General features: G+C 57.2%; 48 protein-coding genes and 5 tRNA genes (1 of these 53 running past the window's edge). 25 read left to right on the forward strand and 28 right to left on the reverse strand.

Annotated elements, in window-relative coordinates:
* Positions 1-148: 148 nt before the first annotated feature.
* The 6 genes from NHH03_RS00480 to NHH03_RS00505 all read right to left on the reverse strand — a co-directional run bounded on the left by NHH03_RS00480 (position 149) and on the right by NHH03_RS00505 (position 7,911).
* Positions 149-1,204, reverse strand: a complete 1,056-nt coding sequence (locus NHH03_RS00480; protein WP_253153660.1) for a ThuA domain-containing protein — start codon at positions 1,202-1,204, stop codon at positions 149-151.
* Positions 1,205-1,287: 83 nt separating this feature from the next.
* A complete protein-coding gene (locus tag NHH03_RS00485; protein ID WP_253153661.1) occupies positions 1,288-3,288 on the reverse strand; it encodes a S1C family serine protease in 2,001 nt (666 codons plus the stop codon).
* A gap of 12 nt (positions 3,289-3,300) precedes the next feature.
* On the reverse strand, positions 3,301-4,401 hold the full coding sequence (locus NHH03_RS00490; protein WP_390895474.1) for a S1C family serine protease: 1,101 nt from the start codon (positions 4,399-4,401) through the stop codon (positions 3,301-3,303).
* On the reverse strand, positions 4,398-6,146 hold the full coding sequence (locus NHH03_RS28490) for a S1C family serine protease (RefSeq protein ID WP_449338860.1): 1,749 nt from the start codon (positions 6,144-6,146) through the stop codon (positions 4,398-4,400). Before NHH03_RS28490 ends, NHH03_RS00490 begins: the two co-directional genes overlap by 4 nt.
* 119 nt (positions 6,147-6,265) lie before the next feature.
* Positions 6,266-7,444, reverse strand: a complete 1,179-nt coding sequence (locus tag NHH03_RS00500; protein WP_253153663.1) for an NPCBM/NEW2 domain-containing protein — start codon at positions 7,442-7,444, stop codon at positions 6,266-6,268.
* A gap of 257 nt (positions 7,445-7,701) precedes the next feature.
* Positions 7,702-7,911 (reverse strand): hypothetical protein, encoded by a 210-nt coding sequence (locus NHH03_RS00505; protein ID WP_253153664.1) that lies wholly within the window; start codon positions 7,909-7,911, stop codon positions 7,702-7,704.
* A gap of 456 nt (positions 7,912-8,367) precedes the next feature.
* Here NHH03_RS00505 and NHH03_RS00510 point away from each other — a divergent pair, with 456 nt between their 5' ends.
* From NHH03_RS00510 to NHH03_RS00530, 5 genes are all read left to right on the forward strand, one after another.
* Positions 8,368-8,772 carry a hypothetical protein gene (locus tag NHH03_RS00510; RefSeq protein ID WP_253153665.1) on the forward strand — a complete coding sequence of 135 codons (405 nt, stop codon included), beginning with the start codon at positions 8,368-8,370 and terminating at the stop codon, positions 8,770-8,772.
* 344 nt (positions 8,773-9,116) lie between these two features.
* Positions 9,117-9,362, forward strand: a complete 246-nt coding sequence (locus NHH03_RS00515; RefSeq protein ID WP_253153667.1) for a hypothetical protein — start codon at positions 9,117-9,119, stop codon at positions 9,360-9,362.
* Between the two features lie 5 nt (positions 9,363-9,367).
* A complete protein-coding gene (gene xerC / locus NHH03_RS00520; RefSeq protein WP_253153668.1) occupies positions 9,368-10,270 on the forward strand; it encodes a tyrosine recombinase XerC in 903 nt (300 codons plus the stop codon).
* A 699-nt stretch (positions 10,271-10,969) separates the two neighbouring features.
* Entirely contained in the window at positions 10,970-12,046 is a 1,077-nt protein-coding gene (locus tag NHH03_RS00525; protein WP_253153669.1) for a DUF1559 domain-containing protein, read from the forward strand.
* 1 nt (position 12,047) lies between these two features.
* A complete protein-coding gene (locus NHH03_RS00530) occupies positions 12,048-12,491 on the forward strand; it encodes a carboxypeptidase regulatory-like domain-containing protein (protein WP_253153670.1) in 444 nt (147 codons plus the stop codon).
* 232 nt (positions 12,492-12,723) lie between these two features.
* On the opposite strand, the gene NHH03_RS00535 is transcribed toward NHH03_RS00530, so the two are convergent.
* The 5 genes from NHH03_RS00535 to NHH03_RS00555 all read right to left on the reverse strand — a co-directional run bounded on the left by NHH03_RS00535 (position 12,724) and on the right by NHH03_RS00555 (position 18,780).
* A complete protein-coding gene (locus tag NHH03_RS00535; protein ID WP_253153671.1) occupies positions 12,724-15,114 on the reverse strand; it encodes a hypothetical protein in 2,391 nt (796 codons plus the stop codon).
* A gap of 50 nt (positions 15,115-15,164) precedes the next feature.
* Complete coding sequence (locus tag NHH03_RS00540; protein WP_253153672.1) at positions 15,165-16,076, reverse strand: hypothetical protein; 912 nt, start codon at positions 16,074-16,076, stop codon at positions 15,165-15,167.
* Between the two features lie 62 nt (positions 16,077-16,138).
* A complete protein-coding gene (locus NHH03_RS00545; protein WP_253153674.1) occupies positions 16,139-17,536 on the reverse strand; it encodes a glutamate decarboxylase in 1,398 nt (465 codons plus the stop codon).
* Positions 17,537-17,550: 14 nt separating this feature from the next.
* Complete coding sequence (locus NHH03_RS00550) at positions 17,551-17,781, reverse strand: hypothetical protein (protein ID WP_253153676.1); 231 nt, start codon at positions 17,779-17,781, stop codon at positions 17,551-17,553.
* Between the two features lie 9 nt (positions 17,782-17,790).
* Positions 17,791-18,780, reverse strand: coding sequence for a D-2-hydroxyacid dehydrogenase (locus NHH03_RS00555; RefSeq protein ID WP_253153677.1), 990 nt, complete (start codon positions 18,778-18,780; stop codon positions 17,791-17,793).
* 162 nt (positions 18,781-18,942) lie between these two features.
* Here NHH03_RS00555 and NHH03_RS00560 point away from each other — a divergent pair, with 162 nt between their 5' ends.
* The 15 genes from NHH03_RS00560 (at position 18,943) to rplK (ending at position 31,730) form a co-directional block, all read left to right on the forward strand.
* Positions 18,943-22,068 (forward strand): PSD1 and planctomycete cytochrome C domain-containing protein, encoded by a 3,126-nt coding sequence (locus NHH03_RS00560; RefSeq protein ID WP_253153678.1) that lies wholly within the window; start codon positions 18,943-18,945, stop codon positions 22,066-22,068.
* A gap of 5 nt (positions 22,069-22,073) precedes the next feature.
* Positions 22,074-23,489 (forward strand): DUF1501 domain-containing protein, encoded by a 1,416-nt coding sequence (locus NHH03_RS00565; RefSeq protein ID WP_253153679.1) that lies wholly within the window; start codon positions 22,074-22,076, stop codon positions 23,487-23,489.
* Positions 23,490-23,601: 112 nt separating this feature from the next.
* Positions 23,602-24,582: a dihydrodipicolinate synthase family protein gene (locus tag NHH03_RS00570; RefSeq protein WP_253153680.1), complete on the forward strand. Its 981-nt coding sequence runs from the start codon at positions 23,602-23,604 to the stop codon at positions 24,580-24,582.
* 34 nt (positions 24,583-24,616) lie between these two features.
* Positions 24,617-25,522: a hypothetical protein gene (locus NHH03_RS00575; RefSeq protein WP_253153681.1), complete on the forward strand. Its 906-nt coding sequence runs from the start codon at positions 24,617-24,619 to the stop codon at positions 25,520-25,522.
* 29 nt (positions 25,523-25,551) lie between these two features.
* Positions 25,552-26,373 carry a TrmH family RNA methyltransferase gene (locus tag NHH03_RS00580; protein ID WP_253153682.1) on the forward strand — a complete coding sequence of 274 codons (822 nt, stop codon included), beginning with the start codon at positions 25,552-25,554 and terminating at the stop codon, positions 26,371-26,373.
* 76 nt (positions 26,374-26,449) lie between these two features.
* Positions 26,450-27,250 carry an MBL fold metallo-hydrolase gene (locus NHH03_RS00585; RefSeq protein ID WP_253153683.1) on the forward strand — a complete coding sequence of 267 codons (801 nt, stop codon included), beginning with the start codon at positions 26,450-26,452 and terminating at the stop codon, positions 27,248-27,250.
* A 345-nt stretch (positions 27,251-27,595) separates the two neighbouring features.
* A tRNA-Thr gene (locus NHH03_RS00590) sits at positions 27,596-27,668 on the forward strand.
* A 98-nt stretch (positions 27,669-27,766) separates the two neighbouring features.
* Positions 27,767-27,848: transfer RNA gene (locus NHH03_RS00595), tRNA-Tyr, on the forward strand.
* A gap of 83 nt (positions 27,849-27,931) precedes the next feature.
* Positions 27,932-28,002, forward strand: a tRNA-Gly gene (locus tag NHH03_RS00600).
* Positions 28,003-28,012: 10 nt separating this feature from the next.
* A tRNA-Thr gene (locus tag NHH03_RS00605) sits at positions 28,013-28,084 on the forward strand.
* Between the two features lie 340 nt (positions 28,085-28,424).
* The gene (gene tuf, locus NHH03_RS00610; protein WP_253153685.1) at positions 28,425-29,621 is read left to right on the forward strand and encodes an elongation factor Tu; all 1,197 of its coding nucleotides are present in this window, start codon (positions 28,425-28,427) and stop codon (positions 29,619-29,621) included.
* Between the two features lie 127 nt (positions 29,622-29,748).
* Positions 29,749-29,821: transfer RNA gene (locus NHH03_RS00615), tRNA-Trp, on the forward strand.
* A 36-nt stretch (positions 29,822-29,857) separates the two neighbouring features.
* Complete coding sequence (gene secE, locus NHH03_RS00620) at positions 29,858-30,316, forward strand: preprotein translocase subunit SecE (RefSeq protein ID WP_253153687.1); 459 nt, start codon at positions 29,858-29,860, stop codon at positions 30,314-30,316.
* 106 nt (positions 30,317-30,422) lie between these two features.
* A complete protein-coding gene (gene nusG / locus NHH03_RS00625; protein WP_253153688.1) occupies positions 30,423-31,151 on the forward strand; it encodes a transcription termination/antitermination protein NusG in 729 nt (242 codons plus the stop codon).
* A 153-nt stretch (positions 31,152-31,304) separates the two neighbouring features.
* A complete protein-coding gene (rplK, locus tag NHH03_RS00630) occupies positions 31,305-31,730 on the forward strand; it encodes a 50S ribosomal protein L11 (protein WP_253153689.1) in 426 nt (141 codons plus the stop codon).
* Positions 31,731-32,042: 312 nt separating this feature from the next.
* Here the strand turns inward: rplK and NHH03_RS00635 are convergent, their stop codons facing one another.
* Both NHH03_RS00635 and NHH03_RS00640 read right to left on the reverse strand, forming a co-directional pair.
* Complete coding sequence (locus NHH03_RS00635) at positions 32,043-32,444, reverse strand: hypothetical protein (RefSeq protein ID WP_253153690.1); 402 nt, start codon at positions 32,442-32,444, stop codon at positions 32,043-32,045.
* Positions 32,445-32,460: 16 nt separating this feature from the next.
* Entirely contained in the window at positions 32,461-33,483 is a 1,023-nt protein-coding gene (locus tag NHH03_RS00640; protein WP_253153692.1) for a hypothetical protein, read from the reverse strand.
* A 297-nt stretch (positions 33,484-33,780) separates the two neighbouring features.
* On the opposite strand from NHH03_RS00640, the gene NHH03_RS00645 reads away from it, so the two are divergent.
* From NHH03_RS00645 to NHH03_RS00655, 3 genes are all read left to right on the forward strand, one after another.
* Positions 33,781-35,262 (forward strand): aldehyde dehydrogenase family protein, encoded by a 1,482-nt coding sequence (locus NHH03_RS00645; protein ID WP_253153693.1) that lies wholly within the window; start codon positions 33,781-33,783, stop codon positions 35,260-35,262.
* A gap of 40 nt (positions 35,263-35,302) precedes the next feature.
* The gene (locus tag NHH03_RS00650; RefSeq protein WP_253153695.1) at positions 35,303-37,270 is read left to right on the forward strand and encodes a YjhG/YagF family D-xylonate dehydratase; all 1,968 of its coding nucleotides are present in this window, start codon (positions 35,303-35,305) and stop codon (positions 37,268-37,270) included.
* Between the two features lie 243 nt (positions 37,271-37,513).
* Entirely contained in the window at positions 37,514-39,208 is a 1,695-nt protein-coding gene (locus NHH03_RS00655) for a M28 family peptidase (protein ID WP_253153696.1), read from the forward strand.
* Between the two features lie 63 nt (positions 39,209-39,271).
* On the opposite strand, the gene NHH03_RS00660 is transcribed toward NHH03_RS00655, so the two are convergent.
* Complete coding sequence (locus NHH03_RS00660) at positions 39,272-40,570, reverse strand: DUF1501 domain-containing protein (protein WP_253153698.1); 1,299 nt, start codon at positions 40,568-40,570, stop codon at positions 39,272-39,274.
* 10 nt (positions 40,571-40,580) lie between these two features.
* Positions 40,581-42,365, reverse strand: coding sequence for a DUF1549 and DUF1553 domain-containing protein (locus NHH03_RS00665; protein ID WP_253153699.1), 1,785 nt, complete (start codon positions 42,363-42,365; stop codon positions 40,581-40,583).
* Positions 42,366-42,796: 431 nt separating this feature from the next.
* On the opposite strand from NHH03_RS00665, the gene NHH03_RS00670 reads away from it, so the two are divergent.
* Both NHH03_RS00670 and NHH03_RS00675 read left to right on the forward strand, forming a co-directional pair.
* Positions 42,797-43,345, forward strand: a complete 549-nt coding sequence (locus NHH03_RS00670; protein ID WP_253153700.1) for a hypothetical protein — start codon at positions 42,797-42,799, stop codon at positions 43,343-43,345.
* Positions 43,345-44,331, forward strand: a complete 987-nt coding sequence (locus tag NHH03_RS00675) for a hypothetical protein (protein WP_253153702.1) — start codon at positions 43,345-43,347, stop codon at positions 44,329-44,331. The genes NHH03_RS00670 and NHH03_RS00675 overlap by 1 nt, the downstream gene beginning before the upstream one ends.
* Before the next feature lie 1,734 nt (positions 44,332-46,065).
* Here NHH03_RS00675 and NHH03_RS00680 read toward each other — a convergent pair.
* The 13 genes from NHH03_RS00680 to rpsQ all read right to left on the reverse strand — a co-directional run.
* Positions 46,066-50,625 carry an outer membrane protein assembly factor BamB family protein gene (locus NHH03_RS00680; RefSeq protein ID WP_253153703.1) on the reverse strand — a complete coding sequence of 1,520 codons (4,560 nt, stop codon included), beginning with the start codon at positions 50,623-50,625 and terminating at the stop codon, positions 46,066-46,068.
* Between the two features lie 92 nt (positions 50,626-50,717).
* Positions 50,718-51,284: an adenylate kinase gene (locus NHH03_RS00685; RefSeq protein WP_253153705.1), complete on the reverse strand. Its 567-nt coding sequence runs from the start codon at positions 51,282-51,284 to the stop codon at positions 50,718-50,720.
* 43 nt (positions 51,285-51,327) lie between these two features.
* Positions 51,328-52,725 carry a preprotein translocase subunit SecY gene (gene secY, locus NHH03_RS00690; protein WP_253153707.1) on the reverse strand — a complete coding sequence of 466 codons (1,398 nt, stop codon included), beginning with the start codon at positions 52,723-52,725 and terminating at the stop codon, positions 51,328-51,330.
* Positions 52,726-52,926: 201 nt separating this feature from the next.
* Positions 52,927-53,421, reverse strand: coding sequence for a 50S ribosomal protein L15 (rplO, locus tag NHH03_RS00695; protein ID WP_253153709.1), 495 nt, complete (start codon positions 53,419-53,421; stop codon positions 52,927-52,929).
* An 83-nt stretch (positions 53,422-53,504) separates the two neighbouring features.
* Entirely contained in the window at positions 53,505-53,975 is a 471-nt protein-coding gene (rpsE, locus tag NHH03_RS00700; protein WP_253153791.1) for a 30S ribosomal protein S5, read from the reverse strand.
* Between the two features lie 152 nt (positions 53,976-54,127).
* The gene (rplR, locus tag NHH03_RS00705) at positions 54,128-54,496 is read right to left on the reverse strand and encodes a 50S ribosomal protein L18 (RefSeq protein ID WP_253153711.1); all 369 of its coding nucleotides are present in this window, start codon (positions 54,494-54,496) and stop codon (positions 54,128-54,130) included.
* Between the two features lie 48 nt (positions 54,497-54,544).
* A complete protein-coding gene (gene rplF, locus NHH03_RS00710) occupies positions 54,545-55,084 on the reverse strand; it encodes a 50S ribosomal protein L6 (RefSeq protein ID WP_253153712.1) in 540 nt (179 codons plus the stop codon).
* A 91-nt stretch (positions 55,085-55,175) separates the two neighbouring features.
* Positions 55,176-55,571, reverse strand: coding sequence for a 30S ribosomal protein S8 (rpsH, locus tag NHH03_RS00715; protein WP_253153713.1), 396 nt, complete (start codon positions 55,569-55,571; stop codon positions 55,176-55,178).
* Positions 55,572-55,593: 22 nt separating this feature from the next.
* On the reverse strand, positions 55,594-55,779 hold the full coding sequence (locus NHH03_RS00720; protein WP_253153714.1) for a type Z 30S ribosomal protein S14: 186 nt from the start codon (positions 55,777-55,779) through the stop codon (positions 55,594-55,596).
* Between the two features lie 63 nt (positions 55,780-55,842).
* A complete protein-coding gene (rplE, locus tag NHH03_RS00725) occupies positions 55,843-56,415 on the reverse strand; it encodes a 50S ribosomal protein L5 (protein WP_253153715.1) in 573 nt (190 codons plus the stop codon).
* A gap of 35 nt (positions 56,416-56,450) precedes the next feature.
* Positions 56,451-56,798, reverse strand: coding sequence for a 50S ribosomal protein L24 (gene rplX / locus NHH03_RS00730; RefSeq protein ID WP_253153716.1), 348 nt, complete (start codon positions 56,796-56,798; stop codon positions 56,451-56,453).
* Positions 56,799-56,881: 83 nt separating this feature from the next.
* On the reverse strand, positions 56,882-57,250 hold the full coding sequence (rplN, locus tag NHH03_RS00735; protein ID WP_253153717.1) for a 50S ribosomal protein L14: 369 nt from the start codon (positions 57,248-57,250) through the stop codon (positions 56,882-56,884).
* A 246-nt stretch (positions 57,251-57,496) separates the two neighbouring features.
* Positions 57,497-57,671 carry the 3' portion of a 30S ribosomal protein S17 gene (gene rpsQ, locus NHH03_RS00740; RefSeq protein WP_253153719.1) on the reverse strand. Its footprint extends 152 nt past the window's final position, so 175 of the gene's 327 nt are visible here — the last part of the coding sequence; the start codon falls outside the window, past its right edge; its stop codon occupies positions 57,497-57,499.

The following is a 57,671-nucleotide window of genomic DNA, read 5'->3' on the forward strand; positions in this document are numbered from 1 at the left end:
GCGGGAGAGTACAGAGATCGAAGCGGCAAATCGCTGAGTCGTTTGGGTTGAAGAGGCTGTTTAGCGCAACTTCAAAACTGACGCGTCGGGTTTTGGGACAAACCAATGTCTCACGCAGTCACGCGACGTGAAAACACGTCTGGATGCTTTAGCGAGGCATGTCTCGATAGGGCCAATCGGGGCTGCCGCTCGGATCGTTGCGATGCGGCGACTTGCCCAATCCGAAATCACTGGGCTGAAGATTGAGCGTTTTGTAGTACCCTTTCTCGCGGACAAATCCGAAGAAGGTCGGATAGAACGGATCAACAAACGAGACATCGGCTTTGGCCGGAACCGCTTTTCCTTGCAAGTGATAAACCGCGTTCACAATCATTCGTCGCAAGTCTTCGTTGACAAAATCGACACTCGATCCGGCCGTCGTGCAAAACGACTGGCCGTTGGTTCCTGCGGGCGACTGGTAGGGATGCAACCAAACAAACGGTTGCATCGGATCATTCAATTCTCCGGCAACATTTGGCGATTCGGGATCAAGAGATTCCGTCACCGCGGCGCGCATCAACACGGTGTCCTGGTCGGTCAAGTGTTTGACACCGTAGACGTCGGTGGGAACGAATACATTGGTTACGGAATTTAGAATGGGGTGATCTTGTTGGCCATCGACCACCACGCCGCGTGCCCCCTGCACCTTGTGTTTGCCATGGTGATTGACCCATTCTTCGCCCAAGATTTTCAACCCAAATTTCCCAAAGGGTAGGTCGTCGCCGAACATGCCGTCGCCGGTGAACGAATGGGTGGAGGTGCGTATTCCGATCAGCGGCTTGCCGGCATTGATGAAACCGGTGACATGAACCGCTTGCGTTTCATCGGGTCGGCGAAACCGAGTTCCGATGATCATCAAGTCCGCGTCATCAAGTGCCTGCCAGCCACGAATCCCGGACTGGTTATTGGGGTCGATGTAGCTGCCGTCGTCTGACAAAGCAAACAACACGGTGCAATCAAATCCGTGTCGCACGCTCAAGATTTTCGCCAACATCGGCATGGTTTCTTCGCTGCGATACTCTTCGTCACCGGCGACCAATACCACCTTTCCCTTGGACTCTCCGGTCGCAGGAAAGTGTAGCGATTCGGCATCGGCCGCCGTCGTTTGGCGGGCGACCAAGGCAAACAGGGTTAGAAGCAAAGTGTATGTGATGCGATGGATCATGGTTTCAACTCGATGAAGAATGCGGTGCCGTCGCAACGGCACCAAGACGATTAAAAGATCGAATGGACAGCTACCGACGGATATCAGATCGTTTGCAGCAAACGGACCCAACGCAGCAGATCGGAAGGTTCAATTTTACCCCCCAGACTGATTGGATAGCCCGCCGATTTCAGTGGCGCCAACCAAGTCGGTCCGTCATCCAACGACTCAATCGGCAACAAAATTTCCAAGGACCGATCGGGTTCGTTTTCTCGTAGCCGCACGGCCGGCGGTTTGGTCTTGGCTGAGACGGCGATGCCAGAAAAATTCTTGCGGTCCGAAAGCGCAATCGCAACCACCATCGAATCGGCGGCCGATGCCGAGGCATCATCCAGTGCACCACCGGCGGCGACCGCTGTCACGGCAATGGGAACACGCTGGGACATCAGCGTCGCCATCCGCGAAACCACATCGATTTCGTTTTGTTGCCAACGCGAATCCTCTTCGCTGCACACCGCACAGACAACCACTCCGTGACGGCTGGCAACTTCCTGCCATGTTTTCAACGCCTGTTCCGGGTCGCGTTGGTCCGGCGGCAATAGCAACATCAACATTGCCAATCCCGGTCGGCTGTCGGTTTGATCTGGTTTAGGCGCAACGTAAGCGGCCAGATTGCCAACATCAGGTAAGCGCAGCTTCAACACATCCCATTGGTCTTCGGTGGTCTGATCAGCCCACTGCTTGATGGTCTCGGGCAACGCCGGACCGGCGACCGACGTCGGCGTGAGTTTCACCTGTTCGGTCTGCCCCTGTCGCTTGATCGTGACGGTGAGCTCTGCATCGGGCACCGCGGTGATCATCAATCGACTGAGCGTCGCCAGATCGGTGATCTCGGTTTGATTGATTTTCTGGATCTCGTCCTCGGGCTGCAGTTTGTCGACAGCGGCGGTTCCAGGCACCACGCCGCGGACGACCACAGGAACCGTCGTGGCATCGTCTGCTTCATCATCCGATTGCTCTGCTGCTGGGGCATCCTGAGCAACCCAAACCCCTAACCGTTGTGGTTGCAGCGGGGGAATGGTTTCCGCCAGCGTGACCGAGACGTTGCGTCGTTGGCTGTCACGTTCCAATTCTAATTCGATCGTCTCTCCGGCGTCATAAGGCCCCAGTGCCTGTTTGATTTCTTGAAACATTGTCACCGGTTGGCCGGCCACCGACTTCACCGTGTCGCCCGGTTGAATGCCAGCCTGTTCGGCGGGGGAGCGGGAACGAACCGCCGCCAGTTCGGTGTCCGCGGCGTAAGGGTCCTTCGACTTGGGAACGATCCCGATCAACCCTTTGCGGATATCGGTCCCCTCACGCAGCCGCTGTAGCTTGGTTTGCAGGACGGGTGTGGGGACCGCAAAGGCGATTCCCGAGTCGTACCAACTGGTATCGTCGGGCGCACCGCCGTCGGCAACGGCCGGCACCAGAATTCCGATCGCATTGCCGTACAGATCGATCAAGGGGCCACCATAAAAGGAAGGTGAAACGCGAGCATCGCTCTGCAGCATCGTGCCTTCTAGTCGGCCGGTTGCGCTTAAGATGCCACTGCTGACCATCGGCGATCGGTCACTGCCATAGCGTCCCACCGCGACCACGGTTGCACCAACGGGCGTTTGGACCGATTCGGGCAAGGTCAACGGAATCAATGAATGATCCGTTTCAATGCGCAACATCACCAGCCCACGGTGATGATCGCGGGCGACGACTTTGGCAGCCAATCGAGTTTCATCCGCCAACACCACCAAAATGCTTGCTGCGGGACGTCGCACCACAATGTCCGACGCGATCACGTAGCCATCGGCATCGACAATCACGCCACAGGACGAAGCATCTCGTGCGACTTCGCTGCGTTGTTGGCCACGGGCGGCCGACTGTGAAACCCCGACCACTTCGATCGAAACCACCGATGGCAACACTCGCTGGGCGGCAGTGCGAACGGCTTCCGCCAGGGCGCTGCGATAGGGCACGGTTTCCGACTGGGCCAGCGCCCGACCGGCCGGTGACAGCGTCCCCACGGTCATCAACGTCCACAGGATCGCTCTGAAAAAAAACTTCGCCACGCGACGGTACTCCTAGGGTTCCAAGCGAATCGGCAGGATTTCGCTCTCGCGTTGAATGGTGATCGAAACGGCATCGCGACGATCGATTCGACGCAGCAAATCCGTCAGCATTTTTTGGTCCGCGACGCGTTGCCCCTCAACCAACAAAATCAAATCGTCAGGACGCAGGTCTGCTCTGGCCGCCGGCCGACCTGGTGGCACTGCGTCCACATAGGCCGGCGTTGATTCCAAAACATCTGGCACCAACACCAGCCCCAGCGTCGTAAGGTTGTGTGACTGGTCACGCTTGAGCAACGGATTCTCTTCTTTGGCGGCCGTGGTGGCACGACCGGCGATGATGTCGCCGATCGCGACCCGCAGGGCATCAATCGGCAAAGCATAATTCAGCCACACGCCGGTGCCGCTATCGCGCAGTTCCTTTCCTAGCATGCCAACCAATCGACCTTGGGAATCCGCCACCGCACCGCCGGCGGCGCCAGGATTGTTGGCGATCAAATCCAAAATCAAAACTTTGCCTCGGTAGGGCGTCCTGAACGTGCCCCGCCGAGCGTCCAGGTTGGTCACACCGGCAATCATCCCTTGCATCACACTGGCCGGTTCATTTCCAGTTGCAATTCCAAACAGATTGCTGACCGCCAACACCGGATCGCCCCATTGCGCATCAAGCTGTTTGGCGACCTCGAAATAGGGCAGGTCCGAGGCATCGATTTTCAGCACGGCTAATTCCAACGATGGTTCGATGCCGATGATCTTGGATTCAAATCGCCGGCCATCATCGAGCACCACGATCGGTTCGACATCCAACACGTAACTCCACGCCGTTGCCACATGGCCTTCTGGTGAAACTAGAAATCCACTCTGGTAGGGCTCCAATCCTTGCATGCCACCGGCGCCATAGATTTTCACCACCCGTTGTTGGATGTCATGGGCGCCGGGCGCGGCCGAACGACCTGGTGGCCGCTTTGATGACGACTGATCCGTCGACGACTGGGCCACCACCGACTGAGTTAGCAAACCGGCTGTCACCAGCACACAACCTAACTGAAAAGTGGCGGTTTGCATTGCATTGCCACATTGATGCGAAAGCAATTGGATTCGTCTGAACGGGTTCACTCGGCTGACTCCTTGCGTTCCCAGTTCGTGACATCGAACTGGACCAATGTGTCGATTCCATAACGCAGTTCCATGCCAGCGATTTTGCCATCCTGGTGCCGAATCCAAAGCTCGGCGGGATCCGAATCACGATCGGCAACGACTTCGATACATTCCAGCAGTCCCGTGTCGGGATGCATCAACCAGCGAACTTCCATGCCACCGTACAGCGCGACCATGCAGTCACGCAGCGGGCGTTGGCCTCCCAGTGGCATCGTTCCTTGATAGTAGGATTCGCCAAACTGTTTTGGCCCCCGTTCCAACATCGTTCGCCATGCATCAAGCGCCGGCACAATGCCAAGGATCGAATCCGAATCAACCGCTTCGAACAGTTCGCCGCGGCCGCTTGCCTGTAGTGACGTTTCGCCGATCACCATCGCGTACTGATCGTCGGCGACCCGCACCTCAAGCTCGGTTCCTTCGGCGGTTTTGCCGGTGATGACCCACTGTGCCGTCTCGTCGGCTGCTCCACCGGGAAACTGCCCGCGCAGTGAATCAATGAAGCGGTCCTGCTGGCGCAAGTTGAAGAAGTAATTTGCGTACCCGCGCCGCTCGACAAACATGTCCGCAACGACTTTGGGGATCGCTTGTGCGGCCGGTCCGTGCGGCGAGGGTCCGTGCGGCGAGGGTCCGTGCGGTGATTTGTCGGGATGCGGTGGCGTCTCTGGCTGGTCTGGCTGCAGCGGTTCGCCTGGACCACCTTCCTTGGGCGATTCATCTCCCTCTGAATCCTCCTCCGGCTCATCGGGCACCGGCGGGGGCGGTGGCAATGCCGACGACATCTTCGCCAGCAATTCATCCTGCCCATGCACGCTGTTCAAACGGATCTGCACGCGAGTTGTTTTGCCTCGATCACGAAACATCACGTCAACACGCCAACCGCTGGGAAGCGTCCCCAGTACATTTTGAACATCATTGGCCGTGGTCACCGGCCGGCCGTCGATTTCCAGAATTTCGGCGTTGTAGCGCAGGCCGCGTCGATAGGCGTCACTGGATTCCAAAATATTACTGACCACGGCCCCGCCGTCTGGATCAGTCGCCACGGTGGCCCCCAACGTCGCGTGGTCGACGATTCGGCCACTACGCAGGTAGCCTAAAAAGTTCTTGGCTTGATTGATTGAAATCGCGTATCCGACGCCAACATTCACGCGGCCCCGTTTTTCAAACGAACAGCGTCCGACGATCCCCAGCAGTTCCCCGTCGGCGTTGTAGATCGGCCCGCCGGAGTTACCGGGATTGATGGACGCATCGGTTTGCAAGCAGTCGGCATACTCCAGCAAGGTGCCCGATGGGTATTGGTACCGACCGACCCCGCTGAGGATTCCCCAGGTCACCGTCGGTTGTAGATTGGTCGCCAATAGAAACGGATTGCCAATCACCATGCACCAGTCGCCGGGACGAGCTCGCAAACTATCCGCGAACGTTGCAAATGGAAAATCATCTCGGCCGAGCAAGCGGATCATGGCCAGGTCACCGACCGGATCCAATCCGACCAGGACGGCATCATAGACCCGACCGTCGCTCAGGCCACAACGCATGAAACTGCCGGCCGGGCTGGTCACGTGAAAATTGGTCAGCGCGTATCCGTCGGGAGAAATCAGCACGCCACTGCCGCCGCCACCGCCGCCGGGAACGAACACACTAACCGCACTGGGGCGCGCACGATCGATCGCAGCGACTCGGGCCTGTTCGGCCAATTGCAACATCGGATCCAACTGAATCGGATCAGCGGCAACGACGGATCGACAACAGACCAGCGATAGCCCGCCGACCGAAAGTAGCGATAGCCCGCTAAAAACGATCCGCGACAGACATGATTTCAGGCTCACTTGATCAACCTTGGTTTCGAGAATCGGACCTGGTCACCGACATCACCATCGTCACCGGGCAAGACTTCCAGACGGACGCGGCGGGCATTGGCAACAGGAATACGGAATCCCATCGGCGTCGAATCAGCAAGCGTCTGTTCCCACTGGACCTGGTCATCGACCAGGATCTTGATCAACACGGCTCCACCCACGTCCACTCCTTGGTCGCGTCCCACACTGCCGGCCAGCGTCTCGAACCCGGCGCCGACACGATACTCCACCGACCCACCGGCGGATGTCACCAGGTCTTCGCCGTCGGCATGCGGCCCGAACCAATCGGCGATCAGCTTGGTCGGCACCTTGGTGCTCAAGTAAGGCGTCATCTCCGATTCGGCCGGCGACTCTGACGAGAGCATCACGCGACCACCGGCCCAAGTGATCGATCGGATTTGATCCATTTTGATCTGATGCGTGACCTGGCCGGGCAACCGAATTTCGATCGCTTCGACAGACTCACTGGGTTCCAATCGCGATGACAAAAACACCGAACCATAAATGTCCGTGACCTTGACCGGCGGCGAAGTGTTGGCGGCGGCCGTGGAGCGAAACACGACACCTTCCAAACGCGCCAACGGGGCTTCGATTTTGTCTCCGTCCAATTCAAACAACAGTTTGTCATTGTCCAATCCGACAACCACACCTCCAATCGGATCCAATTGGTCGTTGTCGCGGCGGATCACCATCACATCGTTGCGATGATCTTTTTCGACCAAACCCAACCACTGCGGATCGGTTGCCGCCGTCCCGGGTCGAAATCGAATCGATCGGACTTGATCAACCGGCATCGCGATCACAGACTGCCGCCGCGGTTCGATTTGAATCGTCCCCTCGTCCCAACTCAGTTGCTGTGCGGCGATCGACGACCCGTTCGACAGAGCGACGTGTATCACCGGGCCGCCATTCGATTCGGCGGTGGCGACCGGTCGCAGCGACAACAGGTTGTCGATCGCGACTTGCTGTGGCGTTGAATCGGATTCAATTTCAATCGCCTGGTCGGTCACCCCCACCCAATTCCCTTCGATTTGTTGACCGGAAACGGTTTGGACCTTTACCACCACCGATCCGGCGGGAGCCGCGGCAAAGACACCGGCGAGCACAATCGACCAGAGGGTGGCGAACAACGGATGAACGATCATGCGGAACTGTTAGACCCAGGGTGCAACGGACAGGTAGTTGGAAACACGTCAGTCCAGACGGTTCCATCGCTACAGTTTATCACACCTCCGCCGACAAGCGGATCACCTGGACGATCCGATTGGTCCGCCGGGACAAAGCCCCCGTTGGTGGCGCACAAAAAAAGTGCCGCCAATCGCTTGGCGACACTTTCATTGCACGGTATTTCCATGGCGCTGTCAATTTTTCGCAGCCACAGGCGGCGAATCGGTCACCCCAATTACGGGGTTTCCTCGACAGGGGTTTCGCCAACGGGGGTTTCCGAGACGGCGGTCGTGTTTCCAGTGGTGTTGCTGCTTTCCGTCGCACTGGTTTCGCTTACCGATTCGGTTTCAACCGGCGCCGGCGGCTTGGGGGGTTCACATCCCAGTGAAACGACCATCAAACCGGCTGCGATCGTACCAACTGCAAATTTTGAAACTGATTTCATTTTGATTTCTCCACACGGATTCCGAGTTAAGGCGGGGCCTTGCAAACCAAACCATCCATTGCGATGGCGGCTGCGAGACGGATCGATTCAGTCAAGAGACAGATTCGATTGAGGGACTCCATTCTTTGCTGACAAAGCAAAGAACGCTATCCCTGAAGAGGGCAGAATTCGGTTGCGAGATGGGAATGGCGTCAAATTAACCATCGGCGACGCAATAATCGGTACGAACAGACCGTCTGAATGCGATTTCAGTCGAACTCCCGGGCACTGCACTCATACCACCGTGGAAGATTCGCCGATCTTTTGCATCAGGCGTTCGAGACCGTCGATGCCAAACATTACGTCGTGTCACTCCCGCTGCGAGCTTTCAATTCGGAAGAAATCGAGCATCCGCCCCTCCGCGAGCCCCCTCTAAGCTAGACGGTCTCGTTCGTCCACGAACCTTTTGGAATACCCATGAATTCGAACCTGACCAACTGGCTGCTCGGACTCGCTTTTGCAGCCCTGAGCTCGGCCCTGCTGTGCGGATCAGCCGCGGCACAGTTTCCGTTCGAAGACTTTGAGGAACCCGATCCGTTCGCCGCGAAACCGCAAGCCGAACCAGTGGATCCCTTTGCCGGCCCGCGTTTGAATGACTCACTTTCGAGCTCCTCTGACTACGCTGCCAGCAAACCGACGGTCGCCGAATTACGTATGGCACGGGCTCAGTACCGATCTCAACAACGAACCGAGCGTTTGGAACGAAACCTGTGGGCCGGCTACGAACCGCTACGTCCGAATTGGAATCCGATTCCGATGATGAGCAGCCGCTATCCCTATCGCGCCACCCGCTACGTCCCGGTTTACGTTTACCCACGTTGATCTGGTCGCCGCCGAAAGATCGCCACTGAATCGCCCAGGCAGCTTCTGCCTGGGCTTTTTTTGTAGGCCAGGTGCAACCCGGCGATTCGTGACTTGCGCCAGGTTGCACCGGGCCTATTGATCGGAGTTGAACGGTTGTGCGGCATGGTGTGGTCCGGGAACCACTGGCACTTCTAGCGACAGCGACATCCACACCGTGTACTGCAACCGCATCCGCCTAAACGCCTCTCATCGGCGGCTTTACGGGATGCCGATATCCCCAGTGTCGGGAGGAACCGAAACCGGTTTCGTCTCGATCCTTTTCTAATACGTGAACTCCGTCGAATCCTGGGCCGCTGACGAATATGGACAAAGAGATAAACGTGTTGGCCTTGGTCAAAGGCGAAGAGAAATTCATTTTCCTATTCGATGACGCCAATCGCGACCAAACACTCCGCCAACTCGCTCGCTACGCAGCCAATCCGGAACTCGACTTTTCCTGGTACGACGCCGCCATGCTCAGTCGCAAGATCCGCGACGCTGTACCAGTTGATGACGATGTCTTGATCGATAGCGAATTGGACAACTTATCGCTCGAGGACTTTCATTGAGCAGCATGAACTCTGCGATCGCCCAATTCCTGCGGTACATGGTGACCGAGCGCAATGCATCGGAATTGACAATTAAATCGTATCGCGAAGACCTGTTTAGCTTCGTCGATTGGTTGCAAACAACGCGTGGCAGCGTGCCTCAGCCCGACACGCTGTCGCCCCAGGATCTACGTGCCTTTCAAGCGGCATTGCAGGCTGCCGATTACGCCCGCACCAGCATCGCACGGAAATTGGCGGCGCTGCGTAGTTTCTATAAATTTGCGATGCGCGAAGGCATTGCGACCAGCAATCCGGCCAAACCGCTGCGGAATCCTCGCCGCCAACGCACGCTACCACACGTGCTAAGTGACACCGAGATCGGCAGCCTATTGATTGCCCCCCCGGGCGATAAAGTCGACGGGCTGCGCGACCGTGCAATCTTGGAAACCATGTACTCGGCCGGGCTGCGTGTCAGCGAACTGGTGGGCCTACAGGATGGTGACATCGACGCCGACCAACAGATCGTGCGGGTCCGCGGCAAAGGCCGAAAGGAACGCATCAGCCCGCTCGGTTCGTTTGCCGTCAAAGCGATCGCGGCCTACGCCACCCGGCGGCAGCGAAGTGACAAATCCAATGCAATGGGGCGCCAGGCACCGGTGTTCGTCAACCGCTTTGGCAATCAACTGACCACACGCAGCATCGGCCGAATGCTGGAAAAACACCTGGCAGTCGCAGGGCTCGATGCCCGCACCAGCCCCCACACGCTGCGGCATTCGTTCGCAACGCATCTATTGGACCGCGGTGCGGATATCCGCAGCGTGCAAGAACTGCTCGGTCACAAAAGTCTAGCCACGACACAGATCTACACGCACGTCAGCGCCGCCAGCTTGCGCCAAGTCTACGAACGAGCGCACCCGCGCGCCAATTGAATCGCATTGCGTTCTAGCGCATCAGGCATTGGTTCTTGGTTACCCGACCTGTCAAGCAGTCTCCACAGCGGCACGCGCAGGTGCCACAACCGGGGAAAACCGTGTGGCAAAGCTCTTGATTCTGGTTACCGTCGCTTTCCGCCAACGGCGTAAAGATGGGATTGGGTGCAGGCGATTCTCCCAATGGGTGGCACCCGAAGCTGCACGGCCTTGGGGGGCAGACGAGTGAATTGCAAAAGCACTGGCTTCAAAACTCACGCGTCGGGTTGTGAGGACAATCGCAACCTCACACGTTGCGTCAACCGCAGCGCAGGACAGGAGCCGTCGGCTAGCCGCCAGGAAATCCGGGTCCAAGTGCATGGTTTGTAAGCGATCAAGGCACGAGGAACGGGCAGAACGTGTACCGCTGTGCGCAAATCGTGTGCGCATTTCGTAGCGCCGGACACGAGCAACCGCAAGTTTCCAAAAAAGTTACGGAGTTCTTTTCGTTTCCGATGAAGTTTCCGATTCCCTTTAAGGTCGCTTAGAACGAAATCGCCAACCTTCAGTCCAATTCGACCAGGGGCTTTCGACCGCACCACCTGACGCGGGCCAACATTGGCCCGCTGCATGCAAACGAGGACGTTTCGAAGACGCGAGCTCATGTGAGCCCCCCGCGAACGAACTTCCGAATTCAGCATTACAGGTTTAAGAATCGAAATGAAACGTTACACGCAACGTCGCCCGCAGCCGTTGCCACGGCTTGCTTTTACTTTGGTCGAACTGCTTGTCGTGATTGCGATCATCGGCATCATGGTCGGCTTGTTGTTACCGGCCGTGCAGTCGGCCCGCGAAGCAGCCCGTCGTATGCAGTGCTCCAATAACTTGAAGCAGATCGGTCTTGCGATCCACAACTACCACGACACGTTCCGCCAGATTCCGGCAAACCAAGGCTTTAGTCACACCCACGACGGTAGCGAACCTTGGGTTTCGGGCCCCTCGTGGCTGACCGTGATTTTGCCCCAGCTGGAACAGGGAGCAGCTTTTGACCAGATGGTGTTCGAAGGCACCGATTTTGCCGACAACACGACCGTTCCCAACCGCAACTGGGAAGTGATGTCGAAACTTGTCGTGCCAACGTACAGTTGCCCTTCCAGTGCGCTGGAAGAGCAACGTTATCAAAAAGCCAGCGCCGCGACGGTGGCACTCGGTGCTCCGGAAGAGTATCCGATTCAAATTCCGGACTATGTTGCCGGTGTCGGCTACTACAACCCGCCAGGGCAAAACACGTTCTCCTGGGATCGCTACTATGCCGACCGGGCGACTTGGTCATGGGGATGGTTGCAGGACGACGGATTCCTGTCGATCATCAACAACAAGTTCAAGAAACGCCGCTTTGCCAGCGTCCTGGATGGTCTTAGCAACACCCTAGCGGTCGGCGAACACGGATCGTTCCTCTACCACTTTGATGGCACACAAGAAGACTCACGCCCCGGTCGCGGCCCCGGCGGTGCTTGGGCGGCTCGCCCGAGTTACTACGAGTGGGGTGCGTACTACGGCATGACGGCCAACGTCACCGTCCCTCGCTATCCCAACAACAGCCTGTTCTCAGGCAACTGGACGCAAAACATGGAACACACGTTACACAACGGGTTCCGTTCTCAGCACGTCGGCGGCGTGCAGTTTGTGATGGGTGATGGATCGGTTCGATTCATCACCGACAGTATCGATTTTGACAATGTCTTTACCGCGCTCAATGGCCGAGCAGACCACTACGTATTCGAACAGGAGCTGTAACATGAAGTTTCCAACACTCAACCAGATGCGGCTTCCAGCCTGGCATCACGCGATTTGTGCAACCACCGCTTTGACCCTTTTCAGCCTGACCGGCTGTGGCCCATCTGGCCCTCCACTGGGACAGATCAAAGGCACGTTGACCATGGACGGACAACCGGTGAAAAACGGCAGCATTGAATTCATCCCCGAAGGCGGCGGCCGCCCCTCGTTGGCACTGACCAACGAAGACGGGCAATACGAAGTGTATTACCTGCCAAACGTTCCGGGAGCATTGACCGGCAAACATCGAATCCGCTTCGAAATTGCGAAAGCAAAACCCGGTGACCCAGGATTGGTACGCCCCAAACGCAATGGGAAAAGCGTCGGTGTCACACTCGAACCGAGCATCGTCGATGTGGCCTCGGGCGACAACGAAGTCAACTTCAAAATCGTTGATGCAACCTAGTTGCATTTCGATCGCGATCCCCAGACAACGCACCTCTACAACGCATTGACGTTAGAGGTGCGTTTTTTTTTGACTTGATCCGTGCTGGACACAGCACCGTTCGAACAAGAATCCGGTCGGATAAATCCTCCACACCAACGCCGTGCAATCGCCAGTGACCGCTCGGAGTTCACGCTTTTGGGTGGCCAGCCACAGTCAACTTGTACAGACCCACACTCGAGTTTTCACAGCGCTAGCGCAACAGTGATTCGAGATAGCTTCGTAGCGGCGGCTCGCAAAGTTGGTACAGCGTGCCAGAACGTTTCGAATCATCGGTCGTGACATAGGTGTGAGCGATTCGCAGCAATCCTTTCAAACGCCCGTCTTTGACGCGGATCAGCAATCCCTCCAACTCGTCCCGGTCGATCGCCGAGAGCGATGCAACGGTTTGTTGAATGGATTGATGTCCGGTCGCGGGCAACAACGTTGCACAATCTTGCTGAAATGCCTCGGGCGTCAACTTTTCTAACGCTCGGGCGGCAAAGGCGCGTTTGGCGTCTTGGCCGATCAAGTCCAACAAAAACGCGATCGCCGCATTTCCGATCGGTCCGACATCTGGATCAACCGCCAGTTCGGCGATCACTTGACCGCTGAATTGGCCCCGTTTTAACGCGACTAAACAACCCTCGCGAATGATCTGAATCGGCCATTCCTCTTGGGGAAACACAAGCGATGCCTGTTGCAGAACCAACTTGGCACCATAGTCGACCAACAACGCTTGCCAGGAACCGAGATTCACGCTGTCCAACGGAATCGAGAACGACTGCTCCTGCTGATCGTTGATGATGGAGGCAAGCACCGCGTCGGGCAGCGCTAACAATCCTTGATCCACAAGCTTTTTCAGACTCCGATAATGATCGATGGGGGGCGGCTGGTCACTGCCCAGATGGTCATGAACCTGCTGAATCACGGGTCCAGAAAGAAAGTACGACACCAACGAAGACACCGGGTGATCTAGCGAGTAGGCGTCGGGTTTGTCGGCGGTGGATTGTTGGACGTCTTGCGTGGCTTGCCTGAACAGGTCCGATCCGATCCGCAACGCCATCGCACCCTGACATTCACCGATTGCACCACTGTCACAATCGATACGAATCCGGGTGTCGGGATGACGCTGATCCCAGAATTGCAAACTGTCATCTTCCAATCGATGCCGCAACTGCTGCTTTGTCGAAAACAGCAACCAGTCGTGAGGCGTTGCGATCCATTGATGCACCAACTGGGGCTCATCGGCCTCACGGTCACTGGATAGTTTGCCGTGAAAGTTGAACCGATAGGTTCGTTCCGGATCCTCGGCCGCCCCCAGCAGGGTCGAGATCCGAACTTGACCATCCAAATTTCGCGTCCGCAGCAGCAATTTATCAGTGTGACCCGAGGCAGAAATCAGCAACTGTTTTTGATCGATCAGCAACTGCATTCCCGCGACCCAATCTCCGTCGCGTTTCAGCTGGGTCTGGAGCACGATGCCCTGTAACGACGCCGTCGCCTGAACTTTCCATTTGTCGTCGACCAGAATTTCAAATTGAACATCGTCGCCGCGACGATAACAGTCCGCGAGCCATTGACGGGCGCGTAGAAGCGTGGACCCGACGACATCCAGCGGCTGATCGATTGTCGGCAACGCTTCCGATTCTGTCACATCCACCGTCAGCGTCCCGGATGCCGCATCGTAAGCGACACGAGACTTGGAAAATCGACCGGACTGCCACAACAGCGACGTCAAACGATGCTGGGTTTCCTGGCGGTATATTTCTCCAGAAGCGATCTGTAAATAGTCCAACATCGCTTGTTCACTGTTGTGCGTTAGCGATTCAAACACGATGGATTGGATACGACTCGGTTCGCCCTCATCAATCAAGTCAATGATCAATGCCACTGTCTGTGTGTCGTCATCAATTTCGGTCGATACATTGATCTCTGCGGCCGGGAACCCGATTTCGGTGAGCGCTAGTTTGACCTGCTTGACCAACCCATCATGGGACCGTTCCAGTGAATCAAAGCGAACGCCTTCGCCCTGTTGCCAGACCGGATTGACCAGATCACTCGGCTCGCCAGACTCGGTCACCCACTGCGTCACCGTTTCGCCGGCGACACTGATGAACGATGGAAACGTGCCTGCTTTAGCGAACGGCTTGGTCAGCCGCTCAGTCAGCCGTTGGCGGTCGACGGAAACGGCATGTTTGATCTGTAGATCACCGTATCGGTAGCGATCACCTTCATCGATCAGACACTGCAACCCTTGCCCGTCGTCGCCGCGAGTCACATCCAGGAAAACGTTTCGAAAACCGGCGTTGCGGTAACCACGGCGCAGCAATTCGACGAGGGTTCCGGGCAATGCGTCCGGATCATTTTTGGGATGATTTGCGATCCAGAATTCCGTCCGCCCCCGCAACGCCTTGCGCAGCTCTGTCGTCGAAAAAGTCTGATTGCCTTGGAACTGGATTTCGGACAACCGAATCGGTTGGCCGCCGCCGTCGTCCGCTGCTCGGACACGGCCGCTAGTGCCCTGTGTCAACGCGGCGATCATCACAGCGATCATCATGGCGATCAACACCATTGCCCTCTCACAGACGACGGATCGAAACATCGCTCACCTCCCTTGTGAAAACAAACAGTGAATCATCACGGCCAAGTTTATCAGTGATTCGAAGCATTGGGGGGCCCAGCGTTCTGCGTCGATTCAATCTGCATCAGCAGCGCGCCCCCGAAAAAACCAATCGCGCCGATCAATGTGAACAGCAGCGCCAGACGGGCCAATTCGTTGTGCGAATCGCCAGGCAAGAACAGAGCGCATGCGGCGGAAATCATGAATCCGACACACCCGATCAGGTTGATGAAGGCGACGCACCAGCCGATCTGACGCGGATGCCAACCCCAGTGGGCATGACAGACTTCGATGAACGCCAAGTATCCGGAAACCAGAAACAAAACCGACCCGACCAAATTGGGGACCCAGACCAACAGATCGCTTTGGAACCAGTCCAATGACGGCAGCATGGCGTCAAAGGTGTTGACATTAAACAGCAGCGTGCCGATGAACTGCAACACACAACTGATCCAACCGATGTCACCAGGTCGCCAGCCAAATACATGCCTCCGCCGCGGTTTCGGCAGACTCTGTGATGGCGTGGCCCTGGGCGGATCCGCTGCGTTAGCGGCCTGGAACAGTTGTAAATAAGCCGCGCTGGTGAACGGAATCGAACCGATGAAAAACAGTCGATTGATGGCCCCGGGGTTGATTTGCCATTGGCTGGCAATCGATGGCAGCAACGACAGTGAACTAGCCGCAGCAAAGCACAGCGCGCCAACGGCAAATAGAAAACCGATCCACCAATTCAAGTGTTGCGGCATCCATAACCAACGCCATCCGCTGACCAACTCACGCTGGAATGATCCCGTGCCGAGCGTGCCGGATTCCTCGGGAACGCGAAGCCCCTTGCGGTGATGGCGCGAACTCCAGATCTGTCTCGCACCATCAACCCCGGCCATCACACGTTGGGTGACAAACGGCCAGGGGCCTTTGGATTCGACACAATGGATAGGATTCACAAGACGACTGCGGCTAAAACAAAGCGGCTATCACAACGAACACCAATTCACCGCTCGGGTGCTTAGTGATGGAATCCCGATGCTTCCGAATCCGTCAGCGGGCGACTGACGGGATGCTGTTTGAAATAGTCCAATGCTTGTTGAATATCATTGACCAGCATCGTCCCCAGATCGCGGCTGACACCGTGCCGCACCAATGCGCGTTGAATCACCGTCTGCTGGCAATCGGCTGGCAATGAATACGCCGGCACTTGCCAACCGCGACAGCGCAGTCGATCGGCCAGATCATACAACGTGAATCCTGGATCCACATCGTCCTTGAACTTCCAACACACCGCTGGAATCCCCGTCCCGGTCTCGCCGCCGTAGATGATTTCGAAAGGCCCCAGCGCGCTGATCTGCTGGGCGATGTATTGAGCGGTTTCGTAACAGGCCAAATGCAGTTTGCGATAACCGTCTTTGCCCAGTCGCAGAAAGTTGTAGTACTGGCAGGCGATCTGTCCGCCGGGGCGAGAAAAATTCAAGGCGATGTCGCGCATGTTTCCTCCCAGGTAATTCACCCAAAACACCAAATCCTCAGGCAAATCCTGCGATTCACGCCAGATCACCCAGCCGACGCCTAACGGGCTGAGCCCGAATTTGTGGCCCGAGGTGTTGATCGATTTGACGCGTGGAATGCGAAAGTCCCACAACAAATCGGCAGCGCAAAAGGGTGCCAGAAAACCACCGCTGGCCGCGTCGACGTGCATGCGGATGTCGATTCCGGTGCGGGACTGCAGATCGTCCAACGCCTCGGCCACCGCCTGCACCGGTTCATACTGGCACACAAACGTCACGCCCAATGTTGGGACCACACCGATGGTGTTTTCATCACATCGATTCAGTACTTCTTGTGGCGACATCAACAACCGATCGGATGCCATCGGAATCTCGCGCAGTTCGATATCCCAGTAGCGGGCAAACTTGTGCCAACAGACTTGCACCGGTCCGGTGATCAAATTCGGTTTGTCGATCGGTTTGCCAGCGGCCTTGCGTCGCGCTTCCCAATCACGTTTCATCGCCATCCCGCCCAGCATCGCCGCCTCGCTGGAGCCGCTGGTCGAACAGCCCACCGTATTGGCGGACTCTGGGGCATTCCACAGATCCGCCAGCATGTGCACGCAGCGCGATTCGATTTCAGCGGTCTGTGGATATTCGTCTTTGTCGACCACATTTTTGAACATGCACTCATCCATCAGTTGGTGCAGTTCGGGCTCCGCCCAGGTCTGGCAGAACGTGGCCAGGTTTTGCCTTGAATTCCCATCCAACATCAGTTCGTCGTGCACGACCGAATAGGCATGACGTGGCGGGCGTTCCTGCCGGGGAAACTTGTACTTGGGCATGGCGACCGACAGATCGCTTGATGCGTAAACCTCTTCTTCCATCTGGCGGCCGATGGATTGTTTTTCGTGCAGTGGCATCGTGTTTTCCGGGTTCAGCGGGCGGTGTCTTGGCGAATTGATGGTGGGCCCGTACTGGCCGGGGGCGGTTCTGCGGTGGCGTCGTTGCGGTTGGTTTCGATTGCCATTCCGGATTTGCGGTACAGACGATTGAATTCTTCGATGAACGATCCTTTCTTCAGTCGCGGCAACCGCAGCGGACCGACTGGTTTTTCATCGCGATAAATGACGGCATCGCAGGGCGTCGCGGCTCGATTGCTACTCATCGTGAGATCTCAGCTAACTTGATCGGGGCGATAGACCGCCGACGGATGAGGAAACCCGAGTCGTTTGTCGACTCGGTTGTAAACCGTTTGGCCCGACTGATACCGTTTCAAATTGATGGCCACCAGATCGGTTGTGTCACTCACCCGCCGACTGGACTGGGCACCCACATGTGGCGAGATCATGACTTTGGGGTCGTCCCACAGGCGACTGTCGACCGGCAACGGTTCGATCTCCGTCACGTCCAACCCGGCACCGGCCAACTGTCCACTGGCAAGCGCATCGCACAACGCGGTCTCCTGAACCACTCCGCCACGCGCCACGTTGATCAGATAGGCACCGCGTCGCATTTGTCCGAACGCCTCCGGCCCAAACAACCCCCGCGTGCTGGTGTTTAGCGGCAGCGTCAGGATCACCACATCACTTTGCCCAAGCAGATCGTGCAATTGGTTCGCCGGTAACAACTCGGACACTTCGCTGGGTCGATCAACCGGGTAATAGTCGGTCGCGATGATGCGAACGTCCCAGGGAGCCAACATTCGGGCGATCGCACGACCGTTTCCGCCCAGGCCGACGATCCCGACCGTTTTGCCGCGCAGATCATCGGTCGGCAAACGGACGAATTGCCGTTTGGTTTGGGCTCGAAAGAACAACGGTGCACTGCGAATCACACCAAACAATAGTGAAAATGTTTGCTCGGCGACTTGCGGTGCGAACAATCCCGACGCACTACTGACAACGATTTCGTCCGATTCAATCACCCCGGGGACAAGGCAATGGTCCAGCCCTGCGGCGGACGATTGGATCCAACGCAACCTGCCGGCCTGTAGAACGCGGTCCCAATTCACGGGGACTTTGGCATGGCCGATAAAAATCTCCGCCGTCGGCAACAGTTCGTCGATCTTTTCCTGGCCTGCATTGACGACTTCATAGTCCGGCGCGGCGGCTTGGATTTGCGCGATGTGTTTTTCGTTGACGGGATAGCAAAGAACGATGCGCATATGCGTTACTGAACCTAAAAAACGGGGGACGTCTCCACGCGATGCCGGAGCCCCATTCTGGGCGGGCTTGCCTGTTTGCTCAATCCGGCGACGTGATTCGTCAAGTTGGTGCTACAATAGTGGGCTCCTCCGATTTCCTCCCACCCGCTTGCTCTGGCATCAATGAACATTCGCCTGCTACCCGTTTTGCTGGGCCTGCTAACCGTTTTGCTGGAGCTGTCCCTGTGCCCAACGGCACTGGCCGATCAAGTCGACTTTGCCAATGACGTGCGTCCGATCTTGGCCGACACCTGCTACCAATGTCACGGACCGGACGAGGAATCACGTGCTGCGGGACTGCGGTTGGATCGGCCCGACGAAGCCCTGGCGGTGATTGAACCGGGTGATGCCGCCGCCAGCGAATTGATTACCAGACTGCTCGCGTCCGATGCCGACCTGGTGATGCCACCGCCGGATTCCGGCAAATCGCTTCGCCCCGAACAAATCCAGACCCTGAAACGTTGGATCGACCAGGGAGCTGAATTTCAATCGCACTGGGCGTTCCTCGCGCCGGAGCGTCCAGCGATTCCCGTGGTCGAGACGGACGCGGCGATCAAAAACCCGATCGATGCCTTCGTCCAAGCCAAATTGCAAGCCACTGCAATCACACCGTCAGCCCCCGCATCGGCCGAAACTCTGATTCGTCGATTGTCACTGGATTTGACCGGCCTGCCGCCGGAACCTGCGTTGATCGACCAATGGGCACCACGTCTGCGTGGCGATGGTGATGCCGAAAGCGCAAACGCAGCGTACGCGCAGTTGGTCAATCACCTGCTGTCCTCGGAACACTTCGGCGAACGCTGGGCACGACTGTGGCTGGATGCGGCGCGCTATGCCGATTCCGATGGCTATGAAAAAGACAAACCGCGAGAGGCTTGGTTCTATCGTGATTGGGTCATCCGTTCGTTCAACCAAGACCGTCCCTACGATGATTTCATCATCCGACAAATCGCCGGTGACCTGCTGCCCGATGCCACCCAGGATGACCGCGTCGCCACGGGGTTCTTGCGAAATTCAATGGTCAACGAAGAAGGCGGCGCCGACCCGGAACAGTTTCGCATGGAGGCGATGTTTGACCGCATGGACGCCGTCGGCAAATCGATCCTGGGACTGACGATCCAATGCGCCCAATGTCACACACACAAATACGATCCGATTCAACACGAGGAATATTACGGTCTGTTTGCGTATTTGAATAACACGCACGATGCGATCATTCCCGTCTACACCGACGCCCAACAGGCCCAGGCGGATCAGGTCACCGCCGACGTGTCGAAACTGGAACAACAAATCAAAACGCAGATTCCCGATTGGCACGCACAGTTGATTGCCTGGGCCGACCAGGCGGCCCAGCGGTCGCTGCCGCAGTGGCAAACGCCGCCGCTGGAGTTTCTGGATCGGACGTTGGGCGGTTCCAAATTCTTGGAACAACCGGATGGATCCTATCTGTGCCAAGGCTATGCGCCGACGAACTTCCGACCACAGGCGACGGGAACCTTTGACGGCGATCGACTGACCGGCGTGCGGTTGGAATTGTTGACCCACCCGAATCTGCCTCGCAACGGTCCCGGCCGCAGCATCGATGGCACCTGGGCGCTCAGCGAAATCAGCGGCCAAGTGGTCTTGTCCGGAGCCCCCGACAAAGTGATCCCGATGAAATTCGGGCGTGCGGTCGCCGACCGTTCACCGCAAGTCGCCGAATTGAAACCTCGATACGACAACAAGAAAGACAACAAACGCACGACCGGCGGCATCGACTTTGCCATCGACGGCGACGACGCGACCGCCTGGACCAACGAAATCGATACGCCTCAGGCCAACCAGGACCAAACCGCCTGGTTCGAATTGGCGCAACCGATCGAGATTCCCGACCAACAAACCGCGACCGTCGAAATTCATTTGGCGCAGCGTCACGGCGGCTGGAACAGTGACGACAACCAGACCTTCAACATCGGCCGCTTTCGCGTGTCACTGACGGCGGATCCGATCCCAGAGTTCGCCCCGCTGCCAATCGCTGTGGCAGCCCTGTTGAAAAAGCCATCAGCCGACTGGTCTGCCGACGACACGGCGGTCGTGTTTTCACATTGGCGGACCACGCGGCCCGAACTGGAACCCATCAATCAACAGATCGATTCGGCCTGGGCGTCCTATCCGCGCGGCACCACGCAATTGACATTGGCATCGCGCAATCGACCGCGAACGACGTCACTGCTGCATCGCGGCGAATTCCTAAGCCCGGGTGTAGAAGTCCGACCGCATGTGCCGGATTTCCTGCACGACATGCAACCTAGCGATGCGCCGTCGCGATTGCAGTTCGCCAGATGGTTGGTCGACCGCGACTCGCCCACCACAGCGCGTTCGATCGTCAATCGCATTTGGCAGGCGTATTTCGGAACCGGATTGGTGGAAACCAGTGATGATCTAGGCACCCAGAGCAGCCCGCCGTCGCACCCCGAACTGCTGGATTATCTGGCGGTCGAGTTGATGGAAAATGGCTGGCGGCTCAAACACCTGCATCGTCTGATCGTCGGTTCGGCGACCTATCAACAGAGCTCGGATCTGACACCGGAATTGGCTCAGCGAGACCCCCAAAATCGGTTGCTCGCCCGTGCGGCCCGCTTTCGTGTCCCGGCGGAAACGGTGCGTGACATCACGCTTGCCGCTAGCGGATTGCTCGATCGCGAGGTGGGCGGACGCAGTGTCTATCCGCCGGCGCCGGAATTTCTGTTTCAGCCTCCGGTCAGTTACGGCCCCAAGGTGTGGGACGTCGCCCGCGATTCCCAGCGATATCGCCGGGCGCTGTACACGTTCCGATTCCGCAGCGTCCCCTATCCGATGCTAGAAAACTTCGATGCCGTTCCAGGAAACCTGTCTTGCGTGCGTCGCAGTCTGTCGAACACACCGATGCAGGCGCTGACGTCACTGAACGAACCGATGTTCTTGGAATGCTCGATCGCTTTAGCGGCTAAGACACTGGGCGAAACCCCGGACGCCGACGACGCGCAACGGATTGATTTTGCATTTCGCCGCTGCACCGGACGCCTGCCCACCGACAGCGAGCGCACGGTGCTGGTCGACTACTTGGATCGCCAACGCCAGCGGATTGCCGCCGGGGAACTCGACCCCGAGCAAATCATTTCGCCCGCGGCGCTATTGGATGTGCGCGATTGCCCGCCCGATCAACTGGCGGCCTGGGGGCTGCTGTGCCGCGTGATTGTTAATTTAGACGAAACCATTACGAGAGAATAAGTAGGATGAACTTGACCAACACCATCAGGTCGCGTCGCTGGTTCATGAAAGACTGTGGCGTGGGTCTGGGCGCGATCGCCGCGGCGCAAATGATGGCCGAGGAATCAACCGCTGCCCATCTGGCGACGGATCCCTTGGCCGCGCGTGCGCCGCACTTTCCCGGCAAAATCAAAAACGTGATCTTTCTGTTCATGGCCGGTGCGCCCAGCCATCTGGAACTGTTCGATTACAAACCCCAGCTGGCCAAGTTCGATGGCACGCTGCCGCCGGCCGAACTGTTAAAGGGCTATCGCGCCGCGTTCATCAACCCGAATTCGAAATTACTGGGGCCAAAGTTCCAGTTTTCACGACACGGAAAATGTGGTGCGCAAATCAGTGAAATCCTGCCGCACACCGCGCAGGTCGCAGACGATTTAACGATTGTGAAATCGATGACCACCGACGCCTTTAACCACGCGCCGGCGCAAATCATGATGAACACCGGATCGCAATTGTTCGGCAAACCCAGTCTGGGTGCTTGGACGCTGTACGGCCTGGGCAGCGAGTCCAAAGACCTGCCAGGATTTGTCGTGTTCAGCAGTGGTAAGAAAGGCCCCAGCGGTGGCAACAGCAATTGGGGCAGCGGTTACTTGCCGACCGTCTATTCCGGCGTGCAATTGCGCAACGTCGGCGATCCGGTGCTCTACCTGTCCAACCCCAATGGTGTCGACGGCCGCGCCCAGCGCGATGCTCTGGATGCCATCACGGCGCTCAACCAGCAACACTTGGCGGCAACCGGCGACCCAGAGATTGCCACGCGAATCAGTTCCTATGAAATGGCCTATCGGATGCAAGCGTCCGCGCCCGAATTGATGGACTTGGGCGCCGAATCGCAGCAGACCCTCGATGCCTATGGTGCCGATCCCGACAAACCCTCGTTCGCCAAAAACTGTTTGTTGGCGCGTCGATTGGTCGAACGCGGCGTGCGGTTCGTGCAACTGTTTCACGAGGCTTGGGACCAACACGGTGACCTGGTCAACGGGTTAAAGAACAATTGCAAGGACACCGACCAGGCCTGCGCGGCGCTGATCCAAGATTTGAAACAGCGGGGCATGCTGGACGAAACACTCGTGATTTGGGGCGGTGAATTCGGTCGCACACCGATGGTCCAGGGCGGGGGCGGCGACGGCCGCGATCACCATCCCAACGCATTCACGATGTGGATGGCCGGTGGTGGGATGAAGCCCGGCGTGACACTGGGGGAAAGCGATGATTTCGGTTTCAACGTGACCGCCGACAAAGTGCACGTGCGCGACCTGCACGCGACGATTCTGCACCAGATGGGATTCGACCACACACGGCTCAGCTACAAGTTCCAGGGACTGGACCAACGGCTGACCGGTGTCGAACCGGCGCGAGTGGTGACCGAACTGATCGCCTAGCTGAAATCCAGCGGTGGATGATCGCCGCTGGTCGATCAATTCGCTGCACCATGTTGTCGGCGTGAACTATGCTTGACCATTCGCGCCCGAATTCCTCCGATTGCCACAACGAATGACTCAACCGATCTCCGGAATCCTGACCCCCAACATCACGCCGGTCGATCGTGCCGGTCGTGTCGATGAAGACACCTTGCGCAGCTATGTCGATTGGTTGATCGACAAAGGCGTCGATGGGTTGTATCCCAACGGCAGCACCGGTGAATTCATCCGATTCACAGCCGAGGAACGACGGCGGATTGTGCAAATCGTGGTCGATCAAACCGCCGGCCGAGTACCGATTTTGGCCGGGGCGGCAGAAGCCAACGTGACCGAAACGATCGCGGCCTGCGAGGCTTATGGGGCGATGGGCGTCCGCGCCGTTGCGATCGTCGCACCGATCTACTACCGGTTGTCCGACCAAGGCGTGTATGCCTATTTCCGCGAGATCGCCGACCACGTCTCCGTCGATGTCACGCTTTACAACATTCCATTGTTCGCGTCACCGATCTCCGTGGACACCGTTGTCCGCTTGGCATCGGAATGCCCCCGCGTGATCGGAATCAAAGACAGCTCGGGCGACCTGCCGAACATGATGCGAATGATCGCTCAAATTCGTCCGCTGCGGCCCGATTTCTGCTTCCTGACCGGCTGGGATGCGGCCCTGGTGCCGATGCTGATTGCCGGTGCCAACGGCGGCACCAATGCCACCAGCGGTGTGGTGCCCGAGTTGACGCGCGCGATCCATCGCAGCGTGGTCGCCGGCGATATCGATCAAGCGATGAAACTGCAGTACCAACTGTTGCCGCTGTTCGACGCCATGATTTCGGTCGGCGAATTCCCCGAAGGCTTTCGTGCCGGGGCGCGGTCGCGCGGTTGGGATCTGGGCCCCGGGCGGGTCCCGTTGTCGGATGGACAAAAAGACGCGATCGCACAAGCCCAACGACAGATCGACGACCTGTTGCAAGACTTTGTAGAATCACCGACGCCGAAACAATCTCATCTGGCAGTCGAACAAATTGTGCAACAGGTGCTGTCGCAATTGAAATCGAATTGATGGGAATCCAACCCCCTGCTTTTTAGAGCCATCGATGCAAGCCTCTTCCGCTGTGGTGAAACCGATTCTTGCGGTGCTGGTGGTAGGGTGCTTGCAATCCCCGGCGGCCGCTTGGGAACCCCACAGCCAAGCCGTTGCCAGTGGCGAGAAATCACTCAAGCTGGACGACAAATCTCTGGACGAATGTAGCGGGCTGGCATTTTCCGGCGTCGATCCCAATTGCATCTGGTCCCATAACGATTCCGGCGACAAAGCACGCTTGTATGCGTTTGACGACCATGGCAAGGATTGCGGACGAATCACGCTGTCGGGTGTCAAAGCAAACGACTGGGAAGACATGGCATCGTTCAACGATGGCGTGCCCCGGTTGCTGGTGGCCGACGTCGGTGATAACGACCGAGAGCGAAAATCGGTGTCGCTGTATTTGTTTGACGAACCCGATCCGCACAAGAAACACAAGGTCAAGCAATTTCAACAGATCGTCGTCCGCTACCCAGACGGCCCGCAAAACTGTGAATCCGTCGCCGTCGATCTCAAGCACCGTCGCATCCTGCTGTTCGGCAAATCGCCGTTGCTGGCGACCATGCATCAAGTCCCATTGCCCGACCGACCGACGCCGAGTGAGCGAGCGGATTCGCCAGACGTGATCCAGATTCAGGCCACCGCGCAGCCGCTGGGGCGGGTGGCGATTCCGTTGGCGACCGGGATGGACCTGTGCCCGGTGACCGGTGACTTGTGGATTGCCGGTTACCTGCACGCCTATCGCTATCGGTTGCAACAAGGCGTTTCACTGCCGGCACGCTTGAGCCAGTTGCCGGAAATGATCGAGCTGCCAAAACTAAAACAAATCGAAGCGATTGCCGTCGACCCCGCAGGCCGTGTGTGGGTGACCAGCGAAGGCAAACCGGCTCGACTTCAACGTGTGCTCACCGACCATTGACCAAGCCAACTGAGTGAGCGCCGCGAGCCTTGAATGTTCTCGAAATCGAATCGGTCGATGACCCACGCCTGGCCGACTACCGCAATTTGTCCGCCCGGCCATTGGGGCGGGTGACCGGTGAGCCATACTTTGTCGTCGAAGGCCAATTGATCGTCAGCCGGTTGCTGTCCAGCGACTACCACGTTCGCTCGGTCGTGGTCCAACAGGGCCGTGACTTGGACGTCATCGGCACACCCGATGACGATGTGCCTGTTTTTCATTTGTCGCGTGATCAGATTCGCCAGCTGTCCGGTTTCGACTTCCATCGCGGATTTTTGGCCAGCGCGACGCGCCGTGACTATTGCGACTGGGACCGGTTTGCATGCGACCCGGTTTCACTGGCGCTGTTGCAAACAACCGACATGCAAAACCTGGGCAGCATGTTGCGATCCGCGGCGGCGTTCGGAATCAAACAGGTGTTGATCGACGACCAAACCGTTGATCCCTACGCGCGACGCACGATGCGAGTCAGCATGGGAGCGGCGCTGGGGATGCAGTTTTTCAAGATGTCCGATCCCTTGCAAACGTTGGCGATGCTGGCCGACCGAGGAGTGACCAGTTTGGCCGCCACGCTGGCAGCGGACTCGATCCCACTGGATCAATTCCAGCGTGGATGCGATCCGGTGGTGATCCTGATGGGCAACGAGGCCAACGGATTGCCGCCAAAAATCCAGCGTGCCGCGACGCGGCGGATTACGATTCCGATGCATCACCACGAGGACGCCGACCGGCAAGTCGACAGTCTGAACGTCTCGGTCGCCGCGGCGATTGTGATGCACGAGTTGTGCAAGCGATCCAAGGGTCCGGTTTGAGCTAGACTAGGACCCAAGCGGAACATAAGTGGCATCGGTTTCCAGCCCGTGTCGAAGCCCCAGACCGAAACAAATCATGCAACTTCATTGCCTCGGGACGGCCGGGTACCACCCCAATGAGCACCGGCACACGAGTTGTTATTTCCTGCCTGAATCGGGAATCCTGCTCGATGCCGGTACCGGGCTGTTTCGATTGCCGCCGCTGATCCAAACCGACTCGCTAGACATCCTGATCAGCCATGCGCATTTGGATCACATTGCTGGTTTGACGTTTTTGCTGGACGTGCTGTACCAGCGACCGGTCCAGCAGTTGCGGATTTGGGGTGAACAAGAAAAGCTCGACGCGATTCGCCAACACCTGTTCTGCGACTTGATCTTCCCGGTCCAGCTGGACGCCCAATGGTGTCCGCTGGACGGGCGGCAACCCCTAAAAATCGGCGGGGGACCGGCCGGCCCGGCCACCGTGACCTGGCGTGCCCAACAGCATCCCGGTGGCTCGCTGGGTTTTCGCCTGGACTGGGAACGCGAACCGGCGCGGACGCGATTGCTGTATTTAACAGACACCACCGGCGACGACAGCCAGGCCGCGATCGACTGGTACCGCGGCGCTGATTTGATGCTGCACGAGTGCTACTTCCCGGCCAGCCATCGGGAATTGGCGATCAAAACCGGGCACACCTGGACGCAGCGGTTGGCCGAGATCGCTGCTGCGGCCGAACCGGCGGAACTGATCATGACGCACGTCAATCCGCTGTCGGCGGACCCCGAATCGCTGTTGGCCGAAGTCGCGGAGCGATTGGCAACAACCGGCGTGGTGCCGCGACTTGCCGCCGAACCGAGTTGTGTGCAATTTGGGCACGATTGCGGCGGAGCGTGAAATCCGCTGCGCGAGAATTTTTCTAGCGAGGCTTTTTGAGGGTGTGATTGGCCTCTGGGCAGAGTGAAAAAGAGCCCGGATTGGCCCCTGAAATCGACGATCGGCCTCATGTCGCCGGGAAATTTGGCCGAATGTATTGCTTCACGCAGTGAACCGCACGGCAGCCGAATGAGTCTGGTTGGCAGATCCGCCTTCAGAAACTTCGCAAGGTTTGCGGCCGCCGGAGCTCAAATCCGACTTGCCCCAGACTGATCCGTCGCTAAACTCTGCGTTTTCCTGACTTGTTGTCGTGGCCACCACAAGGTTGCTGCGGGTGATGGATTAGGTGCAACAGGCGGTCGATTCGCCAGCGTAGCTCAGTTGGCAGAGCAGCTGATTTGTAATCAGCCGGTCGTGGGTTCGAATCCCTCCGCTGGCTCTGATGCGGCAAATTGCCGTGACAGACCCTTTCGCACCCTGGCACCCATCGCACCCGAATGACCCTGGGGCAGACGACGAGACGGGAACAATACAAATGGGAGTTTGCCCGAGTGGTTAAAGGGGGCGGACTGTAAATCCGCTGGCTACGCCTACATTGGTTCGAATCCAATAGCTCCCATCAGACGAGGATGAAACGGAAGGCGAATGAATGACATCATTCAGCTTTCATCCCGTCTGCACGACGTTCGCCTTCCAACCCCAGCGGGTGTAGCACAATGGTAGTGCAGCAGCCTTCCAAGCTGAATACGAGGGTTCGATTCCCTTCACCCGCTCTGCTAGAGCGCTGCTGTAGCTCAGTGGTAGAGCACTTCCTTGGTAAGGAAGAGGTCATGGGTTCAAGTCCCATCAGCAGCTTGCTCCTTGCGGGCTAGAAATCTGGAAAGTTGGCGTTGAAGTTGCCGATTTTTCCCGATCAGCAATTGCAAGGGACGCGACTATTCGCAACAACTACGCACCCGCATCGGTGACGGTGTTTTCTGGCACTCTAGCGGGACATGCAAAGCTACAAACCGGTGCGTCCGAGGTGGGCGTGTTCGGAAACGATTTTCTGTCTGTTTAGAAGAACAAGTTTGATTGTCGCGACTGCTAGGTCGGCGAATCACTGTGGGTGTGAACACGGTCGCCACTTCAGCGGGCTCATCAGGGGCGTATCTCCAGAAGAGTAGCGAAACAATCGAACGCAGGTGAATTTGAAATGGCCAAGGCAACATTTGAACGGACCAAGCCGCACGTCAACGTCGGCACCATTGGGCACATTGACCACGGTAAAACAACAACGACCGGAGCCATCCTGGCTGTCCAAGCCGCTAAGGGCTTGGCCAAAGCAAAGGGCTACTCGGATATCGCCAAGGGCGGTACCGTTCGTGACGCAACGAAAACGGTAACGATTGCCGTTGCTCACGTTGAATACGAGACCGCCAATCGTCACTATGCCCACATCGACTGCCCCGGGCACGCTGACTTTGTCAAAAACATGATCACCGGTGCCGCCCAAATGGACGGTGCAATCCTGGTCGTGTCGGCAGCGGACGGCCCGATGCCGCAAACCAAAGAACACGTGCTCCTGGCTCGCCAGGTTGGTGTTCCTTACGTCGTGATCTACTTGAACAAGTGCGACCTGGTCGACGACCCAGAATTGCTGGAGTTGGTCGAACTGGAAGCTCGCGAATTGCTTAGTAAGTACGACTTCCCCGGTGACGATGTCCCCGTCGTCCACGGTTCGTCACTGCCGGCATACAACAATCCTTCGGACCCAGAAGCCAGCAAGTGCATCTCGGAACTGATGGACGCGTTGGACGAGTACATCCCCGAACCTGTCCGTGAAGACGACAAGCCATTCTTGATGGCCATCGAAGACGTCTTCTCGATCGAAGGTCGTGGTACGGTTGCTACCGGCCGTATCGAGCGTGGTGTGGTCAAAGTCGGCGAAGAAGTCGAAATCGTCGGTCTGGGCCCCAACCCGATGAAAACCACTTGCACCGGCGTCGAAATGTTCCGCAAGGAAATGACCGAAGGCCGTGCCGGTGACAACGTCGGTTGCTTGCTGCGTGGTGTCAAACGCGAAGAAATCCAACGTGGTCAAGTTTTGGCCAAACCGGGTTCGATCACACCTCACACCAAATTCGAAGCCGAAGTCTATTGCTTGAGCAAAGACGAAGGTGGACGTCACACCCCGTTCTTCAGCGGTTACCGCCCCCAGTTTTACTTCCGTACCACGGACGTCACTGGAACGGCCAACCTGGAAGGCGCCGACATGTGCATGCCCGGTGACAATGTCAAAGTCACCGTCGAACTGCACAAGCCGATCGCAATGGATGACGGTGTTCGCTTCGCTATCCGCGAAGGTGGACGTACCGTCGGTTCGGGCGTTGTGACTAAGATCATCGAGTAGTCCGTTGGGGCTTCGGCCACCACGAACTTGATGGAAAACATCGCGAGAACCAACGAACCGCCTGTCGGCTCGTTGGTTCTTTGCATTAAACTACCGGTGGCCCGACAGTCGCGTCGGACCATCGCCCAGGAGTGTAGCTCAATTGGCAGAGCACTGGTTTCCAAAACCAGCGGTTGCGGGTTCAAGTCCCTCCACTCCTGCTTTTTCGACAGATCACGCTGTTTAGGATAGATCGAGTGTCCCGAGACATCGCCGGAAGCAAAACGAACACCCCCACCGGTGACAGTTCGCTCGCCAACGAACTGCTACACGCTGCCGTGTACAAACCCAACCAAGGACGCATCGTCCGCCAGTTGACCGCATTGGCCATCTGGCTGATCGTGGCCTTGGGCGTATGGCGTTTGTATGCCACCCTCACCGATTCGACGTCCAACATGGTCGTTGCAGTCGGCATCCCGGCAGCCCTGCTGTTGGCCGGGTTGTGGATCGGCTATCGATTGATCAACTGGCCTCGGTTCGCCGACTTTTTGATTGCCGTGGAAGCGGAAATGAAAAAGGTGACCTGGCCCAGTCGCGACGAAGTCAAACGCGCTTCGGTCGTGGTGATCGTGACGATCGCCATCCTGGCTATTTCGCTGTTCCTGTTTGACGTGTTCTGGCAAGCGTTTTTTGACGCTCTGTGGGCAACGGCCTAACACGACCGCTGTCACATCGCTCGCTGACGCCGAGACTCACCTTTCACCCAGGCCGCTAGGGCTCACACCCACTGCCTGAATCAACGCCGATCTCTACGACCTCCCAATGACTGACGACCCTAAATCCGCTACTCCCGACGAGACCGAATCGATCGACGAGTCGAACGAAGTGATTGCCGGCGAAGGGTCCATCGACGGCGAAACGGTGCAGGACAGCCCAGTGACCGAATCGACCGGCGAAGTCTTTCTCGATAGCGATGACGACGACGATGACAATGGCATCGGCGTGAATGTCGAAATGGATTGGTACATCCTCAAGGTCGCCTTCAACCGCGAAGATTCCATCGCCGACGCTCTGCGCAAAAAGATCGTCATGGAAGGCATGGAAGAATTCTTCGACCAAGTCGTCGTGCCCAGTGAAGACGTTGCCACGTTCACTCGTGACGGCAAAAAACGAATCAGCAAACGGAAACTGTTGCCCGGTTACATCATGGCCCGGATGGCCATCAACGATGACACCTGGTTCTTGGTCCGCGAGACCGGCGGGATCAGCGATTTCACCGGGTCGGCCGGAAAACCGATGCCGATGGACCCGCTAGATGTTGAACGATTCATCAACCGACCGGTCGCCGAAGACGAAGAAGAAGCACCGATCAAAACTGCGATCCCCTTCAAAGTCGGAGATCGTGTTCGCGTCAAGGAAGGAAACTTCGAGAACCAAGAAGGCGACGTCGATGCGGTTGACGAGGCAAACGGCCGAATCACCGTGATCATCAATATCTTTGGTCGCAGCGTTCCCATGGAACTCGACCATTGGCAAGTCGAACCGGTGTAGTCACCGCGTTTCAATCCATCCACTTTCAATCTCCCTTTCCCTTATTGCTGCCGACCCTAACACTCGCCCCGTCACCAAACGATCAACGCTTCACGAAAGCGGATTGAAAACGGGTCAGCGAGACGTCACAGCGAGAAAAGCGTTTTCAAGATCATGGCAAAACAAGTCACTGGACAAGCAAAGTTTCAAGTCCCCGGCGGCCAAGCAACCCCGGCACCCCCGGTCGGTACATCGCTCGGTAAATTCGGCGTTAACTTGGGCCAGTTCGTCCAAGCATTCAACGACCGCACCAAAGAATACAATGGCACCCCGATTCCGGTGATTGTCACGGTCTACAACGACCGAAGTTTCGATTTCATCACCAAAAGCCCACCCGCAGCATCGCTACTGAAGCAAGCCGCCGGAATCGCCAAAGGCAGCGGTGTGCCGCACACCAACAAGGTCGCCACCGTGACCCGTGCCCAGTGCGAAGAAATCGCGACCAAAAAAATGGCTGACCTGAACGCGCGCAGCATGGACCAAGCCGTGCTGATGATCGAAGGCACCGCCCGCAGCATGGGCATCGATGTCGAAGGCTGAATGAGAGACGACAGTCAACGCTGGAGTTCACGCTTCAGCGTGTCGCACGTCTTTTCTGTAGCCGGTCTCTCGCTGAAGGCCGGCGCTTCTAACTCTTGAAGTTGCGCTTGCGCGTAAGGCGTTGGTTTTTAGTAGCCCGACGCGTCAGTTTCGAAGTTGCGCATTCGCGTGGAGCATTGGTTTTTGGTAACCCGAAGCGTCAGCGAGGGATCCCATTCACACTCTAAATCCCTCGCTAACGCGTCGGGTTGTGATAAAAGCGCAGCTTCAAAATGCGTCAGCGAGGGTTCCGATGAAGCCCCTCAACGCGGTTCAATCCTGACTCCACAGCGGACGCCGTTGACTCTCCGGCAACAGTTTTCGATTGACTCGTTCCGGGTCCTGCTGACTCCATGTCTCGCGCATCGCTCCGGCGATCACTTCACGCGTGTTAGACTTGTCTTGCCAACGAATCAAATAGCCATCGCCACCGAACTGACGGCGCGGCAATTGTGAGGGATCTTTGATCAACCGCCACGCTCGGACTTCGAATTGGCGATTGCGCCGCGACCAGTCATAGAAGACGACTTGGCGGAACACTTCGCGGCCATGATCGTCTAGAAAGTGGTTTAACTCGACGAGGTCGACTTTGGCCCGCGTGGTGCTGGGCGAACGATGGCTGGCCGGTAAAGTCGCCGCGGTGAAAATCGCAGCGAGCGAGAGGATCAAAGCCATCGGTCAAACCTATTTGTTAGCGATAGAAACTTCCGTCGGTGCCCGTGCTGGGGAAACCACCGCTGACCGGATAGGAGCTTGCTCCCGAGGTACTTCCGGGTGCATAGCCGCCCCCGGCGCTTTGGCTCGCCGCACTGGTACGTGGCGTCAACGCCGCGCTGGCAGTTGAAAAGGATGGACTAGACGCCCCGGTCGAAACCGTTTTGGCTTCGGTTGTCACCGGCGGCAGCGACGCTTCGGTCGGCGAGGTGACCTTGGGTGTAAAGGGTTGCGGATTGGTGGGCACCGAGGCCGACGGCGAACCGCTGGACAGCATCGATTCCGGCAATGAGAAACCACCGGCTGAACCGGACGGACTGGTTGGCGCAGCGGACGATGCGGTTGACGGCATGGCGTAACCGGAGCTCGCGCTTGAGGCGGCGAGGGATTCGCTTGCCGTGGTGCTGGGCACTGGATAAGACGTCGGCAGCGAGTATCCGCCAGCGCTATTGCTGGATACCGATGCGGGTGGTGGAGCCATGGGTGCTGTCGATTTGGTTCCGAATTGGTATCCCGCCGGCACCGCTGGCACGCTGGCGTTTCCGTCTGCCGCAGCACCGGTTGGTTTGCTGTACCCGGCCAAACTGCCGGTGGTTCCCATCGTTGCCGGCCGACTCGCCGCGATGTTGTACCCATTTGCCTGGGCAGCAGCCGGGTTCATGCCACTGGCAGCAGGCTCCGAGGCGGACGTCCGCGCAATATCAAACCCGGTGACCGGCCCGTTGGAACTGGGCCGGGTTGCTGCGATCGCAGCTGGATCGGGTGTTCCCGCGGTCCCACCGACATTCGATGCGATCGCCATCGGTGTCGCGGACTCACTCGGTGGCGCAGGGTAGGTCGTGGTCGGTCCATTGCCGGCAAGCGTTTCGGCCGACGGGGCGCTGCGACTGCTGAACAGATTCCATTTCGGCATCGCACTGCGACAGCCCGACGAGGCAACCACGAGGGTCACACATCCAGCGGCCAACAACTGTTGCTGTAATTTTGTTCGTTTCTGCATCCTTGCAGCCTTTTGTCGACAATTAGATTTTCGCGCACCGACACGGTTGATCGGCGATCGCCACAGGCCGACTCGATTAAAATTCGGAAAAATCGTTGCAACTAGCACAACAGGTCGCTTTGATCGTCTTCTGGCCTCTGGCATTGGCAACCCTAAAATGCTCGATCGAACGGGGTCAATACCAGTTCCTTTCCCACCCGACGGATGTGATCCGTTACAACAAGATTAGGATCCCTGCTTCCCCCGCTCGCACATCCCAACATTCCCCAACTGTTTGATAATCCGCACGAGGTCGCAATGAGTACCACGCTTTCAACCGCACCCAAATCGGCCAGCGAAGTGAAGGTCCAGCACACCGAATGTTTTATTGATGGCAAATGGGTTCCCGCAGTCAGTGGCAAGACCTTTGCCACTATCAACCCGGCGACTGAGCAGGAGATCGCACAGATTGCCGAAGGCGACGCGGCGGACGTCGATGCTGCTGCCAAAGCGGCGCACAAGGCATTTGAGTCAGGGGATTGGCCGCAGATGGACGCCCGCGATCGCGGCCGCCTGATGTACAAGTTGGCCGATCGGATGGAGCAAGAAATTCATGCATTGGCAGCACTGGAAACGCTCGACAATGGCAAACCACTCGGCGACAGTCTGGCAGCCGACCTGCCGTTGGCCATCGACGCCATCCGTTACTACGCCGGTTATGCGGACAAATTGCACGGCAGCACCATTCCGATCCGCGGCAATTACTTGTGCTACACCCGCCGTGAACCGATCGGGGTTGCCGGGCAAATTATCCCCTGGAATTTCCCGCTGTTGATGTTGGCCTGGAAATGGGGGCCCGCTTTAGCAGCCGGCTGCACGATTGTGATGAAGCCCGCCGAACAAACGCCGCTGACCTGTTTGCGGATGGCCCAGTTGGCGAAAGAAGTCGGATTTCCCGATGGCGTGATCAACATCGTTCCTGGGTTTGGCCCCACCGCCGGAGCCGCTTGTGTGAAACACCCGCTGATCGACAAGATCGCATTCACCGGTGAACATCGCACCGCACAAATCATCACCCGTGATTCCGCCGACACGTTGAAACGATTGACGTTTGAACTCGGTGGAAAAAGTCCCAACGTGGTCTTCAACGATGCTGATTTGGATGCCGCCGTTCAAGGCGCTTATATCGGGCTGTTCTTAAACCAAGGCCAATGCTGCTGTGCCGGCAGTCGTGTGTTTGTACAAAAAGACCGCCACGACGAATTCATCGAAAAACTAACCGCGTTGACATTAAAACGAAAAGTCGGTGATCCGTTCGCCGCCGATACCGAGCAAGGTCCCCAGGTCGACCGGGCACAGTTCGACAAGATCATGTCGTATATCGACAAAGGCAAATCCGAAGGTGCCAATTGTGTTGCCGGTGGAAATCGAGTCGGCGACAAAGGTTTCTTTATCGAACCGACGATCTTTTCCGGCGTCAGCGATGACATGGCGATCGCCACCGATGAAATCTTTGGTCCGGTGATGAGCGTGCTGACGTTTGACGACAAAGAGGATATGATCCGCCGCGCCAACAATACGTTTTATGGATTGGCGGCCGCGGTTTGGACGCGTGACATCTCCAATGCCCATGAATTTGCCGCCCGTGTTCGCGCCGGCACGATCTGGGTCAATTGCTATGACGTGTTTGATGCCGCCGCGCCGTTCGGCGGATTCAAGATGAGTGGCTATGGGCGGGAGCTCGGTGAAGAGGGACTGAAACCTTACACCGAATCGAAAACCGTCACCGTCAAACTGTAGCCGACCTTTCCCACGCCCTCCTTCCCCCCCGTTTCACTTCGTGCCATCTTTTTTCGACACGCCCGCTGATCCCGACGCACTGGTCACCCATGCGGACGGGCCGGCGGGGACGCTGCCACTGACCGATGAAATCTTGCGGACCTGGTCATCCGGCGACATCTTTGGTTTGACGCAAAGTGTGGGGATGGGATTTGATCCCCGCCGCGTGTTGGGCGATCAATATCTGATTCTCAGTACCCAAGGCGGACTGCGCGAGAACGACGGCACGCCGTTGGCGCTGGGGTATCACACCGGGCACTGGGAAATCGGATTGCTGGTTCGCGCCGCGGCCGAACAATTGACCGAGCGCGGGGCGGTGCCGTTCTCGGCCTACTGCAGTGACCCCTGTGATGGTCGCAGCCAAGGCACCCGCGGCATGTTCGATTCGCTGCCCTATCGCAACGATGCAGCGATTGTGTTTCGTCGATTGATCCGCTCCCTGCCGCGCCGCAAAGCCGTCATCGGAATCGCTACCTGTGACAAAGGATTGCCGGCGATGATGATGGCACTGGCCGGTGCCAAAGATTTGCCCAGCGTGCTAGTGCCTGGCGGAGTCACGTTGCCGGCAACCGTGGGCGAAGACGCTGGCAAAGTCCAATCGATCGGCGTCCGCTACACCCGTGGCGAAATGTCGTTAGAAGCAGCTTCACTGGAAGGCTGCCGCGCCTGCGGGACTCCCGGCGGCGGTTGTCAGTTCCTCGGCACCGCGGCGACCAGCCAAGTCGTTGCCGAGGCATTGGGCATGACCGTGCCTCACGCCGCACTGGGTCCAAGCGGCGGCCCCATCTGGACACAAATGGCACGCGATGCCGCTGACGTGGCGATCGAAATGGTTGCCAATGGTGTCACACTTGGTGATGTCCTGACCGACGATTCACTATACAACGCGATGCTGATTCACGCCGCGGTCGGCGGCAGCACGAACCTGTTGTTGCATATCCCCGCCATCGCCGCCGCAGCCGGTCTGAAACGACCGGACGCCGATGCGTTTCGAGCCATCAATCAATCGGTGCCGCGATTTGTAGATTGCTTGCCCAATGGTCCAGCCGGTCATCCGACGATTCGATTCTTCTTGGCCGGCGGTGTTCCCGAAGTCGCATGGCATCTGCGTGAACTGGGATTGTTAAAATCCTCAGCGCGGACGGTGACGGGAATGACCTGGGACCAAATCCTAGACCAATGGAAATCCAGCGACCGTCGTCAGTTTTGTCGTGATCGACTACACGAGTCCGATGGGGTGGATCCGGATGATGTGATCGTTCCGCCCAGCCAAGCGGCTGCCAAAGGTTTGACGCCGACGGTTAGTTTTCCGGTCGGAAATCTGTGTCCCGAAGGATCGGTGATCAAGGCAACGGCGATCGATCCCTCGGTCATCGACCAAGACGGCGTCTATCGCAAACGCGGTCCTGCCCGCGTCTTCACCAGTGAACGAGATGCGATCGCAGCGATCAAAGGCCAACTGGGGCCACCGATCGTCGCCGGCGACATCCTCGTCTTGATCGGACGTGGCCCCCTGGGGTGTGGAATGGAAGAAACCTATCAAATCACGTCAGCGCTGAAATACCTGTCCGATGGCAAGCATGTTGCCTTGATCACCGACGCCAGATTTTCCGGCGTCAGTACCGGTGCCTGTATCGGGCATGTCGGACCAGAAGCGTTGGCCGGTGGTCCGATCGCAAAGGTACGCGATGGTGATGTGATCGAAATTGAAATTGATCGCAACAGTCTGGACGGACGTGTGGAATTGATCGAATCGATCGACGGCGTGCCTGCCGATCAGCTGCTTTCACAGCGCACGCCGCATCCACAGTTGACCGTCGAATCGGAGATGCCCGATGACACTCGATTGTGGGCGGCTCTGCAACAAGTCGGCGGTGGTGCGTGGGGCGGATGCATCTATGACGTCGACGAAATCATCGACACGCTGAAAGCCGGTTTGGAAGCCAAAGCAAACGCAAACGCTTCCTAAATCGCGAGTGATCGGGGATGAATGATTGAAGTTACAGCTTTATCACAACCCGACGCGTCAGCGAGTGATTCAGGGTGTTAACGGGATCCCTCGCTGACGCGTCGGGTTACCAAAAACCAATGCCTGACGCGAAAGCGTAACTTCAAACCTAACGCGTCGCACTTGCGATCAAAGCGCACTCAGCACCCTTCGTTCTGCCGCACCCGGGCATATCAATCACAAACACACCCTGGGGTTTGTTCGATGAAGACGAGTGTTTCGATCGGATTGGCAACACTCGCCTTGTTTCTCTCGATCGGCTACGGGTGGTTTCAATATCGCGGTCCCACTCCACTGGGAATCGATGCGCCGCCACATCAACCCGCGGCCGCGCGCATGCGGCAGACGTTGGTCGACCTGTTGGGGACTCCACCGCAATCGCACGTCACTGGCACCGCCGGCGGCGAGGCTTTTCTAAAACGTCTGGAAACCAAGATTCAATCGTTCGGTCTTGCAACGCAGCGGATCGAGATCCCTTGGGACCCGGCGACCATCGAGTACTTTCCAACCGGCCAGATTGATCTGCTGCCAAAAGGAAGCCTGCTGAACAACCTGCTGGTGACGATCTCTGGCCGCGATCCCTCCCTGGCACCGCTGCTGGTTGCCACCCACCACGATTCCTGTCGCTGGGGACCCGGTGCCGGAGATGCCGGTTCGGCTGTGGTTGCGCTGGTTGAACACATTCGTATTCTGTCGCTGCGACAGCCACAAAGGACGGTGCACTACCTGTTTACCGATGGCGAAGAGTTTGGATTGTTGGGGGCGAATGCGATCGCGGCAGAAAATCCGCGCCCCTTTCGAGATCCATTTTTCGTTCTGAATTTCGATGCCCGCGGAACCAGTGGTGGTGTGCCGATGTTCGAAACCGCCACCATGAACAACGCTTGGATCGGTGCTCTGGTCAATCACCTGGCTCGGCCCAAGATCACTTCATCGCTGGCGGTCACCGTCTATCGTTCGCTGCCCAACGCAACGGATTTCCATGTCTTTCAAGGCAAGCTGGGATGGGCCGGATTCAATTTCGCAACCATCGGTAGCGCGCACCACTACCATCAACCCAGCGACCGTCCAGAAAACATAAGCGATCGGACACTACAACACATGGGCGATCATTTGTTCCGCATGCATCAAGCGTTTGATGCAATCGATGCGGAACAGGCCCAGAAAATCAGACAACAGAACCAACAACATCCCGCCAACGCCGTCTTTTTCGACCTGTTCGGCAGTGTCGTGATCCACTTCAGTGAAACCAATCAATTGATTTTAGCGATCTGTGCTGCGGCGCTGCTGGCTGGATGCCTGATACGATACCGACGGCCGCAGTGGTTCGGGATGTTCGCGGGGACCATGCTGAAGAATCTAATCGCGATTGTCGGTGGCAGTCTGGTGGGATGGGCCGCCCACTTCATTCTTGCAACAACGCCATGGGTTCAACTGCGATACACCCCTGTCGATCTACCAGCCGGATTGCTGACGCTGGCCATTTCTTTCTTAGTCGCGACATGGATCTTGGAACGACAACGCGGATCGTCCGCTACAGCGACAGATTCTGGCGACGTCGGCAGCGATTGGATTTGGTGTCTCAATGGCTTGCTGGGATTGATTCTGGCAATCGTCTTGCCGGGAGGCGCCTACTTGCTGATTCTGCCCAGCTTGGCGTATGCAGCGGTTCGGCTGACCACCGGACATCGGATTGCCTCGGCCTCGTGCGGCTGGACGGTTGCCGTCGTCATCACCGGTCCACTCTTGGTGCTATTGGTCCAATCGCTCGGCCCATGGCATCAACCGATGTACGCGACGATCAGTGGCCTGTTGGCGGTGCTCGCAATGACAACATGGAATCGAAATAGCCAGGCATCCAGGCGGACGTTGGATCGACGGAGCGATCCACGACATTGAGCCTGTGGATGGGACAGGCTGAAGGTTGAACTCCAACAGTGTGCGGCCAACCGCAACGAGTTTTTATGCCAGTAGTGCTTGGATCGGATCGCCGTCGCCGCCGATTTTGAACGGGCGACCGTTGGGGGCAATCTGTTCTTTATTCAGTGGCAAACCGGCTGCGGCAGCGATGGTCTTGTTGAAATCGCTGACCGACACATGATCTTTTGCCACCGAAAATCCTGTCTTGTCACTGGCGCCGTAGACTTGGCCGCCCTTGATACCGGCCCCCATTAACAGCGAACAAAATGCACCGGGGTGATGGTCGCGACCGGCGTTGACGTTCAGCGCCGGCTTGCGGCCGAACTCTGTTGTCAGCACGACCAGTGTTTCGTCTAACAAACCACTGCGATGCAAGTCCTTTAATAGAATACCGAGTGCGGTATCAAGTTGGCTGGCACGTTCATCCAAACGGCCATACAGGTCTTGGTGCATGTCCCAACCGCCATAGGTGACTTCGACGAATCGGGCACCACCTTGAACCAATCGTCGAGCCAATAAACAACCTTGGCCCAGCGAGTTGTTGCCATAGGCCTCGCGCACCGCTTCCGGTTCCTGTTTGATGTCAAACACCTTCAAGTAGTCGCTGCCCATCAGATTCCGAGCTTCGTGATAAAGCTGGTTGTAGGCTTCGATTTTTGTATTCGACCGATGCCCCGTCTGAAAAGCGCTGTCGAACTTGCTGGCCAGCATCAGCCGGCGTTCAAACATCTCGTCGGGCAAGTATTTCGGCAACGTGATGTATTGAATCCCAGCGCTGGCATTGGCCACGGGTACCGGCGACAGAGCAGGGGGCAAGAACCCCGCTCCCGGATGCCGGTTGGCGGCACCGATCACATAGTTTCCTGGCAACTCGCGGTTCAATCGCCCCTGTTCGGACAACATCCAGCCGCCCATTCCGGGATGCTGGATGCTGTTGAGTTTCTTGTAGGCGGTCCGCATCAGGTACTGGCCTTTCTCGTGCGCGCCGGTCTCGGTGCTCAGCGAACGCACCACAGAAATTGCGCCGGCAAGGTAGGCGAGCTTTGGAAAACGGTCACCGTAGGCGATGCCGGGGACGCGGGTTTGAATCGGTTTGGTTTCACCGGCTTCTTCCACACCGGATTTCGGATCGAACGTGTCCAGGTGCGTCATCGCGCCTTCCATGAACAGATAGATCACATGTTTCGCTTTGCCGTTGGCGACTTCGGCGGCCTTGGCTTCGCCGAGCGACAGCATCGAACCGGATCCGATGGCACCGGCGAACGACACGCCCAGACATTCTTTGGCAACCGAGCGCATGAACCCGCGTCGGTTTTCGTTGCTCATTTCAGGAAGTGACATACTGGAATCCTTACTGGATGAAAAGAAACTCGCGGGTATTCAGCAATGCCCAGATGATGTTGCCGTAGCCGACGTTGTCATTGGTCATCCGTGAAAGCTCTTTGGCAGCCAACAGGCGGTCTTTGCTCGCCGGTCGCCTGGCCAAGACGCTTAGAAAAATGGCTTCGACACGATCTCGCGTTTGTTCAATCGCCAACACGTCGTCCACGATGGCCGACCCGGGCTCCAACATCACATGGGTGATCGGGCCATTGAACATGGCCAAGATCTGTGGCACCGTGGCTTCGGTTTCGGAACCATCGATCGTTTCCCGATCACTTTGACCGAACTGGCGCAGGAAGTGATCCGGTTTTTGAGGCGCCGGCAACTCGCTGGCGCGACACAACACGTTGCCTTGATAGGCATGTTGGTTCAGCGATCGATTGTAAGCCGCCAAGAAATAGGTCTTGGCAAATTCTTCAGACTGCGATTTGGCCTGGTCAAACGTCAGCGTGGAAAAGTCGACATCCAGATACGGTTTCAACTGGTCTGCGCCGGGACGTTGAAAGGGCATCGAGTTGCGAACCGCCAACGTCAACATCGAATCCCAAACCTGTTCGGCCGTCATTCGCCGCACGATCGGGCCGGGAAAGTAATAGGGCTCGCCACTGGTCAGCTGATAATCCGATGCGGATCGCTGGTAGGTTTGCGAGTACAGAATGATTCGTGTCAGATCGCGTAGGTTGTAACCCGAGCGGACCAATTCTTTGCCCATCATCGCCATCGCCGGTTCATTGGCACACGGGTGCTCGTCACGAAAATCATCGATCGGTTCAACCAACCCGACTCCCAAGAATCGCTTCCAAAGCCGATTGACGATTGTATTGCTGAACTGTTGGTTGTCCTCGCTGGTCAGCCAAGCGGCAAATTGATGCCGCGGTGATGCCTGTTTGGACTTAGTCGGCACCTCGCCCCATAGCACCGCTGGCTCGACCACCGATTTCGGTTTGGCATCGTCATAGGCGTAGTCGTGCGGCAATCGCAGATTTGTTTTGACCTCCGAAACGTTGTACGTGTTGGCGCGGACCATGCGTTGAAATGCGCCTGGCACTCGACCTTTGTCGTAGTGTTTTTTCGCCTCGTTGATCAATTCGTTTGCCGGGTTGCCTTTGGTGAAACCCGGGTCGCCCTTCTTGATCCGTGTTCGCGTCCCGGCCGTGTAAGCCGCCAGTTCATAGAATTGGTACTGGGACCATTGATCAAACGGATGGTCATGGCATTGTGCACAGCCGATCTGCGTCCCCAGGAACACACGGACGGTGTTGTCCACATAGGGCAATGGCATGCCATCGTCACGCAATTGAAATCCCGTTGCCGGATTCTCCCACACCTTGCCTTCGGCCGTTAACATTTCGTAGACCCATTGGTCGTACGGCATGTTGGTGCGAATCGCATCTTTGACATACGCCAAGAACGGATCCAGCACGATGTTGGGTTGTGGTCGCTCGCGCAACCGCAGCGTGTCGGCCCAAAAGTTGTAGGTGTTGCTGACGTAGTCCGGGCTGCTCAGCAACTGGTCGATCAACTCGACTCGCTTGTCAGGGTTGTTCGACTCGAGAAACGTTTTTGCCTCTGCCAGCGTGGGGATTCGCCCGGCGACATCCAAATAGATACGACGCAAAAACACTTCGTCGCTGGAAAGGGCGTTGGGTGTCTGCCCCAGTTCGGTCAGTTTGGACTCGATCAGATTGTCGAGCTCGGCGGCGGCCAATTCCAACTCCGTGCGGCGACTGGCCGACACGGGTTGGATGTCCATCAAATGCGACGGCGTGTTCCGAACGCTTTCCGGCAATCGAATTTTTGGCGCTGCGGGCTTCTTTGGCTTGTTCTTGTTTGGGCGCTGCGCGACAACTGGAGTGGCAATCAGCCCCCCTCCGACCAATGCAACCATGACGGCCCGAATGATTGTCCCCCGCCAAAGGCAGCCAGACCAGGAAACTAGCAATTGCGACAACATCAACGCACGCCTGAACAGAAAGTAGAGAAGCAACCCAATCGATGTTTGAACGCTGTTGGGCAGCGTTTGTACCCCAGTTTAGCTTACGGGAAGCTGAATCCCCGATAAGACTTAGGACGCAAATTTGGGGCGGATGTGATTTTGGCGACAAATGGCGGGTTTGCGACGCTGCCGCCAGGACAACCAAATCGTCTTTCGGCTGAGCGTCGGGCTTTGCTACAACCCCCTCTATGCTGGGTGAATTCAAAGTAAACCGATGTAGCCGCAAGTGTTACGCCGAAAAACGACCGCTGAAAGAAGGCGAGTGGTACTACTCCGTCGTTGTCCTGAAAGACGACGATTATGAGCGCCGCGACTACAGTGCAGCTGGCTGGGAAGGCCCGCCGGAAGGCAGCCTTGGTCACTGGAAATGCCGTATGCCGGTCGCCGGCGACAAGAAACTGGTACTGGCACCGCGCGAGGTGTTGATCGATCTGTTGCGGCAGATGGAAGACATGCCCGAACGCGCCAAAACACGCTACCTGTTGGCGCTGATCTTATTGCGTCGTCGATTCGTGACGTTGACCGATGCGCCGCTCGACCTACCAGAACTCCCCGAACCGGTGGACTCGGACCAGCCGCCGATCAAATGGATGCACGTGGAAGTCGTCGCTGATGGGACGACCATCAGTGTCATGGAATGCCGCATTGCCAAAGCCGAAGCACAGTCGCTGAATGAATCGTTGAACGAACTACTGTTTTGCGAAGCCAGCGAAATCGAAGGGGAGTCGGACCATTGATGAAATCTCAATTCGCAACGATGCGAGCGCTGACGTGGATTTTGATCTGCAGTGTTGGATTTGTTTCCGGCGGAGCGACGTGCGCGCGGCGTGAACCGGTGATGGCTCTGCCCCCACCACCGCCTGTGCTAGGGGCGACCCCGGCGTTGGTCGATGTCGTTGCCGCGGTGAATCGCACGTCGGCTATTCGAGAATTGTCCAGTAACAGTGCCACGGTCGACGTGCTGTCGATGCCCGCGCTGCCAAAACTCTCGGCGACACTGGCATTGCGCAAAGAACGTGAATTTCGCTTGCGGGCCAGCCTACCGATTGTGATGGGATCGGGACTGGATATGGGCAGCAACGATGCGTTGTTCTGGTTCGAAGTCCCCGAAGGAATGGGCCGCACGCTGTATTTTGCCCATCACGAACAATATCGCCAACAACTTCAGCGAGCCATTTTGCCCGTCGACCCGACTTGGGTGATGGGTTCGCTGGGGCTAACACAACTGGACGCCGCCAACGTCGTACAAGGCCCTGTGATGCGGCCCGATGGAAAACTGGAACTGCGCAGCACAGTGCCGATGCCATCGGGAACCTACCAGCAGGTCTGCTATGTCGATGCGCAGAAAGGCCATGTGACCGACCAATTCTTGTATTCACCATCGGGTGCCACGATTGCCGAAAGCCATGCCTGGAACCACCAGTACTATGTCGACCAACAGTGCTCGCTGCCGCACAACGTCAAACTGATACTCAACCCGGCGAGTGGACCTCCGCTAGAACTGCAGATCGACGTGGGAACGTACGCAGTCAACCAGATTCTGAGCGGAGACCCGAATCTGTTTGTGATTCCTCAAGGTGCCAACAACGTGGTCGACCTGACAACCATTGGTCCGGTCAGCGGAACGATCGTGACCCCGGCGAGCTATCGATCCGCCGGCAGCCAATCTGAGAACCTGGGTCCGATGCCCTATCGCGGTCTGGTTGAACCACCGAGCCCCTAAGTGTTGAAGTTGCGCGTTTCATCACAACCCCACGCGTGAGCTTTGAAGTTGCGCGTTTCATCACAACCCGAGGCGTGAGCGAGGGATTTAGGGTGTTAACGGGATCCCTCGCTCACGCTTCGGGTTACCAAAAACCAATGCCCCACGCAAAAGCGCAACTTCAAACGAAAGTGCCAGGGGGAAAGCGAAAGTGCCAGGGGGACAGAGCACTTTCCGGATGAATCGATGTCTCGGGAAATGCAAGCATCGGCTGCCGCTGCGACTGGCAATGCTATGTCCCCGACGAAACGCCGCTACTGGTAATGCTATGTCCCCGACGGAACGGCATGTCCCGACTTAACGCCAGCGGCGTGATACAACTTAGCCTAGGGTCAGGTTGTGCGAGCGCAGCGAGCAAACCGCAACCCTAGGTTGCGAGCACCGAAAACGCGTTCCCCCCGTCGGGATTCGGCGGCTTCGCCGCCGAATCCCGACAGGGGGAAAACGGTGACCTGTTGACCCGGGGTTCCTGTCGAACCTGCCTCCAGCAGGCTCGACAGTGACCCCGGGCTAAGCTATTGAACGCCGTTGGCGTAGCGAAATACCGGGGGGACAGAGCACTTCCGCCGACGAGTCGATGCCTCGGGAAATACAAGCATCGGCTGCCGCTGCGACTGGCAATGCTATGTCCCTGACGGAACGCTGGGGCGGCGACGGGGGGGGTTGCTGCGGAGTCTGAACCGCGGCCGGTTCAGCTACAGGAGATGCCAGGGGACAGAGCACTTTCACGGATGAATCGATGTCTCGGGAAATGCAAGCATCGGCTGTCGCTGCGACTGGCAATGCTATGTCCCCAACGGAACGCTATGTCCCCGACGGGGTGAGCGTTCGTTGAACCGCATCTTGCGGTCGGGAACTCGATCGGTTAGCCGCGTTTGCGGCGGAGACGGTTTCGGCGGCGCCGACGGTCTTTGCGATCCCGTTCTTTTCGCCGGATCTCGTCGATCTCCCACTTGTTCTCCGGATGATCTGCGAGCCAGCGATCCGAGGAAATACCAGGGGGACAGAGCACTTCCGCCGACGAGAAATACCGGGGGGACAGAGCACTTCCGCCGACGAGTCGATGCCTCGGGAAATACAAGCATTTGCTGTCGCTGCTACTGGTAGTGCTATGTCCCCGACGGGAACGCCAGCGGCGAAACGGCATGTCCCGACTTAACGCCAGCGGCGTGATACAACTTAGCCTAGGGTCAGGTTGTGCGAGCGCAGCGAGCAAACCGCAACCCTAGGTTGCGAGCACCGAAAACGCGTTCCCCCTGTCGGGATTCGGCGGCGTCGCCGCCGAATCCCGACAGGGGGAAAACGGTGGCCTGTTGACCCGGGGTTCCTGTCGAACCTGCCTCCAGCAGGCTCGACAGTGACCCCGGGCTAAGCTATGGAACGCCGTTGGCGTAGCGAAATACCGGGGGGACAGAGCACTTCCGCCGACGAATCGATGCCTCGGGAAATACAAGCATTTGCTGTCGCTGCTACTGGTAATGCTATGTCCCCGACGGAACCGACGAGTCAATGCCTGGGGAATGCAAGCATTGGCTGTCGCTGCTACTGGTAGTGCTATGTCCCCGACGGAACGCTGGGGCGGTGACGGGCGGGGTTGCTGGGGAGTCTGAACCGTGGCCGGTTCAGCTACGGCGCTGGAGTCGGAATGAATAACTTTTCGCCAGCGACACTCGGTGTAACGCCTGAACTCGGCGTTTAGGGTTGGGTCACCGGTTCGCCACCGAACTCATAGGTCAGCACTTCGCCGTCGATGCGGGCCAAGACGCGTCCCAATGCGGGCTGAGCAACTTGGATCGTGGTCAGTCCGGCCGAGCGTGGTGCCACTTCATGCTCCAGTTCCTCGTGGATCGTTTTGCCATCGGTCATTCGGATCAGCGCCACATCCATGTACGGCGTTGGTGAGCGCACGGTGTAGGTCGTTTTCGATCGAGCCAAGATCAGTACCGGTGAACCAGCGGGTTGCGTGATCGTGACGCCCCATGGCGTTTCAAAGTCTCGTTCCCAGTTGATCTGGCCGCTGTCGGTGGAAACAGCGATCAATTTGTGACAGGGACGATGCACGTCACCATGCTGGACCAATAACTTGTCACGCCCCGTGGCTGGCGGGTTCGCCGGCAAGACCACGATTTGGCCGTCCATCCACATCGCATTCATCGATTCCAGTTCCGGCATCGCGCCGGTTTCGTGGCGACACAACTCAGTCCCATGCAACAGATCCCAAATCACCAGTCGGCCACCGGTGTCCATCAACACCAAGTATCGGTCTTGCAAAATGCGTCCCATTGCACGACCGACATTGCCGATGCGTGGTTGGCTAATCAGCGATTCGATCTCTAGCACCACGCGCTGGTCATCTTGCTGAGCCAACGGATCGACCAATCGGACGATCGCCGATGACCCATTGTCGGTTTCCTGATAGGCCAAAACATGTTTGCCGCTGGTGGTCCAGACGGTTCCATAGTCCCAGGGCATGCTTTCAATCTTGCGACCGTCCAATAGGTCAAACGTGTTGACTTCGGAAACGATTCCCGAACGATAGGAAACGACCGCCACGCGCCCACGATCGGCAACCATGCTGCCCAGTGGAGGAGCACTCGAATTACGCCACATCGTTTCGTTATTGGTCAGGTCAATTGCCAACAGATCACCGGACTGCAGCACGATCAATCGATCCCCCAGGATCGGACCGACACGAAATTCACCCATCACATTCGCGGCGCTGGAATTGGTCGGGTAGGAAAACCGAGTGTCTCCAAACGCGGTCGTGTGTCCCTTGCGAGTGGTCACGGTTGCACCGTCGGAACCAAAATCACGTGACCACATCAGTGCCTCGGCACCAAGATTGGATCGCATCGCAAATAAGTCGATCGCCGAAACACGCCCCGGACGTTCCAAAATCATCACTCCACCCGACACCGACGCCTTGCGGTCGGAAGACGATCGCGAGGGAAATTCGTCCAACGGCAATCGCAACGTTCCACCAAGCGGTTGCCGCATTGCAACCGATTCATTGCTATTGATGACCGCCCAACCGTCAAAACTGTTACCGCCTTCGAGCGTCGGTTCCACCACGCGCTGCGAGATCGCCGAACGCGCTGTCCCCGGCAATGCCTGAGACACCCAGTTCAACGTCACATTGGCATCCAGATCCAAGGGCGCTGCGCCAGGCTCGATCGAGCGATCCGCCAATTCGGCAATCGCATCAAGTTGCGCCGTCTGCGTCTGGTCCGAAACATCATCCGGAGCTGTTTCACTCGCGCCGCGCAAGGTGTCGACCAACCGGAGCGCATCGGGACCGAGCATCCCATTGGCATAGACCTGCGCCAACATCTCGGTGCGTGCTGGCGACAGCTGCAGCGCGGATTGGTTCAGCACCGACGATGTCCGCAGCGGTCCCAACAGCAACCGTTCCGCGGCAATGAACTCGTCCTCGGCTAATTCACGCTGCGCCAGGGAGACCACTAAATCATCGACACCCAAAGGCGACAATTGCTGAGCAAGCGAGCGCAGCAAACGCGTCGCGCCCAGCCGTTTCGATTCTAAATGCGATTGCAAGATTTGTTGAACCAGCGGCAATTGGTCCTGCTGAGTCGCCATTTGCATGATCTCAGCCGCCCGCGCGCTGGCCCAACTGTTCAGACTGCAGTCGCGTGACGGGTCTCGCAAGATGGTTTCGTCCTCGGTGCCCAGCAACGTCACATCGACCATCACGCTAGTGAATTCCAACAACCGTTCCGTGGCATCTTTGACCGATTCGTTTCGTAGCGCCGATTGAATCCTTAACGCCAGAAACTCCAACCGTTGTGCGGGAGTATCGATCAATGCATCGAGTTCCTGTTCCAACCCTGGCGGTGGTGAAGGATCTTCGCGCAATACACCCAGCATCGATGCGATCGACAGCACCAACACATCGTCACTGTCGGGGTCAATCGCACGGGCTCGGGACAATACCTCAAGGGCTTCCTGGCGATTTCCCTGTTCGCTTAACAACAGTGCCTTTTGGATCAATGCATCTAAGTTGTCCGGGTCTTCGGCCAACATCCGTTCGACGCGTGGCCCCAGTGTTCGCGTTCCCATCGCCACAGCCAACTTGGTCGGACTTTGAGAAATAATCTCGCCATCAATCGCGATCAGATTCCCCAATGGATAACGTGTCGTGCGCCGCTCGAGCAGCGTGCCGTCGGTGAGTGCGATCTTGACCAACTCATTTCCGGATGTCGGCACGATGAAATATCCGGGCCCGAACACGCCGCGACCGACGATCTGTTGGCCAGGCGGCAACAACCGTTGATCACTGCGCCAACTGAGTCGTCCGTTTTCCATGTCGTAACCGACGACTTCGCGTGCCGACACCATCAATAGTAACCCGTCACGGATGCCGGCTACGTAAAACGCTGCTTGACGCGGTTTGCTAAATCGTTTCTTACCGTCAACCAGATCGAAACAAAACAAATTATCGGTCGCCACTGGCGTCACCAACACGGCCAGTCCGCTGGTGATCGCCGCTGAATTGTGCCATCGCTGTGACAGTTCGTCGTCCGATTGGCGACTGCGTGAAAACGTGGCCATCGAATTGCCATAGGAACGGCGTTGATAGGAATTCCCCCAGCGCAGCGTGCGGTCGGCCAAATCGATTGCAATGGTTGCCCCCGCACCGGTCGGACAGATCAGTACGCCGTCGTGATAGCTGGGCGTAGCACCCGAAATGCGACGAATGGCGTCGTACTGAATTCCGATCCCTTCCAGCGCGACCAGTTGCTGTTGCCATCGCAACTGACCCGTCGCCGGGTCCAGACAAACCAAGATGATGTCGCCGGCCAATTCGACCATGCCATACAACGAACCATCCACCGCAATCGGAGCGCCCAGAAAGAAGGCTTCGTTCAATTCGCTTTCGACCGTGGGGTTCTGCCCCAATCGCCATAACGTTTTGCCTTCGGTTGCTAATTCCAATGCGACCAGTGTGTTGCGGCTGCCATCGACCGATTGCGTGTTACGGATCCCCATCAGCGGCGTCATCCGCAAGACTTGAATCGGTGACAAATCATCGAGCACGAACACACGCTGGCCGTCGCTGGTGATTTGACCATAGGGGAAATCGTTCCAAACCTGGCGTCCCAGTCGATCTTCCGCTTCGTCGACCGCTAGGCCCTGAATGGACAACGTCTCTTCGCTGGGTTCGGACACATCGGTTTGATACCACGGATGTTGCCAGACCCGTTTGCCAGTCCGATAGTCGACGCCCTGCAAGCGGTCCGTGGTCCGCATCAGCAACTGGCCACCGACTCGAATCGGGGTCCAACTGGGCGGCACCAGACGTCCGCTGGCGGCCAATTCATCACTCTTTTGTCGCAGTTGCTGGTCTTCCAGCGGCGTTGCAGTGGTTTCCACCATCCAACGCGGTGTGGACAAGGGCAACTGCCCATCCATCGTCTCGTTGCGTGATGGATCACCACCCATCAATAGATAATCTGCCGACCGACTGATCGTGTCGGTTTGGGAAAACGTGTAATGGTCATCAATCCAGCCGCGCCAATCGCTGACCTCGTGCGAATCTCGCTCCTTGCCAACGCGGATCGTGGCATCGATCGTGTCTAGATCTTTGGGCAGCGGACGGCCCGCCAAACGGCTGGCCACGGCATGCATCACACGCACTTGCTGACCGAGTTCGGCGATCGCATGCGGACTGGTCACAACATCATCGAGCAACAACGATGCGGCCAACGGGTGCCCTAAATCAATCTCCCGCTGTGCCAAGATCAATGACGCGTAATAGCCTGCCTGGGTGTGAAAGTATTTCCGTCGCACATCACGCAATCGATTCCAATCGCGTGTCTCGGTGGCTTTGTCCAACAACTGACGCGCCAGCGCACCGTAGCGCAGTTCATACGTTTCCCGCGCTTCGCTGGGCAAGGAACCGACCAAGTCGCGGCAATGACGCAAAAACGTCTTGTCCAAACGCTGCTGGTCGTTGTCCGCGATCTCCAAAAAGAAATCCTGTCCGACCAAGGTGCCGTCTTCCGCGCCGGCATCATTGTTTTCCAGCAGGTCACCTAGCGTGACCACGGCGTCGCTAAAACGCTTGTCAGCAATCGCTTCCTGAGCATCCTTTAGCCGCTGGTTGATCGACCGCGGCGGCGGAATGAACCGCGACATGTTTTGCTGGAACACCCCGAACCGCCCCTGTTGGGCAAATGCTGGGGAGGTCACTGCAACGACGGTCAGAAGACTGAGAAGTCGGAGAACAAATTTCATAATCAATCGATGGCGAAGCGGATCGTGCCGCGGGCTCAAACCAAACGCTGCCGGGCTACCTGTTATTGTAGCGCCGCGACAGCCAATTGGCATCAGCCTGGCAGATTCAATTCCGCTCGGATCGCCTGAAACACCGACTCGGGCGGCAGCGACCCGTCAATCGAGCGAATCATGCCCCGCTGGCGATAGTAATCCAGCACCGGCGCGGTCCGCCGAAAAAACACCTCCAACCGCGCCCGAATCGTTTCGATCGAGTCATCGATTCGATTTTCCGTCTGGGCCCGCGCCAACAGTCGCTCGACCAAGACCGATTGCTCGACGACCAATTCCAACACGATGTCGACCGATTGCTGCCGCTCGGACAGATAGGTATCCAACCGAATCGCTTGGTTGACCGTTCGCGGAAAACCGTCCAACAGGTAACCGTCGCAGCAATCCGGCTGGGACAGACGGTCCGTGATCATTTGCATCACCAGATCATCGGGTGCCAGATTTCCGTGATCGATGTAGCCGGCGACAAATTCGCCCAGCTCTGATTCACCTTTGGTGGCCCGCAACATCTCGCCGGTGGAGATGTGCGGGATGGCAAGCTCACTGGCCAGACGCTTGCACTGTGTTCCCTTGCCAGCACCCGGTGGCCCGATAAAGACGATACGCACCGGAAGAAAACCTGGCGAATAGCAGGGAATGACGTGATGTGGTCTAGACGACCGGGCTGACTCCGCCGCCCGCACCCTCTAACAAGCCACGATAGTTTCGCATCACCAAGTGGCTGTCGATCTTCTGCACTAAATCGAACGCCACACTGACCGCGATCAACAACCCCGTACCGCCGTAGAACCCGGCGATCGAATAGGGCACACCCAGCGACCCATAAACAATCGTTGGCACGATCGCCACGATCGACAAGAAAGCCGCACCGACGTAGGTGATTCGAACCATCACCTTTTCCAAGTAGTCCGTCGTTCGTTTGCCGGGACGATACCCGGGGATAAACGTTCCGCTATCACGCAGGTTGTCGGAGATCTCTTTCGGATTGAATGTGATCGCAGTCCAGAAGTAGCAGAAGAAAAAGATCAACGCGACGTACAGCAGGTTAAAGAAGTACGAGGCCTGATCTTGCATGGTCAAACTAAGCAGGTTCAGCCCTTTGAAAATCGGTCCACCCGTTTCAAAGGCGCCCGCCAACAATCCGAATGCGACACCCGGGATCATCAACAAACTGCTGGCAAAGATGATCGGCATCACGCCGGCTTGGTTGATCCGCAATGGCAAGTGCTGACGGGTACCGCCGTAGACTTTGCGACCACGTGTGAACTTGGCTGACTGAGTCGGAATCTTGCGCTGGCCGAGGGTGATAAACACCACACCGACCACGACGCCGATAAACAAGATGAACAACAGGATCAACGTTTCGATCCCGACCTGACCGCGGCTCAACCCGGTCAGTTGTGTTTCCATGTTACGAACGAGTTCGTAGAGGGCCTTGGGCATCTGGGCCAAAATCCCAGCCATGATCAACAAACTGATCCCGTTACCGATCCCGTGTTCGTCAATCTGTTCACCCAACCACATCAGGAACACACTCCCGCAGGTCATCACCGCGACCGCGACGAATTGCCAGGGCAGATACAGATCTGTGCCGGCTGCATTCAAAAAGTTGGGGTTGATGTTTCCACCACCAGGCCCGCTGGCACTGAGCATCACCGAGACATAAATCCAGCTTTGCACCAAGCAGATCAACACGGTCAGATAACGCGTGTATTCGTTGATCTTTTTCTGTCCGGCTTGGCCTTCCTTTTTCAGTTCAGCCAGCGCGGGCACCGTGGTGCCCAACAACTGCAAAATGATCGACGCCGAAATATACGGCATGATGCCAAGACCAAAGATGGTCAATTGACGCAGGTCACTGGCCGCGAACAAGCTGACTTTTTCCAAAAAGTCAGCTGCACCCCCACCCGCCGAATTCGATGGGTTATTGGAGACCATCGGCAACGGGATGTGAAAACCGATCCGGTAAATTGCCAGCAACCCGAGCGTCAGGAAGATCTTCTTCCTTAGTTCAGGGATGGTCATCATGATTCGCAGTTTTTCAAGCATTCGCTCGATCCATCTTTCGTTGATTTCGGTTGCGGCACGGTCGACAAATCGCCGAGTCGGTGACCGCCTGCGGGAATTTAGTGTTTTTGGCTGATTAGGGCGAGAGCAACGCGCCCGTGGCTACCCTGCAAAACAAAACGTCAGCACGCGGTAAGCGACTGACGTTTTGGAGTGGTCTCATTAGCCAGGCAACGCCTGTGTCTACTTAGTTTCTTTCAACGCTGCGACGCGTTCAGCTGGCGTCCGCTTGGGCGCCAACTTGTTGATCGTGCCACCGGCAGCGGTGATTTTCTCTTCAGCCGACTTGCTAAAACGGTGGGCCGACACGGTCAGCTTCTTGGTCAATTCGCCATCGCCCAAGATCTTGACTTCGTCGAACGTGCCTTTGGCAACGTCTTTGGCCGACATTGCTTCGAGAGTGACTTCGTCACCGTCCTCGAAGTTGTCGTTCAATTTACCGACATTGACGGCAAACACGCTGAGCGCCCAACGGTTGTTGAAGCCGCGTTTCGGGATCCGACGGAACATCGGCATCGCACCGCCCTGGAAACTGGGCTTACGACTGTAACCACTTCGGCTCTTATGGCCTTTGTGACCACGGCCAGCTGTTTTGCCGGTGCCGCTGCCCGGACCACGTCCGATGCGTTTACGTTTGCGGTTCTTTTGAATTCCGCGATGGACGTCATTCAGGTTCATAACGAAACCAAGTTTAGCAATGTTGCAGTTGATGAGCCCCGGACGGGCTTATTCGCTCCGCAACCGGGGATCTTGTTGTCTTTTTAGGAAGTCATTTCTTCGACGGTCAGACCGCGAAGGGCAGCGGTTTCTTCTCGAGTCCGCAATTGGGCCAAGGCGGCCACGGTGGCTTTGACCAGGGTCACGGGGTTATTGGTCCCGTAAGATTTGGTCAGAATGTCGTGAATCCCGCAGGCTTCACAGACCGCACGAACGGCTTGCCCGGCGATGATACCGGTACCCGCTCCCGCGGGGATCAATGTCACTTTGGCCGCACCAAAGCTGCCCCAAACCTGGTGAGGAATACTGCCCTCGACCAGCGGCACTTTGATCATGTCACGGGTGGCTTGTTTCGTTGCTTTTTGAACGCTCGGTGGGACTTCGTTGGCCTTGCCATATCCCCAGCCGACTTTGCCTTGTCCGTCGCCGACGACGACCATTGCAGCAAAGCTGAACCGGCGACCGCCTTTGACGACCGCTGCACAGCGTTTGATCTTCACCACACGATCGAGCAGCCCGTCATCTTTCGATTCCTCGGCTTGCCGTCCGCCACGGCGACGATTTTGATTGCTTCCAGTACTAATTGTTCCGACCCTCGGTTAGCCGCTGTTTTGACCAGCGGCAAGTTGAATAGCGTTCTTGTGGGATATGTTTCGCCATGGACCTTCTACAGCACCAATCCGGCTTCACGAGCGGCGTCGGCAAATGCCTTGACACGCCCGTGATACTTGTTGTGCCCACGATCTAATTTGGCTTCTTTGACTCCGACCGCACCAGCCTTTTCAGCGATCATCTTGCCGATCTGAGCAGCGGCTTCGCAGTTGCCGCCGGCGCTGATCGAATCGCGAACCGTTTTGTCTTTGGTGCTGGCACTTGCCAACGTGTTCCCGGTCGAATCATCGATCAGTTGCACGCCGAAATGTTTCAGCGAACGATTCACACACAGCCGAGGCCGTGTCGCCGAACCACGCAACACGTTGCGTACGTGGTTACGACGTCGAAGTCGTTGTTTGCCGAGTTTTTTGTTTTTGTCCATTTCAATGCCGTCCTATTTCGCGGCCTATTTCGAATGGGTACGCGCCGCCTACTTGGTGGCAGCCTTACCGGGTTTGATCTTAACGTATTCGCCTTGGTAACGAATCCCCTTGCCCTTGTAAGGTTCAGGTTTCCGCAACGATCGGATTTCGGCAGCGAACTGGGTCACGCGTTGCTTGTCACAGCCCTGGACAACGATGTGTGTGTTGTCGGGGCAAACAACCGTCAAATCCGCGGGGATCTTACGATGCAGTTCGTTGGCATATCCGACGCGCAATTGCAGCGTGTCACCGGAAATCGTTGCCAGGTAGCCGACACCGACGATTTCCAACTTGGTTTCGTACCCGTTGGTGACGCCTTCGACCATATTGGCCACCAGAGCGCGGGTCAAACCGTGCAGCTCGCGACTGGTGCGATCTTCGCCACCACGGCTGACGGTGATGGTGTTGTCTTCAATCTCAAGATTGATTTCTGGCCGGTGGGTAAACGACAGTTTCCCCTTGGGGCCTTCTACCGTGACCACACGGTCGGCAACGCCGACGGTGACACCACTAGGGATGTCAACAGGTTTCTTTCCGATACGACTCATTTCAGATCACTTGGCTGAAAACGTTAATGTATTGATATCCAGGCACAACGGGGTGTGCCGCGTTGCGGATTTGCTTCTTTGCGGGCGGCGATTAAGCCACTTCGCAAAGAATTTCTCCGCCAATTTTTTCGCGTCGCGCTTCACGGTCGCTGATCACACCTTTGCTGGTGCTGATGATGGTGATACCCATCCCGCCCAGGACCGGACGTAAATCTTTGCAGTGTGCGTACAAGCGTCGACCGGGTTTACTCATCCGGCGGATCGTTTGGATCACGCGTTCGCCGTTGGCACCGTATTTCAGTTCCAGTCTCAGGACATTGACGGGGCTTTCTTCGACCTCCGACCAATCCCAGATAAAACCTTCGCGTTTGAGCACGTCGGCAATCCCGCGTTTGACGCGGCTGGCAGGAATGTCCACAAACGCACGCTCTACGCGAACGGCGTTGCGGATTCGGGTCAACATATCGGCAATTGGGTCTGTCATCATGGCTTTTCGTCGCTCCGTTGTCTTACCAACTGGCCTTACGAACACCGGGGATCAAACCCAAGTTCGCATTCTCGCGGAAACAGATTCGGCACAAACCGAACTTGCGGTAGACCGAACGAGGTCGACCGCAGAACTTGCATCGGTTCTCGCGTCGGGTGCTGAACTTCGGCGTCCGATTTGCCTTGGCGATTTTTGATTTACTTGCCACTGGCTGTCTTTGGGTTGCAGCTGTGAAACGATTTGCAAAATAAAGTGAATTCTAAAACAACGCTTACGCAGCGTCGCTCTTTCCCGGTGCAGCCTTGAAGGGCATGCCGAACAATTCCAACAACGTACGTGCTTCGTCATCGGTCTTGGCCGATGTCACGTAGGTGATGTTCATGCCCTGGGGACGCGTGAATTTGTCAGGGTTCAACTCTGGGAACACCAACAATTCGGTCAATCCCATCGTGTAATTACCGCTGCCGTCAAACGCTTTGCGACTGATCCCGCGAAAGTCACGGACACGAGGCAAGACGATCGAAACCATACGGTCTAAAAATTCATACATGTGTTGGCGACGGAGCGTCACCATGCAACCGATCGGCATGCCTTCACGCAACCGAAAGTTCGCGATCGATTTCCGGGCGATCGTGATCACCGGTTTTTGACCAGCGATCTGAGTCATCGCGTCGTTCGCGAGATCCAAGATCTTTTTGTCGCCGATCGCTTGCCCGACGCCCATGTTCAGAGTGATTTTCTGAAGCGCGGGCACCCGGTGCGGATTGCTGTAGCCGTACTTTTCAACCATCTGTTGCCGGATGGTGTCCTGGTAGGCCGTTTGGAGTCGTGGTGTGTCTGCCATTTCTAATTCAGTTGCGCGGAGGGTACGCGTGTGTGTCAGGCTTGCTTGTATTTGTCACGTGCCGGAGCAATTTTGCCCATGCTGGCACCGCTCTTTTTTGCATAACGCTCTTTGGAACCATCTTCCAAATAACGCACGCCCAACCGAGTCGGTTTGTCGGTCGACGGATCGATCACCATGACGTTACTGACGTCGATGGGCATCTCTTTGCTGAGCCGTCCGCCCTGCGGATTCTTCTGGCTCTTTTTGACGTGCTTACGAACCAATGCGGCGCCTTCGACGACGACTTTGTTCTTCTTGCGATCAACGACCAGCACCTTACCACGGTGACCTTTATCACCGCCGGCAATCACTAGCACTTCGTCTTCAACTCGGAGCAACATGACTGGAATACTCTGTATGGACCGGGCGGCTGTTGCCGCTCCGCTAAAATTCTGTTGTTGGTAATCTTGCCGCGGACAGCAAATCAAACCACTTCGTTGGCGAGACTGACGATCTTCATGAAGCTTTGCTCGCGAAGCTCGCGGGCCACTGCACCAAAGATCCGCGTCCCACGCGGCGACTTGTCTTTATCGATCAAGACCACAGCGTTGCTGTCGAACTTGATGTAACTGCCGTCATTGCGACGGACCGGTGTCTTGGTTCGCACGATCACCGCACGAACGATCGACTTCTTCTTGACTTCGCTGCCGGGGATCACGCTTTTCACGCTGCACACGATGATGTCGCCGACGCGGGCGAACCGGCGACGACTGCCACCGAGCACCTTGATGCACATCACTTGGCGTGCACCGGTGTTGTCGGCTACGTCGAGACGGGTTTCTTGTTGGATCATGGCTGATTTATTCGGCTTACGACCGCTCGGTGGGTGTGACTGACATCTGTCACGGCCGGTTGCGGCGGATGATCAATATCTATGTTGACTGGGGTGCCACAGGCGAATGACTCGCTGCGGGACAACCGGCTCCAAAACTGGAACCGATCGTTGTTACTGATTTGCTTTTGTTTCGATCGCTTCGAAACGCCAGAATCTCTCTGGCGGCCGAATGGATCTCTTCGTTAGAACCACGAAAACCGATGGTTACTCGGTTTCGGATCCGGCCGAAGCGGCTTCGGCTTGTTCGGCTTCTTTACGAGCCGCACGCAGGGCAACCAAATCGACTTCGGTGCTCTTTTCAATCACTCGAACCAGGTTCCAGCGTTTCAACTTGCTGACCGGCGCCGATTCAACGATTTCGACCAAGTCACCGATATGT

The sequence above is a fragment of the Stieleria tagensis genome (assembly GCF_024129865.1).
In the GTDB taxonomy this organism is placed as follows: Bacteria; Planctomycetota; Planctomycetia; order Pirellulales; family Pirellulaceae; genus Stieleria; species Stieleria tagensis.

Bases quoted from the DNA above. Each gene is read 5' to 3' on its own strand.
- xerC (WP_253153668.1), top strand. From the start codon at position 9,368: ATGAACTCTGCGATCGCCCAATTCCTGCGGTACATGGTGACCGAGCGC.
- rpsH (WP_253153713.1), bottom strand. From the start codon at position 55,571: ATGATGACAGACCCAATTGCCGATATGTTGACCCGAATCCGCAACGCC.
- rplF (WP_253153712.1), bottom strand. From the start codon at position 55,084: ATGAGTCGTATCGGAAAGAAACCTGTTGACATCCCTAGTGGTGTCACC.
- NHH03_RS00555 (WP_253153677.1), bottom strand. From the start codon at position 18,780: ATGCGCATCGTTCTTTGCTATCCCGTCAACGAAAAACACATCGCGCAA.
- NHH03_RS00665 (WP_253153699.1), bottom strand. From the start codon at position 42,365: ATGGACATCCAACCCGTGTCGGCCAGTCGCCGCACGGAGTTGGAATTG.
- secY (WP_253153707.1), bottom strand. From the start codon at position 52,725: ATGCTTGAAAAACTGCGAATCATGATGACCATCCCTGAACTAAGGAAG.
- NHH03_RS00570 (WP_253153680.1), top strand. From the start codon at position 23,602: ATGACTCAACCGATCTCCGGAATCCTGACCCCCAACATCACGCCGGTC.
- rplO (WP_253153709.1), bottom strand. From the start codon at position 53,421: ATGAACCTGAATGACGTCCATCGCGGAATTCAAAAGAACCGCAAACGT.
- rplR (WP_253153711.1), bottom strand. From the start codon at position 54,496: ATGGACAAAAACAAAAAACTCGGCAAACAACGACTTCGACGTCGTAAC.
- NHH03_RS00545 (WP_253153674.1), bottom strand. From the start codon at position 17,536: ATGCCACTGCACGAAAAACAATCCATCGGCCGCCAGATGGAAGAAGAG.
- NHH03_RS00505 (WP_253153664.1), bottom strand. From the start codon at position 7,911: ATGAAATCAGTTTCAAAATTTGCAGTTGGTACGATCGCAGCCGGTTTG.
- NHH03_RS00515 (WP_253153667.1), top strand. From the start codon at position 9,117: ATGGACAAAGAGATAAACGTGTTGGCCTTGGTCAAAGGCGAAGAGAAA.
- NHH03_RS00660 (WP_253153698.1), bottom strand. From the start codon at position 40,570: ATGTCACTTCCTGAAATGAGCAACGAAAACCGACGCGGGTTCATGCGC.
- rplK (WP_253153689.1), top strand. From the start codon at position 31,305: ATGGCAAAACAAGTCACTGGACAAGCAAAGTTTCAAGTCCCCGGCGGC.
- NHH03_RS00645 (WP_253153693.1), top strand. From the start codon at position 33,781: ATGAGTACCACGCTTTCAACCGCACCCAAATCGGCCAGCGAAGTGAAG.
- NHH03_RS00675 (WP_253153702.1), top strand. From the start codon at position 43,345: ATGAAATCTCAATTCGCAACGATGCGAGCGCTGACGTGGATTTTGATC.
- rplE (WP_253153715.1), bottom strand. From the start codon at position 56,415: ATGGCAGACACACCACGACTCCAAACGGCCTACCAGGACACCATCCGG.
- nusG (WP_253153688.1), top strand. From the start codon at position 30,423: ATGACTGACGACCCTAAATCCGCTACTCCCGACGAGACCGAATCGATC.
- NHH03_RS00535 (WP_253153671.1), bottom strand. From the start codon at position 15,114: ATGTTTCGATCCGTCGTCTGTGAGAGGGCAATGGTGTTGATCGCCATG.
- NHH03_RS00575 (WP_253153681.1), top strand. From the start codon at position 24,617: ATGCAAGCCTCTTCCGCTGTGGTGAAACCGATTCTTGCGGTGCTGGTG.
- NHH03_RS00500 (WP_253153663.1), bottom strand. From the start codon at position 7,444: ATGATCGTTCATCCGTTGTTCGCCACCCTCTGGTCGATTGTGCTCGCC.
- NHH03_RS00635 (WP_253153690.1), bottom strand. From the start codon at position 32,444: ATGGCTTTGATCCTCTCGCTCGCTGCGATTTTCACCGCGGCGACTTTA.
- NHH03_RS00525 (WP_253153669.1), top strand. From the start codon at position 10,970: ATGAAACGTTACACGCAACGTCGCCCGCAGCCGTTGCCACGGCTTGCT.
- NHH03_RS00510 (WP_253153665.1), top strand. From the start codon at position 8,368: ATGAATTCGAACCTGACCAACTGGCTGCTCGGACTCGCTTTTGCAGCC.
- rplN (WP_253153717.1), bottom strand. From the start codon at position 57,250: ATGATCCAACAAGAAACCCGTCTCGACGTAGCCGACAACACCGGTGCA.
- NHH03_RS00640 (WP_253153692.1), bottom strand. From the start codon at position 33,483: ATGCAGAAACGAACAAAATTACAGCAACAGTTGTTGGCCGCTGGATGT.
- NHH03_RS28490 (WP_449338860.1), bottom strand. From the start codon at position 6,146: ATGTTGCAATTGGCCGAACAGGCCCGAGTCGCTGCGATCGATCGTGCG.
- NHH03_RS00530 (WP_253153670.1), top strand. From the start codon at position 12,048: ATGAAGTTTCCAACACTCAACCAGATGCGGCTTCCAGCCTGGCATCAC.
- tuf (WP_253153685.1), top strand. From the start codon at position 28,425: ATGGCCAAGGCAACATTTGAACGGACCAAGCCGCACGTCAACGTCGGC.
- NHH03_RS00585 (WP_253153683.1), top strand. From the start codon at position 26,450: ATGCAACTTCATTGCCTCGGGACGGCCGGGTACCACCCCAATGAGCAC.
- NHH03_RS00550 (WP_253153676.1), bottom strand. From the start codon at position 17,781: ATGAGTAGCAATCGAGCCGCGACGCCCTGCGATGCCGTCATTTATCGC.
- rplX (WP_253153716.1), bottom strand. From the start codon at position 56,798: ATGTTGCTCCGAGTTGAAGACGAAGTGCTAGTGATTGCCGGCGGTGAT.
- NHH03_RS00565 (WP_253153679.1), top strand. From the start codon at position 22,074: ATGAACTTGACCAACACCATCAGGTCGCGTCGCTGGTTCATGAAAGAC.
- NHH03_RS00480 (WP_253153660.1), bottom strand. From the start codon at position 1,204: ATGATCCATCGCATCACATACACTTTGCTTCTAACCCTGTTTGCCTTG.
- NHH03_RS00670 (WP_253153700.1), top strand. From the start codon at position 42,797: ATGCTGGGTGAATTCAAAGTAAACCGATGTAGCCGCAAGTGTTACGCC.
- NHH03_RS00680 (WP_253153703.1), bottom strand. From the start codon at position 50,625: ATGAAATTTGTTCTCCGACTTCTCAGTCTTCTGACCGTCGTTGCAGTG.
- NHH03_RS00655 (WP_253153696.1), top strand. From the start codon at position 37,514: ATGAAGACGAGTGTTTCGATCGGATTGGCAACACTCGCCTTGTTTCTC.
- NHH03_RS00560 (WP_253153678.1), top strand. From the start codon at position 18,943: ATGAACATTCGCCTGCTACCCGTTTTGCTGGGCCTGCTAACCGTTTTG.